This window comes from Kluyvera sp. 142486, from assembly GCF_046569695.1.
Taxonomy (GTDB): domain Bacteria; phylum Pseudomonadota; class Gammaproteobacteria; order Enterobacterales; family Enterobacteriaceae; genus Kluyvera.
In genome coordinates this window covers 113,707-169,643 of sequence record NZ_JBKHUI010000001.1, presented here as the reverse complement: position 1 = coordinate 169,643, position 55,937 = coordinate 113,707, and the positions used below count along the sequence as shown (strand labels likewise).

The 55,937-nt window shown below is 55.6% G+C and carries 54 protein-coding genes, 3 pseudogenes and 1 riboswitch (2 of these 58 only partly in view); of the genes and pseudogenes, 36 read left to right on the top strand and 21 right to left on the bottom strand.

The window, feature by feature from the left end:
• The 5 genes from paaI to paaY form a co-directional block, all read left to right on the top strand.
• Window positions 1-280 carry the 3' portion of a hydroxyphenylacetyl-CoA thioesterase PaaI gene (gene paaI / locus ACLGE8_RS00855; RefSeq protein WP_185666268.1) on the top strand. The gene continues 143 nt to the left of window position 1, outside the view, so the window shows 280 of its 423 coding nt (coding positions 144-423); its start codon lies off the left edge, out of view; its stop codon occupies window positions 278-280.
• Window positions 280-1,485, top strand: coding sequence for a 3-oxoadipyl-CoA thiolase (pcaF, locus tag ACLGE8_RS00850; protein WP_410995843.1), 1,206 nt, complete (start codon window positions 280-282; stop codon window positions 1,483-1,485). The genes paaI and pcaF overlap by 1 nt, the downstream gene beginning before the upstream one ends.
• A gap of 28 nt (window positions 1,486-1,513) precedes the next feature.
• A complete protein-coding gene (paaK, locus tag ACLGE8_RS00845; RefSeq protein ID WP_410995842.1) occupies window positions 1,514-2,830 on the top strand; it encodes a phenylacetate--CoA ligase PaaK in 1,317 nt (438 codons plus the stop codon).
• A 157-nt stretch (window positions 2,831-2,987) separates the two neighbouring features.
• Entirely contained in the window at window positions 2,988-3,914 is a 927-nt protein-coding gene (paaX, locus tag ACLGE8_RS00840; RefSeq protein WP_185666271.1) for a phenylacetic acid degradation operon negative regulatory protein PaaX, read from the top strand.
• A gap of 11 nt (window positions 3,915-3,925) precedes the next feature.
• Window positions 3,926-4,522, top strand: a complete 597-nt coding sequence (gene paaY, locus ACLGE8_RS00835) for a phenylacetic acid degradation protein PaaY (protein WP_410995841.1) — start codon at window positions 3,926-3,928, stop codon at window positions 4,520-4,522.
• A 106-nt stretch (window positions 4,523-4,628) separates the two neighbouring features.
• Here paaY and ACLGE8_RS00830 read toward each other — a convergent pair whose 3' ends face one another.
• Window positions 4,629-5,519, bottom strand: coding sequence for a LysR family transcriptional regulator (locus tag ACLGE8_RS00830; protein WP_410995840.1), 891 nt, complete (start codon window positions 5,517-5,519; stop codon window positions 4,629-4,631).
• A gap of 102 nt (window positions 5,520-5,621) precedes the next feature.
• Here ACLGE8_RS00830 and ACLGE8_RS00825 point away from each other — a divergent pair, with 102 nt between their 5' ends.
• Both ACLGE8_RS00825 and pptA read left to right on the top strand, forming a co-directional pair.
• Entirely contained in the window at window positions 5,622-6,176 is a 555-nt protein-coding gene (locus tag ACLGE8_RS00825) for an AAA family ATPase (protein ID WP_410995839.1), read from the top strand.
• A gap of 71 nt (window positions 6,177-6,247) precedes the next feature.
• Window positions 6,248-6,475: a tautomerase PptA gene (pptA, locus tag ACLGE8_RS00820; protein ID WP_410995838.1), complete on the top strand. Its 228-nt coding sequence runs from the start codon at window positions 6,248-6,250 to the stop codon at window positions 6,473-6,475.
• A 91-nt stretch (window positions 6,476-6,566) separates the two neighbouring features.
• On the opposite strand, the gene ACLGE8_RS00815 is transcribed toward pptA, so the two are convergent.
• Window positions 6,567-7,148, bottom strand: a complete 582-nt coding sequence (locus tag ACLGE8_RS00815; protein ID WP_410995837.1) for a flavin reductase family protein — start codon at window positions 7,146-7,148, stop codon at window positions 6,567-6,569.
• Between the two features lie 209 nt (window positions 7,149-7,357).
• Between ACLGE8_RS00815 and ACLGE8_RS00810 the strand changes: the two genes are divergently transcribed.
• From ACLGE8_RS00810 to ACLGE8_RS00790, 5 genes are all read left to right on the top strand, one after another.
• Window positions 7,358-8,062 (top strand): ABC transporter ATP-binding protein, encoded by a 705-nt coding sequence (locus ACLGE8_RS00810; protein WP_333496987.1) that lies wholly within the window; start codon window positions 7,358-7,360, stop codon window positions 8,060-8,062.
• Window positions 8,059-9,018 carry an ABC transporter substrate-binding protein gene (locus tag ACLGE8_RS00805; protein ID WP_410995836.1) on the top strand — a complete coding sequence of 320 codons (960 nt, stop codon included), beginning with the start codon at window positions 8,059-8,061 and terminating at the stop codon, window positions 9,016-9,018. The genes ACLGE8_RS00810 and ACLGE8_RS00805 overlap by 4 nt, the downstream gene beginning before the upstream one ends.
• Before the next feature lie 97 nt (window positions 9,019-9,115).
• Window positions 9,116-10,768 carry an ABC transporter permease gene (locus ACLGE8_RS00800; RefSeq protein WP_410995835.1) on the top strand — a complete coding sequence of 551 codons (1,653 nt, stop codon included), beginning with the start codon at window positions 9,116-9,118 and terminating at the stop codon, window positions 10,766-10,768.
• 78 nt (window positions 10,769-10,846) lie between these two features.
• A complete protein-coding gene (nhoA, locus tag ACLGE8_RS00795; protein WP_185666281.1) occupies window positions 10,847-11,692 on the top strand; it encodes an N-hydroxyarylamine O-acetyltransferase in 846 nt (281 codons plus the stop codon).
• Between the two features lie 100 nt (window positions 11,693-11,792).
• Window positions 11,793-12,581 (top strand): MBL fold metallo-hydrolase, encoded by a 789-nt coding sequence (locus tag ACLGE8_RS00790; RefSeq protein ID WP_410996091.1) that lies wholly within the window; start codon window positions 11,793-11,795, stop codon window positions 12,579-12,581.
• 128 nt (window positions 12,582-12,709) lie between these two features.
• On the opposite strand, the gene ACLGE8_RS00785 is transcribed toward ACLGE8_RS00790, so the two are convergent.
• The 7 genes from ACLGE8_RS00785 to ACLGE8_RS00755 form a co-directional block, all read right to left on the bottom strand.
• Window positions 12,710-13,723: a magnesium transporter gene (locus ACLGE8_RS00785; protein ID WP_410995834.1), complete on the bottom strand. Its 1,014-nt coding sequence runs from the start codon at window positions 13,721-13,723 to the stop codon at window positions 12,710-12,712.
• Window positions 13,724-13,777: 54 nt separating this feature from the next.
• Window positions 13,778-13,961, bottom strand: a riboswitch (M-box (ykoK) riboswitch).
• A 269-nt stretch (window positions 13,962-14,230) separates the two neighbouring features.
• Window positions 14,231-14,911 (bottom strand): respiratory nitrate reductase subunit gamma, encoded by a 681-nt coding sequence (gene narI, locus ACLGE8_RS00780; RefSeq protein WP_410995833.1) that lies wholly within the window; start codon window positions 14,909-14,911, stop codon window positions 14,231-14,233.
• Entirely contained in the window at window positions 14,908-15,603 is a 696-nt protein-coding gene (narW, locus tag ACLGE8_RS00775) for a nitrate reductase molybdenum cofactor assembly chaperone (protein ID WP_410995832.1), read from the bottom strand. The genes narI and narW overlap by 4 nt, the downstream gene beginning before the upstream one ends.
• The gene (gene narH / locus ACLGE8_RS00770; protein WP_331387900.1) at window positions 15,603-17,129 is read right to left on the bottom strand and encodes a nitrate reductase subunit beta; all 1,527 of its coding nucleotides are present in this window, start codon (window positions 17,127-17,129) and stop codon (window positions 15,603-15,605) included. The genes narW and narH overlap by 1 nt, the downstream gene beginning before the upstream one ends.
• Window positions 17,126-20,866: a nitrate reductase subunit alpha gene (locus tag ACLGE8_RS00765; RefSeq protein WP_410995831.1), complete on the bottom strand. Its 3,741-nt coding sequence runs from the start codon at window positions 20,864-20,866 to the stop codon at window positions 17,126-17,128. Before ACLGE8_RS00765 ends, narH begins: the two co-directional genes overlap by 4 nt.
• Window positions 20,867-21,003: 137 nt before the next feature.
• On the bottom strand, window positions 21,004-22,389 hold the full coding sequence (locus ACLGE8_RS00760; RefSeq protein WP_410995830.1) for a NarK family nitrate/nitrite MFS transporter: 1,386 nt from the start codon (window positions 22,387-22,389) through the stop codon (window positions 21,004-21,006).
• Between the two features lie 176 nt (window positions 22,390-22,565).
• Window positions 22,566-23,147, bottom strand: a complete 582-nt coding sequence (locus ACLGE8_RS00755) for a TetR family transcriptional regulator (RefSeq protein ID WP_410995829.1) — start codon at window positions 23,145-23,147, stop codon at window positions 22,566-22,568.
• Between the two features lie 124 nt (window positions 23,148-23,271).
• On the opposite strand from ACLGE8_RS00755, the gene ACLGE8_RS00750 reads away from it, so the two are divergent.
• The 3 genes from ACLGE8_RS00750 (at window position 23,272) to ACLGE8_RS00740 (ending at window position 25,983) form a co-directional block, all read left to right on the top strand.
• Window positions 23,272-24,762 carry an MFS transporter gene (locus tag ACLGE8_RS00750; RefSeq protein WP_410995828.1) on the top strand — a complete coding sequence of 497 codons (1,491 nt, stop codon included), beginning with the start codon at window positions 23,272-23,274 and terminating at the stop codon, window positions 24,760-24,762.
• A 127-nt stretch (window positions 24,763-24,889) separates the two neighbouring features.
• Complete coding sequence (locus ACLGE8_RS00745; protein ID WP_410995827.1) at window positions 24,890-25,291, top strand: antitoxin Xre-like helix-turn-helix domain-containing protein; 402 nt, start codon at window positions 24,890-24,892, stop codon at window positions 25,289-25,291.
• Window positions 25,288-25,983, top strand: a complete 696-nt coding sequence (locus ACLGE8_RS00740; RefSeq protein WP_410995826.1) for an RES family NAD+ phosphorylase — start codon at window positions 25,288-25,290, stop codon at window positions 25,981-25,983. The genes ACLGE8_RS00745 and ACLGE8_RS00740 overlap by 4 nt, the downstream gene beginning before the upstream one ends.
• Window positions 25,984-25,988: 5 nt before the next feature.
• Here ACLGE8_RS00740 and yddG read toward each other — a convergent pair whose 3' ends face one another.
• Window positions 25,989-26,867, bottom strand: a complete 879-nt coding sequence (gene yddG / locus ACLGE8_RS00735) for an aromatic amino acid DMT transporter YddG (protein ID WP_410995825.1) — start codon at window positions 26,865-26,867, stop codon at window positions 25,989-25,991.
• Window positions 26,868-27,087: 220 nt separating this feature from the next.
• Between yddG and fdnG the strand changes: the two genes are divergently transcribed.
• The 3 genes from fdnG to fdnI are packed head-to-tail and all read left to right on the top strand — an operon-like array spanning window position 27,088 to window position 31,683.
• Window positions 27,088-30,135, top strand: a complete 3,048-nt coding sequence (gene fdnG / locus ACLGE8_RS00730) for a formate dehydrogenase-N subunit alpha (RefSeq protein WP_410995824.1) — start codon at window positions 27,088-27,090, stop codon at window positions 30,133-30,135.
• 11 nt (window positions 30,136-30,146) lie between these two features.
• The gene (fdxH, locus tag ACLGE8_RS00725) at window positions 30,147-31,034 is read left to right on the top strand and encodes a formate dehydrogenase subunit beta (protein WP_410995823.1); all 888 of its coding nucleotides are present in this window, start codon (window positions 30,147-30,149) and stop codon (window positions 31,032-31,034) included.
• On the top strand, window positions 31,027-31,683 hold the full coding sequence (fdnI, locus tag ACLGE8_RS00720; protein ID WP_410995822.1) for a formate dehydrogenase-N subunit gamma: 657 nt from the start codon (window positions 31,027-31,029) through the stop codon (window positions 31,681-31,683). Before fdxH ends, fdnI begins: the two co-directional genes overlap by 8 nt.
• A gap of 85 nt (window positions 31,684-31,768) precedes the next feature.
• Here the strand turns inward: fdnI and ACLGE8_RS00715 are convergent, their stop codons facing one another.
• A complete protein-coding gene (locus tag ACLGE8_RS00715; protein WP_410996089.1) occupies window positions 31,769-32,026 on the bottom strand; it encodes a CcdB family protein in 258 nt (85 codons plus the stop codon).
• A gap of 65 nt (window positions 32,027-32,091) precedes the next feature.
• Complete coding sequence (locus ACLGE8_RS00710; RefSeq protein WP_410995820.1) at window positions 32,092-32,283, bottom strand: hypothetical protein; 192 nt, start codon at window positions 32,281-32,283, stop codon at window positions 32,092-32,094.
• Between the two features lie 254 nt (window positions 32,284-32,537).
• Between ACLGE8_RS00710 and araJ the strand changes: the two genes are divergently transcribed.
• Window positions 32,538-33,704, top strand: a complete 1,167-nt coding sequence (gene araJ / locus ACLGE8_RS00705) for an MFS transporter AraJ (RefSeq protein WP_410995819.1) — start codon at window positions 32,538-32,540, stop codon at window positions 33,702-33,704.
• Between the two features lie 36 nt (window positions 33,705-33,740).
• Here the strand turns inward: araJ and adhP are convergent, their stop codons facing one another.
• Window positions 33,741-34,751, bottom strand: coding sequence for an alcohol dehydrogenase AdhP (gene adhP, locus ACLGE8_RS00700; protein WP_410995818.1), 1,011 nt, complete (start codon window positions 34,749-34,751; stop codon window positions 33,741-33,743).
• Window positions 34,752-34,969: 218 nt separating this feature from the next.
• Here adhP and ACLGE8_RS00695 point away from each other — a divergent pair, with 218 nt between their 5' ends.
• Complete coding sequence (locus ACLGE8_RS00695; RefSeq protein WP_410995817.1) at window positions 34,970-35,569, top strand: inorganic diphosphatase; 600 nt, start codon at window positions 34,970-34,972, stop codon at window positions 35,567-35,569.
• Between the two features lie 96 nt (window positions 35,570-35,665).
• Here the strand turns inward: ACLGE8_RS00695 and ACLGE8_RS00690 are convergent, their stop codons facing one another.
• Entirely contained in the window at window positions 35,666-37,378 is a 1,713-nt protein-coding gene (locus ACLGE8_RS00690) for an ATP-binding cassette domain-containing protein (protein ID WP_410995816.1), read from the bottom strand.
• Window positions 37,379-37,782: 404 nt separating this feature from the next.
• On the bottom strand, window positions 37,783-39,477 hold the full coding sequence (locus tag ACLGE8_RS00685; RefSeq protein WP_410996087.1) for an NAD-dependent malic enzyme: 1,695 nt from the start codon (window positions 39,475-39,477) through the stop codon (window positions 37,783-37,785).
• Between the two features lie 308 nt (window positions 39,478-39,785).
• Between ACLGE8_RS00685 and ACLGE8_RS00680 the strand changes: the two genes are divergently transcribed.
• The 3 genes from ACLGE8_RS00680 to ACLGE8_RS00670 all read left to right on the top strand — a co-directional run bounded on the left by ACLGE8_RS00680 (window position 39,786) and on the right by ACLGE8_RS00670 (window position 42,983).
• Window positions 39,786-40,832: an NAD(P)-dependent alcohol dehydrogenase gene (locus ACLGE8_RS00680; protein WP_410995815.1), complete on the top strand. Its 1,047-nt coding sequence runs from the start codon at window positions 39,786-39,788 to the stop codon at window positions 40,830-40,832.
• Between the two features lie 162 nt (window positions 40,833-40,994).
• The gene (locus ACLGE8_RS00675) at window positions 40,995-41,888 is read left to right on the top strand and encodes a LysR substrate-binding domain-containing protein (RefSeq protein WP_410995814.1); all 894 of its coding nucleotides are present in this window, start codon (window positions 40,995-40,997) and stop codon (window positions 41,886-41,888) included.
• Between the two features lie 105 nt (window positions 41,889-41,993).
• Complete coding sequence (locus tag ACLGE8_RS00670; RefSeq protein ID WP_410995813.1) at window positions 41,994-42,983, top strand: zinc-dependent alcohol dehydrogenase family protein; 990 nt, start codon at window positions 41,994-41,996, stop codon at window positions 42,981-42,983.
• Between the two features lie 30 nt (window positions 42,984-43,013).
• Here ACLGE8_RS00670 and ACLGE8_RS00665 read toward each other — a convergent pair whose 3' ends face one another.
• The gene (locus ACLGE8_RS00665) at window positions 43,014-44,039 is read right to left on the bottom strand and encodes an SDR family oxidoreductase (RefSeq protein WP_410995812.1); all 1,026 of its coding nucleotides are present in this window, start codon (window positions 44,037-44,039) and stop codon (window positions 43,014-43,016) included.
• Between the two features lie 63 nt (window positions 44,040-44,102).
• Between ACLGE8_RS00665 and ACLGE8_RS00660 the strand changes: the two genes are divergently transcribed.
• Window positions 44,103-45,071 (top strand): AraC family transcriptional regulator, encoded by a 969-nt coding sequence (locus tag ACLGE8_RS00660; RefSeq protein WP_410995811.1) that lies wholly within the window; start codon window positions 44,103-44,105, stop codon window positions 45,069-45,071.
• Here ACLGE8_RS00660 and ACLGE8_RS00655 read toward each other — a convergent pair.
• The gene (locus ACLGE8_RS00655) at window positions 45,052-45,810 is read right to left on the bottom strand and encodes a class I SAM-dependent methyltransferase (RefSeq protein ID WP_410995810.1); all 759 of its coding nucleotides are present in this window, start codon (window positions 45,808-45,810) and stop codon (window positions 45,052-45,054) included. The genes ACLGE8_RS00660 and ACLGE8_RS00655 overlap by 20 nt on opposite strands.
• A gap of 102 nt (window positions 45,811-45,912) precedes the next feature.
• Here ACLGE8_RS00655 and ACLGE8_RS00650 point away from each other — a divergent pair, with 102 nt between their 5' ends.
• Both ACLGE8_RS00650 and ACLGE8_RS00645 read left to right on the top strand, forming a co-directional pair.
• Entirely contained in the window at window positions 45,913-46,698 is a 786-nt protein-coding gene (locus ACLGE8_RS00650; RefSeq protein WP_410995809.1) for a helix-turn-helix transcriptional regulator, read from the top strand.
• A 212-nt stretch (window positions 46,699-46,910) separates the two neighbouring features.
• On the top strand, window positions 46,911-47,045 hold the full coding sequence (locus tag ACLGE8_RS00645; protein ID WP_410995808.1) for a thioesterase, FlK family: 135 nt from the start codon (window positions 46,911-46,913) through the stop codon (window positions 47,043-47,045).
• A 46-nt stretch (window positions 47,046-47,091) separates the two neighbouring features.
• Here ACLGE8_RS00645 and ACLGE8_RS00640 read toward each other — a convergent pair whose 3' ends face one another.
• The gene (locus ACLGE8_RS00640; RefSeq protein ID WP_410995807.1) at window positions 47,092-48,069 is read right to left on the bottom strand and encodes an NAD(P)H-dependent flavin oxidoreductase; all 978 of its coding nucleotides are present in this window, start codon (window positions 48,067-48,069) and stop codon (window positions 47,092-47,094) included.
• Window positions 48,070-48,217: 148 nt separating this feature from the next.
• On the opposite strand from ACLGE8_RS00640, the gene ACLGE8_RS00635 reads away from it, so the two are divergent.
• The 6 genes and pseudogenes from ACLGE8_RS00635 (at window position 48,218) to ACLGE8_RS00610 (ending at window position 51,526) form a co-directional block, all read left to right on the top strand.
• Window positions 48,218-49,111, top strand: a complete 894-nt coding sequence (locus ACLGE8_RS00635) for a LysR family transcriptional regulator (RefSeq protein ID WP_410996085.1) — start codon at window positions 48,218-48,220, stop codon at window positions 49,109-49,111.
• Between the two features lie 84 nt (window positions 49,112-49,195).
• Window positions 49,196-49,486 (top strand): antibiotic biosynthesis monooxygenase family protein, encoded by a 291-nt coding sequence (locus ACLGE8_RS00630; protein ID WP_410995806.1) that lies wholly within the window; start codon window positions 49,196-49,198, stop codon window positions 49,484-49,486.
• A pseudogene (locus tag ACLGE8_RS00625) lies at window positions 49,485-49,869 on the top strand (resolvase); the annotation flags it as partial. The gene ACLGE8_RS00630 and the pseudogene ACLGE8_RS00625, both read left to right, overlap by 2 nt.
• A gap of 55 nt (window positions 49,870-49,924) precedes the next feature.
• Window positions 49,925-50,449: a PAAR domain-containing protein gene (locus ACLGE8_RS00620; protein WP_410995797.1), complete on the top strand. Its 525-nt coding sequence runs from the start codon at window positions 49,925-49,927 to the stop codon at window positions 50,447-50,449.
• A gap of 2 nt (window positions 50,450-50,451) precedes the next feature.
• Window positions 50,452-50,790: pseudogene (locus ACLGE8_RS00615) on the top strand (hypothetical protein); the annotation flags it as partial.
• A gap of 22 nt (window positions 50,791-50,812) precedes the next feature.
• Entirely contained in the window at window positions 50,813-51,526 is a 714-nt protein-coding gene (locus ACLGE8_RS00610; RefSeq protein ID WP_410996083.1) for an ArsR/SmtB family transcription factor, read from the top strand.
• Between the two features lie 40 nt (window positions 51,527-51,566).
• Here ACLGE8_RS00610 and tam read toward each other — a convergent pair whose 3' ends face one another.
• Window positions 51,567-52,325, bottom strand: a complete 759-nt coding sequence (gene tam / locus ACLGE8_RS00605; RefSeq protein ID WP_410996081.1) for a trans-aconitate 2-methyltransferase — start codon at window positions 52,323-52,325, stop codon at window positions 51,567-51,569.
• A gap of 272 nt (window positions 52,326-52,597) precedes the next feature.
• Here tam and ACLGE8_RS00600 point away from each other — a divergent pair.
• Together ACLGE8_RS00600 and ACLGE8_RS00595 are read left to right on the top strand one after the other, a co-directional pair.
• Window positions 52,598-52,873: pseudogene (locus ACLGE8_RS00600) on the top strand (LD-carboxypeptidase); the annotation flags it as partial.
• 262 nt (window positions 52,874-53,135) lie between these two features.
• Window positions 53,136-53,726: a GNAT family N-acetyltransferase gene (locus tag ACLGE8_RS00595; protein WP_410995805.1), complete on the top strand. Its 591-nt coding sequence runs from the start codon at window positions 53,136-53,138 to the stop codon at window positions 53,724-53,726.
• A gap of 86 nt (window positions 53,727-53,812) precedes the next feature.
• Here the strand turns inward: ACLGE8_RS00595 and ACLGE8_RS00590 are convergent, their stop codons facing one another.
• The gene (locus ACLGE8_RS00590; RefSeq protein ID WP_410995804.1) at window positions 53,813-54,433 is read right to left on the bottom strand and encodes a histidine phosphatase family protein; all 621 of its coding nucleotides are present in this window, start codon (window positions 54,431-54,433) and stop codon (window positions 53,813-53,815) included.
• Window positions 54,434-54,826: 393 nt separating this feature from the next.
• Between ACLGE8_RS00590 and ACLGE8_RS00585 the strand changes: the two genes are divergently transcribed.
• Window positions 54,827-55,411, top strand: coding sequence for an NAD(P)H-binding protein (locus tag ACLGE8_RS00585; RefSeq protein WP_410995803.1), 585 nt, complete (start codon window positions 54,827-54,829; stop codon window positions 55,409-55,411).
• Window positions 55,412-55,448: 37 nt separating this feature from the next.
• Window positions 55,449-55,883 carry a nuclear transport factor 2 family protein gene (locus ACLGE8_RS00580; protein WP_410995802.1) on the top strand — a complete coding sequence of 145 codons (435 nt, stop codon included), beginning with the start codon at window positions 55,449-55,451 and terminating at the stop codon, window positions 55,881-55,883.
• A gap of 50 nt (window positions 55,884-55,933) precedes the next feature.
• On the opposite strand, the gene uca is transcribed toward ACLGE8_RS00580, so the two are convergent.
• A protein-coding gene (uca, locus tag ACLGE8_RS00575; RefSeq protein WP_410995801.1) for an urea carboxylase crosses the window boundary here: on the bottom strand, window positions 55,934-55,937 show its final stretch. The gene runs 3,599 nt beyond the window's last position; the window shows 4 of its 3,603 coding nt (coding positions 3,600-3,603); the start codon falls outside the window, past its right edge; the stop codon is at window positions 55,934-55,936.

Sequence of the window (55,937 nt, the reverse complement as noted above, 5' to 3'; positions counted from 1 at the left end):
TCAGACCTGCCACGGCGGCCAGCTTTTCACCCTGGCGGATACCGCCTTTGCCTACGCCTGCAACAGCCAGGGGCTGGCGGCGGTGGCGTCGGCGGCCAGCATTGATTTTCTGCGCCCGGCCTTTGCGGGCGAGAAATTAACCGCCACCGCCCGGGTCAAGCAGCAGGGCAAACTGACCGGCGTGTATGACATTGAAATCGTCAACCCGCAGCAAAAAACCGTAGCGCTGTTTCGCGGCAAATCGCACCGCATCGGCGGCACTATTACAGGAGAAGTCTAATGCGTGATGCATTTATTTGTGACGGTATTCGTACCCCGATTGGCCGCTACGCAGGTGGCCTGGCCGGGGTTCGCGCCGACGATCTGGCGGCGATCCCGTTGCGTGAGCTGCTAAGCCGTAACCCGAAGTTAGATCCAACCTGTATTGATGACGTGATTTTCGGCTGTGCTAACCAGGCCGGGGAAGATAACCGTAACGTCGCGCATATGGCAACGCTGCTGGCGGGCTATCCGTTCGGCGTTTCCGGCACCACCATTAACCGTCTGTGTGGCTCCGGCCTTGACGCGATTGGCTTCGCCGCGCGGGCCATTAAAGCGGGTGATGCGGACCTGATGATTGCCGGTGGCGTAGAGTCAATGTCCCGCGCGCCGTTCGTGATGGGCAAGGCGACCACGCCGTACCAGCGTCAGGCCGAGATGTTTGATACCACTATCGGCTGGCGTTTTGTGAACCCGCTCATGCAGCAACAATTTGGTACTGACAGCATGCCGGAAACGGCAGAGAATGTAGCAGAATTGTTAAACATCAGCCGTGAAGACCAGGATGCCTTTGCTTACCGCAGCCAGCAGCGTACCGCCAAAGCGCAGCGCGATGGCATTCTGGCGCAGGAAATTGTGCCGGTGCAGATTATCGGTAAGAAGGGCGCGGTCAGCGCGGTGCGTGAAGATGAGCACCCGCGCGCGGAGACCACCCTGGAGCAACTGGCTTCGCTGAAAACCCCGTTCCGTAAAGGCGGCGTGGTGACGGCAGGCAACGCGTCCGGCGTGAACGACGGGGCGGCAGCGCTGATTATCGCCAGCCAGCAGCAGGCCGCCGCGCAGGGCTTAACGCCGCGTGTGCGTATTGTCGCCATGGCGACCGCGGGCGTTGAACCGAAGTACATGGGGCTTGGGCCGGTTCCGGCGGTGCGTAAAGTGCTGGAGCGCGCGGGGCTGAATATTAACGATATGGACGTGATTGAGCTGAACGAAGCTTTTGCCGCCCAGGCGCTGGGTGTGCTCAGACAGTTGGGGCTGGCGGACGACGCGGCGCATGTGAATCCCAACGGTGGTGCCATCGCCTTAGGCCATCCGTTAGGCATGAGCGGCGCGCGACTGGCGCTGGCAGCGACGCTGGAACTGGAACGACGCAATGGACGCTATGCGCTGTGTACGATGTGTATTGGCGTGGGTCAGGGCATTGCCATGATCCTCGAGCGAGTGTGAGCTAATTGACCTGCGAGTACCCTACAAAATGACAACTACAACAACATTAGATCCGATTGAAACCGCATCGCGTGATGAGTTACAGGCCCTGCAGACCGAGCGCCTGAAGTGGACGCTGAAACACGCCTACGAAAATGTGCCGATGTACCGCCGTAAGTTTGACGCGGCGGGTGTACACCATGACGATTTTCATGAGCTGAGCGATCTCGCTAAATTTCCCTGCACCACCAAGCAGGATCTGCGCGACAACTATCCATTCGATACCTTCGCAGTGCCGATGGAGCAGGTGGTACGTATCCACGCGTCGTCCGGGACCACCGGCAAGCCAACCGTCGTTGGCTATACGCAGAACGATATTGATACCTGGGCAAACATCGTTGCCCGTTCACTGCGCGCCGCTGGCGGCTCAGCGAAGGATAAAATTCATGTGGCCTACGGTTACGGCCTGTTCACCGACGGCCTGGGCGCGCACTACGGTGCTGAACGCTTAGGGGCGACAGTGATCCCGATGTCCGGCGGCCAGACTGAGAAACAGGCGCAGCTGATCCGTGATTTCAAACCCGACATGATCATGGTGACGCCGTCTTACTGCCTGAACCTGATTGAAGAGCTGGAACGCCAGATGGGCGGCGACGCACGCGGCTGTTCGCTGCGTACCGGCGTCTTTGGCGCTGAACCGTGGACCACCGGCATGAAGGCGGAGATTGAACGCCGCCTCGGCATTACCGCGCTGGATATCTACGGCCTGTCTGAAGTGATGGGGCCGGGCGTGGCGATGGAGTGTATTGAAACCGCCGACGGCCCAACCATCTGGGAAGATCACTTCTTCCCGGAAGTGGTTAACCCGGAAGACGGTACGCCGCTGGCCGACGGCGAGCACGGCGAACTGCTGTTCACCACGCTGACCAAAGAGGCGCTGCCGGTGATCCGCTACCGCACCCGCGACCTGACGCGTCTGCTGCCGGGCACCGCCCGCACCATGCGCCGTATGGATCGCATCAGCGGTCGCAGCGATGACATGCTGATTATTCGCGGGGTGAACGTTTTCCCATCGCAGGTGGAAGAAGAGATCCTCAAGATTGAACATCTGGCGCCGCACTACCAGCTGGAAGTCGATCGCCGCGGGCATCTTGATTCACTTTCGGTTCGCGTGGAGCTGAAAGAGAGTAGCCTGGTGCTGAGCCACGAGCAGCGCTGCCAGATTTGCCACCACCTGCGTCATCGCATTAAGTCGATGGTCGGCATTTCTACCGACGTCAGCATCGTCAACTGCGGCAGCATTCCGCGCTCCGAAGGCAAGGCCTGCCGCGTGTTTGACCTGCGCAAAGCCGCCGCCAACGGCTAACCCAGTAGGCCTGATAAGCGTAGCGCCATCAGGCAGAACGGCGCAACGCTGCCGGATGGCGGCGTTGTCTTATCCGGCCTACAAACTCCTGGCGTTTCGCTGCTGTATTCCTGTGCTATGATTCAAAAAGGACAAAAACAACAACACTATGAATCATATGGAAAAACTCGATAGCTTTATTCAACAGGCGGTCACCGCGATGCCGATCAGCGGCACCTCGCTGATCGCCTCGCTGTATGGTGACTGTTTATCTCAGCGCGGGGGGGAAGTCTGGCTTGGCAGCGTGGCGGCGCTGCTGGAAGGACTGGGTTTTGGCGAACGCTTTGTGCGTACCGCGCTGTTTCGCCTCAACAAAGAAGAGTGGCTGGACGTGGTGCGCATTGGCCGCCGCAGCTTCTATCGCCTGAGCGACAAAGGGCTACGCCTGACGCGCCGCGCCGAGAGCAAAATTTATCGCGCCAACGCCCCGGAGTGGGACGGCACCTGGCTGCTGCTGCTTTCCGAAGGGCTGGAAAAAAACACCCTCGCCGAAGTCAAAAAACAGCTGATCTGGCAGGGGTTTGGCGTGCTTGCGCCGAGCCTTTTGGCCTCGCCGTCGCAAAAGCTGGCGGACGTACAGTCGCTGTTGCATGAAGCGGGCGTGGCGGAGAACGTGATTTTCTTCGAAGCCCATTCGCCGCTGGCGCTCTCCCGCGCCGCGCTGCGCGAGCGGGTAGAGGAGTGCTGGCATCTGACCGAACAGAACGCCATGTATGAAGCGTTTATCACGCTGTTTCGCCCGCTGCTGCCGCTGCTGCGCGATGCCGAGGCGGATGAGTTAACGCCGGAGCGCTGCTTCCAGATTCGCCTGCTGCTGATCCATTTCTACCGCCGCGTGGTGCTGAAAGACCCGCTACTGCCGGAAGAGCTGCTGCCCGCCCATTGGCTCGGCCAGACCGCGCGCCAGCTCTGTATCAACATCTATCAACGTGTGGCCCCAGGGGCGCAGGCTTTCGTCAGCGAAAAAGGCGAAAGCTCAGTGGGCGAACTGCCCGCGCCGGGGCCGCTCTATTACCAGCGTTTTGGGGGATTACCCGAAGCGTAACAGGAGATGCCATGCCGATTTATCAGATGGACGGAATGACCCCGGTGGTTCCGACGGAAAGCTACGTTCACCCGACCGCCGTACTCATAGGCGACGTGATCCTTGGCAAAGGGGTTTACGTTGGGCCAAACGCCAGCCTGCGCGGCGATTTTGGACGTATCGTCGTCAAAGATGGCGCGAATATCCAGGATAACTGCGTGATGCACGGTTTCCCAGGCCAGGACACCGTGGTGGAAGAGGACGGGCATATCGGTCACGGCGCGATTCTGCACGGCTGCGTGATTGGTCGTAATGCGCTGGTCGGCATGAGCGCGGTGATTATCGACGGCGCGACCATCGGTGAGAACAGCATCGTTGGCGCGTGCGCATTCGTGAAGGCGCGGGCGGAGATGCCTGCGAATTACCTGATTATCGGCAGCCCGGCGAAGGCGATTCGCAGCTTAACCGAGCAGGAGCTTGAGTGGAAAAAGCAGGGGACTCGCGAGTATCAGGTGCTGGTTGAGCGATGCCAGAGAACGCTGGTTGCCGTGGAGCCGCTAACCGAAGCCGAGCCGGACAGAAAGCGCCTTGAGTTTGACGAAAACCTGCAGCCTAAATCCGCTATTTAGCTCAGGACTCCTAAGGGAATGTGGCCTGATAAGGCAAAGCCGCCATCAGGCATTGGTGCACATTGCCGGATGGCGGCTTCGCCTTGTCCGGCCTACAACATCGTCTCTACGCGAAGCGCAGCGCCTCCACCAGCAACGCAAACGCGGTGGTGTGCTGCCGACGGCTTGGGTAATACAGGTAATAACCCGCAAACGGCACGCACCAGTCGGCCAGCACGTGCTGCAAGCGCCCGGCGGCAACGCCCTCCGCAATTGTGTCTTCCGGTACATAGGCCAGTCCTAATCCCGCCTCGGCAGCCTCGATACGCTGCGGCAAGCAGTTAAGCGTTAATTGTCCCTCAACCCGCACCCGCAGCGGCTCGCCGTCGTGCTCAAACTCCCACGCATACAGCCCGCCTTTGGTTGGCAGACGCATATTGATACAGCGATGCTGCTGCAATTCATGCGGCGTTTGCGGCACCCCGTGACTTGCCAGATAGTCCGGCGACCCGACCACCGCCATGCGCATATCCGGGCCGATGCGCACCGCAATCATATCCCGCGCCACCTGTTCCCCTAAGCGGATACCCGCATCAAACCGCTCATCGACAATATCCGTCAGGCCGTTATCGACGGTGACCTCTATATTGATATCCGGGTACTGCTGCATAAACGGTTTGATACGCGGCCAGATAATGGTGTTCATCGCGTGTTCACCCGCCGTGAGGCGGATATTGCCCGCCGGGCGCTCGCGGGAGTCGCGCAGGGCGGCAATCTCCTGCGCAATCTCCTGCAAATGCGGGCTCAGGCGCTGGTAGAGCTTTTCGCCCGCCTCGGTCGGAGCCACGTTGCGGGTGGTGCGCGTCAGCAGACGCACGTCGAGACGGCTTTCCAGATTGCGCATGGCATGGCTGAGCGCCGACTGTGATACGCCTAATTGCGCCGCCGCGCGGGTAAAACTGCGCTCGCGCGCCACGACCATAAAAGAGATGAGATCGTTGATGTTGTCTTTAAGCATGGGATATGGCCATTAATGAATCTGGTTCATAGCTCCAGAAGGATTTTTTTAGTTTAATGTTCGTTGCGTGATATGCAACCCGGGAACGTGAGTGAGAGACCAATGAAAATCAACGTGGTAGGCACCAGCGGCGTGGGTAAGTCAACGCTGGCAAAGCGTCTGGCGACGCTGTTTTCCGTGCCCTATATCGAAATGGATACGCTGTACTGGCGGCCAGACTGGCAGGGCGTCACCGATGAGGAACTCTTTACCGCGCTGAGACAGGCAACCGCGGCGCCCGGCTGGGTGCTGGACGGTAACTACAATCGCAGCCGCCCGGTAAAGTGGCGCGAGGTGGATCTGGTGGTGTGGGTGGACTACAGCTTCTGGCGTACTTTCCGTCAGGCAGTCTGGCGCGCCGCAGGCCGCGCGTGGCGACAGCAGGAGCTGTGGCCGGGTACCGGAAACCGTGAGAGCTTCCGGCGTTCTTTTTTCAGCCGTGACTCCATCATCCTCTGGACGCTGAAAACCTGGCGGCCAAATCGCGAGCGCTATCTACGTGATATGGCCGATCCGGCCTGGCAGCATATTCGCTTTGTGCGGCTGCGTAATCAGCGCGAAACCGAAGCATTTATCACGCAGTTACAGGCGGAAAAAGCGCAGCAATCTGCCGCTTAAGCGCACGAAAAGGCAGTGGTTTACGCCAGGCTATGGTAGCTTTATGGCTCTAACCATAAGGAGCCCTGCAGATGCCACACGTTGATATCAAATGTTTTCCCCGCGACCTGAACGATGAACAAAAAACCGCGCTGGCGGCGGACATCACCGAAGTGCTGATTCGCCATCTGAGTACCAAAGACAGCTCCGTAAGCGTCGCCCTGAACCAGGTGCAGCAGAGCGACTGGCAGCAGGTGTGGGACACCGAGATTGCCCCGCAGATGGATGAGCTGATTAAAAAACCCGGCTACAGCATGTAAGCCATTCGTAGCCCGGCCAAGCGAAGCGCCGCCGGGGAGGCTCGGCGCTATTCCCGGCGGCGCTGCGCTTGGCCGGGCTACCAGTATCAGGTTACTCCTCAGGCGTGTTTGCTCGGATCTGTTTTCCGCTTGCCACAAAGGTTCCCGCGCCGAGATGATGCAGCGTATTGCGCTTATCGTCGTCGAAATTCCAGCGCCCGGCGACGAATGCCTGTTCATCCGCCGCGGCGGATACCACTTCACCAAACAGCGTATCGTACTGCCCGGCGGCAGCCGTGGCGGGCAGCAGTCGGCACTCCATCCACGCCAGGCACTTCTCTTCTATCATCGGTAGCCCCAGCACCGGGCCTTTCACCACCGGAATCCCGTAGGCGTTGAATTTATCCTCCTCGCGCCCGCTGATGCTGCCTACCGCGTAGGTCCAGCTGGCGGCGGCGACGCTCGGCACCACAATGCCGAAGGTGCCGTTACGCTCAATAATTTCCCGCGACCAGGCGCTCTTATCCACCACGATAGCGATGCGCGGCGGCTCGAACTCCACCGGCATTGACCAGGCGGCGGCCATCACGTTGCGGCGCTGTGAGTCGACGTCGAAGCTGGTGATGAGGATGGTTGGGCCGTGGTTGAGCAGGCGGCTGGCGTGATGAAGTTCAACGGGGCGAAAACGGCTCATAAGGATTTCCTGAATAGTGGGATGCAATTAGCTACACACTAAATCGCCATAAAAGCGTAATCAATACGTCATATCACCTGCCTATAGTCGCCAGCACTAAGTCCCAAAGAGGATAACAATATGTTGGCTCCCCTGATGTTTATGCAGGTGAGCGCGGCCCGTCGGATTTCGACCACGGGTAAAGCACCGCTTTCCATTCGGGGAGGGCGATAATGCGCGCGCTGACTGGCATTCGGCTCGATGGCGTTTCCTTCGCTTTCGGCGCCACCACCGTTCTTAATCACATCAACCTGCAGATCGATGCAGGCAGCATCGTGGCATTGCTTGGGCCTTCCGGCTGCGGCAAAAGCACGTTACTGCGCCTGCTGGCAGGGCTCACCGTTCCCGCTGAAGGTGAAATCCATTTCGGCGACCGTCTGATTGCCAGACCCGGCTGGGGGCTACCGCCCGAGCAGCGGGATATCGGCATGGTTTTTCAGGATTACGCGCTGTGGCCGCATATGACCGCCGCTGAAAACGTCGCCTTTCCGCTGCGAATGCGCGGCGTGGCCCGAGATGAACGGACGCGTCGGGTTAATGATGCGCTGGCGATGGTCGGGCTTTCAGGCTTCGGCGAACGCAAGCCTTCCGGGCTCTCCGGCGGACAGCAGCAGCGCGTGGCGCTGGCACGGGCGATCGTCGCCGAACCTCGGGTACTGCTGTTTGATGAACCGCTTTCCAACCTCGATAGCGAACTGCGTGAATCGTTATGTCTGGAGATGAGCCGACTGCTGCGCCAGCTTGGTATCACCGCCGTCTACGTCACCCATGACCGCCGCGAGGCCGAACTGTTGGCTGACCGAATCGTGCACCTTTCTGCGGGCAGCATTGCTGCTGTTCGCACCGTTGCTTCTACCTCAGGGGAACTTGTATGAAATCCGTTAAAAAAGGCGTTGCGCTCGCGATGATGTTATCTGCTTCGATGATTTCCAGCGCCCATGCGCTGACCGTATACACCGCTGGCCCAGGTTCGCTGGCCAAGAATCTGGCAAGCGGCTATGAAAAGAAAACCGGCGTGAAGGTGAATATCTTCCAGGCCACCACCGGCAAGGTGATGGCGCGTCTGGAGGCCGAGCAAGCTAACCCGCAGGCGGACGTGCTGATTTCCGCCTCGTGGGACACCGCTGAAGATTTACACGGCCGCGGCTGGCTGCTGCCGTATCAGAGCGGGAACGCCGATAAGGTGCCGGCGGCGCTGAAATCTGCCGACTATGTGGCGCAGGGTATTTCAGCGCTGGGGATTGTCTGGAATACCAAAAGCGGTACTCCAGAGCCGAAAGAGTGGCGCGACCTGACCGAAGCGGCCTTTAAAGACAAAGTTACTACGCCTGACCCGGCGCTTTCCGGCGCCTCGCTCGATTTGCTGATCGGGTTACAAAACGGCATGGGCGATAAAGCCTGGGCGCTGTTTGATGAGCTGAAAAAGAACGGCATGGTGGTGAGCGGGCCGAACGCGCAGGCGGTGACGCCGGTGATGCAGGGGGCGAAAGCAGCGGTATTTGGCGCGGTGGACTATGTCTCCTACGGCAATATCGATCAGGGCGAATCGCTGAAGGTGATTTTCCCGGCCAGCGGCACGGTGATTGCGCCCCGCCCGATGATGATCCTCAAAACCACCCAGCATGCGGATGAGGCGAAAGCCTTTGTCGACTACGTACTGTCGCCGGAAGGCCAGGCGATGGTGGCCGAGGCGTGGCTGATGCCTGCGCGCAGCGATGTGCCGGCGAAGCGCCCGCTGCTGAAAGACCTGAAAGTGCTGCCAACCACCAGCGATGGCAGCAGCGAGCGCAGCGCCGTGCTGGCTCGGTTTAACACGTTGTTCGGGCAGTAAATCTCCGTAGCCCGGCCGAGCGAAGCGACGCCGGGAATCAGCTTGGTGCACAACCCGGCGGCGCTTCGCTCGGCCGGGCTACGATCTGGAATTTCGGGTGAAACAAAAATCCCTCTCTATTGTGACCCTCATCGCGCTGGTGGTGCTGGTGGCGTTACCGCTCTTTTTTATCCTGTTACAGGCCATTTTTCCGCAGTTCAGCGCCGGTTCGCTGCATCAGCCGTTTAGCGGAATTTCTGCTTTGCTAAGCGATCCGCAGTTGATGCCGATGCTGGGCGGTACTTTGTGGATTGCTTGCGGCGTGGCGTTGATGAGCGTGATTATCGGTCTGCCGCTCGGCGTGCTGCGCGGGCTGTTTAACCTGCCGCTGCCGAAGCTGTGGGATCTGCTGTTTTTAATTCCGTTTCTCACGCCGCCGTATATCGCTGCGCTCTCCTGGATGCTGGTGTTGCAGCATAACGGCTACCTGCAGCAGCTGACCGGGTGGGATCTCAACGATCTGCTGTTTAGCCGCGCCGGGATCGTGCTGGTGATGACCCTGAATATCTTTCCTGTGGTCTATTTTGCCGTCTCGCGTAGCCTGCTGGCGAGCGGGCAGCGGCTGGCTATTGTCGCACGGGTTCACGGCGCGAACGCCTGGCGGGCATTCTGGCACGTCACGCTGCCGATGCTTTCTCCGGCGCTGGCGGCGGGAATGCTGCTGGCCTTCACTCTGGCGATTGAAGAGTACGGCGTTCCCGCCGCACTGGGCTCACGGGCTGGCGTGGTGATGCTCACCGTGGGTATTGAGAAAAAGCTCGCGGACTGGCCTATCGATCTCACCAGCGCGTCGTTGCTCTCGGTGCTGTTGATTACCGTGGCACTGCTGGCCTGGTGGCTGCAAAAACGGCTGACGGGAACGACGGAAGTGACCAGCGTTACCGGAAAACCGGGGGAGAACAGCGGGGCGGCGCTTGGTGTTATGACGTTGCCCGCGCTGCTGGTCATGGGGGGCGTTGGCGGGCTGGCGGTGCTGCTTCCCGGTGCATCAATGGTGGCAACCAGCCTGATGGGCACGCTCTCCGGCGGGGTGAATAGGGGCAACTTTACGCTGAAACACTTTAGCGCATTGTTCGCGCAGCAGGGCGATGCGCTGTCGGCGCTGGGTACCAGTTTATCGCTGGCGCTGGCGTCAGCGCTGATTGTCGGGCTTCTCGGGCTGGTGGCGGCCTGGCTGGTTCTGGTTCAGAAAATCAAAGGCACCGCGCTGATTGACGCGCTGTCGCTGATGCCCGCGGCGCTGCCGGGAGTGGTAGTGGGCGTTGGGCTGATTCTGCTGTGGAACCAGCCGTTCTGGCCGGTCTCTCCTTACAATACGTGGTTTATGCTGCTGCTCTCTTATTGCTGCCTGTTGCTGCCATGGCCGGTGCGCTATGTCGGCAGCGCGCTGCGTCAACTGGGGAATAACCTGGAACCGGCGGCGCGGGTGCACGGTGCGTCGCCGTGGCAGGCGCTACGGCTGATTGTGCTGCCGCTGGTGTTCCCGGCGCTGCTGGCGGCGATGCTGATGGTGTTTGCGGTGGCCTCCCGCGAGCTGGTGACTTCGCTGCTGCTGGCTCCTGCGGGAACGCAGACCGTGGCGGTGTTTATCTGGCGGCAGTTCGAGCAGGGTTCGGTCGGCCAGGGAATGGCGATGGCGAGCCTGACGCTGTTCGTCGGGCTGGCATTAATGCTGACCGCGCTGGGGTTAATGCAGCGAAGTACACGGTAGGTTAACCGATCGCACAAATCGGCCAGTGGACGGGGCGAAATAGGTTATAAAGAACGGACACCAACGCTGGAGGCTTTGATGACCCCTTTCTTAAGCGCCTATTTTGCCCGTCTCGGCTGGACGGGAACCCCCGACGTATCTATTGAGACGCTGCGCAGTCTGCATATCCACCACAACAGCGCCATTCCGTTCGAGAACCTCGACGTGCTGTTGCCGCGCGAGATGCACCTCGACGATCAATCGCTGGAAGATAAGCTGGTTCACGCGCGTCGTGGCGGCTACTGCTTCGAACAAAACGGTCTGTTTGAGCGCGTGCTGCGTGAACTCGGTTTCCACGTGCGCAGCCTGTTGGGTCGCGTGGTGCTGGCGCATCCGCCGCAGATGCCGCCGCGTACTCACCGCCTGCTACTGGTGGACGTCGATGGTGAGCGCTGGATTGCTGACGTTGGTTTCGGCGGCCAGACGCTGACCGCGCCAATCAAGCTGCTGGCAGATATCACCCAGACCACGCCGCACGGCGACTACCGTCTGCTGTATGAAAACCAGGAGTGGATTTTACAGTTCAGCCATCACGACCACTGGCAGTCGATGTATCACTTCGATTTGGGCCGCCAGTACGCGTCGGATTACGTGATGGGCAACTTCTGGTCGGCACACTGGCCGCAGTCGCATTTCCGTCACCATCTGCTGATGTGCCGTCATCTGCCGGACGGCGGCAAAATGACGCTGACCAATTTCCACTTTACCCATTGGGATAACAACCATGTGGTGGAGAAGATTGATTTCCCGGACGTGCCCGCGCTGTACGAAGCGCTGCAAACCCGCTTCGGGCTTGGCGTGACCGATCCGAAATACGGCTTTAGCGTTAGCGAGCTGGCGGCCATTATGGCGGCATTCGACACCCACCCCGAAGCCGGAAAATAACCCGTAACCCGGCCAAGCGAAGCGCCGCCGGGAAGTAGCACAGAGCTAAACCCCGGCGGCGCTTCGCTTGGCCGGGCTACAAATTTTCAGGGATGAGATGATGGCATTAACGATCCATGTGTTACTTGAAAACCAGTTGGCTCGCGGCGCTGATAGCGGACTGAGAGCCAAAGCGGGATTAAGCCTGCTGCTCAAGGATGAAAGTACCTCGATTCTTTTCGACACCGGCCCAGACGACAGCTTCCAGCACAATGCCGCGCAGATGGGTATTTCGTTGGATAACCTTACGGCGACGGTGCTCTCGCACGGTCACTACGATCACTGCGGCGGCGTCCCCTGGCTGCCGGATAACAGCCGCATTATTTGCCACCCGACTATCGGCAACGAGCGCTATGCCGCGCTGAATGTGGCGGGGCGCGTTCATAAAATCAAAAAGCTCTCGCTGGAGATTGATTATGCTCGCCATCGTATGGAGTACACCCGCGCGCCGCTGCACATTAGCGACCGTTTTATCTGGTCAGGGGAGATAGCCGTTGATAGCCCCAAAGCCTACGGCGTGACCGGCGATAAGACGGATTACGTGATAGATGAGGGCGTTTTGATTTATTTGTCTGAGCACGGGCTGGTGATTATTACCGGCTGCGGGCATCGCGGGATTATCAACATTGTGCGGCACTGCCAGCAGATTACCGGAATCGACAAGGTTCACGCGATTATCGGCGGCTTTCATCTGCGCAGCGCTTCGCCGCGTACGCTCTGGCAGGTGAGGCAGTTTTTACAGCAGCTCAAGCCTGATAAGGTGATGGGCTGCCACTGTACCGGTGCGTGGGCCAAGCTGTGGCTGCCGGAGATTATCTCCCCGGCAACCGGCGACACCTTCATCCTGTAGCCCGGCCAAGCGAAGCGCTGCCGGGAATTAGCACCGTGCCAAACCCCGGCGGCGCTTCGCTTGGCCGGGCTACGGGAATGTAGGCCTGATAAGCGTAGCGCCATCAGGCATTCAGCAGCGGTAACGGGTTAGTTTAACCCCAGGAAATGCTGGGCGATTTTGAAGTAGATAATCAGCCCGGTGCCGTCAATCAGCGTGGCGATAAACGGCGCGGAAACCACCGCCGGGTCGATGCCGACGCGTTTGATAACCAGCGGGATCACCGAGGAGACGATTGCGCTCCAGATGGTAACGCACACCAGCGTCAGGCTGACGATAAAGGTAATTTCCGGGCCAATGCCCATGATCCACGCCCGCAGGCAACCTGCCGCGCCAAGAGTGATGGCAACCAGCATCGCCGTCGACATCTCTTTACGCAGAATACGCCCCAGATCCCTCAGTCCCACTTCGCCCAGCGCCATGGCGCGCACCAGCGTTGAGGTGATCTGCGTGCCGCTGTTGCCCCCGGTGCCAATCAGCAGTGGGATAAAGAACGCCAGCGCAATGGCGGACTCCAGCGCCTCTTCAAAGTGCTGGATAACGGTGCTGGTGTAGGCTTCGGCGATAAACAGCAGCAGTAGCCAGACGGCGCGTTTTTTCCACAGCGTCACCGGGCTTATCTCCAGATACGGTTTTTCCAGCGGCAGGGTGGCCCCCTGAAGCTGCGCGTCTTCGGTGATTTCATCGGCTAACAGCTGGTCTATCTCTTTTTCATTCAGGCAGCCGATAAGTTTGCCGTTTTCAATCACCGGTAGCAGCGTCAGCCGATGCTTTTCGATAAGTCCCGCCGCCACGTCGCGGGTATCGTCCGGGCCGACGTGGAATAAGGTGGTGGTCATCAACTGCGCGACCGGCTGATTATCATCGGACGCCTGTAACAGCGTGCGCGTTGATAATATTCCACGCAGGTTGTCACCGGACACCACGAATACGGCGCAGGGGAAGTGGTCGTTATTTAATTGTCGCAGGAACATCTCGCGCGCTTCTTTTACGCTGAGCGGTTCCGGCAGCGAAATAAACGTGTTCGACATGTAGCTTGCAATATTATCGCCCGTTACAGGAGCGGTTGGGTAGTGCGGCGCAGTGGCATGAATATAAGACATCAAAATGTTCCCTATAGAAATTCTATATAGGGCGAACAAAACTGGAAGAGCTGAGAAAAATCCCTACGTCCCGGTTTTAGCACTGAACAACGTATCTGTACGGCCTTGAGCCGTCAGAAGTTATCTTGGCAACACCTTGATTCGATGGATGCCTGTATTTCCCTGTGATGGTCTCTCTCGATACCACCAGGGCGATAACTTATGTTTATTCAGGAGCCTCGCCATAACAAGATTATTAATTACGATGCTGAGTGAATTTATATTTTCCGTGTACCTCAGGTGCCACGGCAAATTCAACGAGCGTAATATAGCGCGTTATTATTAATTGCGGTGCTGAAAGATAAAGTGGTTGAGATTAGGTTTAGTATTTTGTTTGTGGCATAAAAAACCCGGCGTCGCGATGCTCGGCCAGGTTAGATGTAGGCCTGATAAGCGAAGCGCCATCAGGCATTTGGTGCTGGTTGCCGGATGCGGCGATGCCTTATCCGGCCTACAGGGGCCGAGTTGCTATCGGCGTGAGCGCACGACCTGATAACGACGTGTCAGGTATTCCACCGGTGCGCTCCAGACGTGCACCAGACGGGTGAACGGGAACAGCAGGAAGATGGTCATGCCGAGTACCAGATGCACGCGATAAACCCAGGCCACGCCGTCCAGGTGTGCAGACGCGCCGCCGTGGAAGGTGACTACCGCCTGCGCCCAGTCGACCAGCTTCAGCATTTCGCTGCCGTCCGGGTGCTGCGCGGAGAACGGAATGGTGCTCAGGCCGAGGCAGCACTGAATCAGCAGAATGCTGAGGATCAGAATATCCGCCGTCGACGAGGTGGCGCGAATGCGCGGGTTGAACAGACGACGAATCAGCAGGCCAGCGCCGCCGACCAGCGTAAGCACCCCGCAGGCACCGCCGAGGATCATCGCCATCAGCTGTTTCTGCGACAGCGGCAGCCAGGATTCATACACCCAGTGCGGCGTTAACATGCCGAAGAAGTGGCCGAAGAAGATCCCCAGAATACCGACGTGGAACAGGTTGGACCAAATCACCATCCCGCGCTTGTCGAGCATCTGGCTGGAGGAGGCGCGCCAGGTGTACTGACCGTAGTCGTAGCGCAGCCAACTGCCCAGCAGAAACACCGTGCCGCAGAGGTAAGGGTAGATGTCGTAAAAGAAGACGTTGAGGTACTGTATCATTTCGGGCCTCCCGCACGGACGTCCACGTACTGTGGCGCCACGTCCTGGCTAAAGCGTCGTTGATAGCTTTGCAGCGGGGAACTGTCGCAGGTGGTGGCGTTATCTTCGATAAACTTCACCTGTTCCTCTTCCCAGACCGCATCCAGCGCCTGGCGGGTATCGTCTCGTGCTTCGCCCGCCACCTGTTTTGTGACACTGTCACTTGATAATGATGTATTGGCCAGCGCCAACAGGGTATCGAACAGCTGATACCACGGGGCCTGGCGCTGTTTCAGTCGCCCGCCAATCAGCGCCAGAATCGGCGCCACGTTTTGCAGGCCTTCCTGCGCCTGAGCCTGTGGCAGAATGCTGAGATACTCGAGATAGAGCGGCAGATGGTCAGGCAGTTCGCGGCAGTCGAGCTGCAAACCGGCCTGTTCGTACTGCGACATGAGCTCAACCATCGCCTGACCACGGTCACGAGATTCCGCATGTACGTGTTCAAACAGCATGAGTGACGTCGCGCGGCCGCGCTCGAAAATCTCGCACCATTCCGCCTGCTTATCGAGCAGCGAGGCCGCCAGGTGCTGTTCGAGGAACGGGCGCAGCGCTGGGGCGTCGCTGTCGATTAACGCAAACAGCTCATCCTTGTTGTCCCAGCTGAGCTCATCGGGGTACTCCAGCAGCAGCCCGATGATTTTCAGGATCCGCATTAGTTTTTCTCCCCGATGTTGATGGCGTCGATACGATGGCTGTTAAACAGGTTGAACTTGGTGTCCGACCCGTGGCAGCCGTCGCCGAAGGTGAAGCCGCAGCCCTTGCTTTCCGGGAAGGCATCTTCCGCCATTTCACGGTGGCTGGTTGGGATCACGAAGCGGTCTTCGTAGTTGGCGATCGCCAGATAGCGGTACATCTCTTCAACCTGTGCCTCGCTTAAGCCCACTTCTTCAATTGCGCGGGTATCGGTCACGCCCTCAACGGTCTGAGAACGTTTGTAGTGACGCATCGCCATCATGCGTTTCAGCGCGCGCAGTACCGGGCCGGTATCGCCCGCGCTAAGCATATTCGCCAGGTACTGTACCGGAATACGCAGGCTTTCTACCGCCGGCAGAATGCTGTCGGTTTTTGGCAGACCACCGGCATCAGCAACCGACTGAATTGGTGACAACGGCGGCACGTACCAGACCATCGGCAGGGTGCGGTATTCCGGGTGCAGCGGCAGGGCGAGCTTCCAGTCCATCGCCATTTTGTACACCGGTGAACGCTGGGCGGCATCGAGGGTGTTCTGGGTGATGCCCTGTTTCAGCGCCTCTTCAATTACCGCCGGGTCGTGCGGGTCAAGGAACACGTCGCACTGGCGCTCGTAGAGATCGGTTTCATGCTCGGTGCTGGCGGCTTCTTCAATGCGGTCGGCGTCATACAGCAGCACGCCAAGGTAGCGAATACGGCCCACGCAGGTTTCTGAGCAGACCGTCGGCTGGCCGGATTCAATACGCGGGTAGCAGAAGATGCATTTTTCGGACTTGCCGCTCTTCCAGTTAAAGTAGATCTTTTTGTACGGGCAGCCGGTGATACACATACGCCAGCCGCGGCATTTGTCCTGGTCAATCAGCACGATGCCGTCTTCTTCACGCTTGTAAATCGCACCGCTCGGGCAGGTGGCGACGCAGCTTGGGTTCAGGCAGTGTTCGCACAGGCGCGGCAGGTACATCATGAAGGTGTTTTCGAACTGGCCGTACATCTCTTTTTGCATCGCTGCAAAGTTCTGGTCGTGGGCGCGTTTTTCAAACTCGCCGCCGAGCAGCTCTTCCCAGTTCGGACCCCACTCAATTTTGTTCATCCGCTGGCCGCTAATCAGCGAGCGCGGGCGGGCGGTCGGCAGGTTTTTACCTTCCGGCGCATTGTGCAGGTGCTGGTAGTCGTAGGTGAACGGTTCGTAATAATCGTCAATACCCGGAATAAGCGGGTTGGCGAAGATTTTCGACAGCACACCCAGACGGCCGCCCATGCGCGGGGTCAGTTTTCCGCTGATGCCGCGCACCCAGCCGCCTTGCCATTTTTCCTGGTTTTCCCAGTCTTTCGGGAAACCGATGCCCGGTTTGGTCTCGACGTTGTTAAACCACGCGTATTCCATCCCTTCGCGGCTGCTCCAGACGTTCTTACAGGTCACGGAGCAGGTGTGGCAGCCAATGCATTTATCAAGGTTTAAAACCATCCCAACCTGGGAGCGTATTTTCATTTTGCTGCCTCCTGAACCTGGTCATTGCCTTCATCATCCAGCCAATTAATGTTTTTCATTTTGCGGATCATAATGAACTCATCACGGTTCGAACCGACCGTTCCGTAGTAGTTGAAGCTATAGGCCAGCTGCGCATAGCCGCCGATCATATGGGTAGGTTTTGGGCAGATACGGGTGACCGAGTTATGAATACCCCCGCGTCGTCCGGTGACCTCCGAGCCTGGAATGTTCATGATGCGTTCCTGGGCGTGGTACATCATGGTCATGCCCGGTGGTACACGCTGGCTCACCACCGCACGGGCGGTGAGCGCGCCGTTGGCGTTGAATGCTTCAATCCAGTCGTTATCGGCGATCCCCAGCTCTTTGGCATCGGTTTCGCTCAGCCAGACGATCGGCCCGCCGCGCGACAGCGTCAGCATCAGCAGGTTTTCGCTATAGGTGGAGTGAATGCCCCATTTCTGGTGCGGCGTCAGGAAGTTCAGCGCTTTTTCCGGGAAACCGTTCGGCGGAATTTCCTTCATATGGCTGACGCTGCGGGTGTCGATTGGCGGGCGATAGGCCACCAGGCTTTCGCCGAAATCGCGCATCCACGGGTGATCCTGATACAGCGACTGACGGCCCGACACGGTGCGCCATGGGATCAGTTCGTGCACGTTGGTGTAACCCGCGTTATAGGAGACGTGTTCATCTTCAAGGCCGGACCAGGTCGGGCTGGAGATGATTTTGCGCGGCTGCGCCTGAATATCGCGGAAGCGAATCTTCTCGTCTTCTTTGTTGGTCGCCAGATGGGTGTGGTTGAGGCCGGTAAATTCGCCCAGCGCTTCCCAGGCTTTTACCGCTACCTGACCGTTGGTTTCCGGTGCGAGGGTGAGGATGACTTCGGCGGCATCAATCGCTGTCTCAATGCACGGGCGGCCTTTTGCCGGGCCGTCGAGCTTGACGTAGTTGAGCTTGCCGAGGAAATCTATCTCGGTCTGGGTTTTCCAGCCGATACCTTTGCCGCCGTTGCCGAGTTTGTCCATCAATGGGCCAAGCGAGGTAAAGCGCTCGTAGGTGGCGGGATAATCACGTTCGACCGCGATAATGTTCGGCGCGGTTTTGCCCGGGATCAGGTCACATTCGCCTTTGCGCCAGTCCTGAATGGCGAACGGCTGCGCCAGCTCCGCCGGAGAGTCGTGCTGCAGCGGTTGTAGCACCACATCGGTTTCAACGCCGAGATGCCCCTGACAGATTTCCGAGAACGCTTTGGCGATGCCTTTGTAGATTTCCCAGTCGCTTTTTGATTCCCACGCCGGGTCAACGGCGGCGGAGAGCGGGTGAATGAACGGGTGCATATCCGAGGTGTTCATATCGTCTTTTTCGTACCAGGTAGCGGTCGGCAGGACGATATCGGAGAACAGGCAGGTGCTGGACATACGGAAATCGAGGGTCACCAGCAGGTCAAGTTTGCCCTCAATGGCGGCGGTCTGCCATTCCACTTCTTCCGGTTTGACGTCGTCGGTCGAGCCCAGATCGTCGCCCTGAATCCCGCTGTCGGTCCCGAGCAGGTACTTCAGCATGTATTCGTGGCCTTTACCGGAAGAACCCAGCAGGTTGGAGCGCCAGATAAACAGGTTACGCGGGTGGTTCGCGCCGTTGTCCGGCTGCTCGCTGGCAAAACGAATATCGCCAGATTTCAGCCCCTGAACGGTGAACTCCTGCGGCGTCATGCCTGCCGCTGCGGCCTTCGCCTTCACGGTTAGCGGGTTGAGGTTGAGCTGTGGTGCGGATGGCAGCCAGCCCATACGTTCGGCGCGGACGTTAAAGTCGATAAGATGACCGGTATATTTATTCGGGTCGGCCAGCGGTGAGAGCAGTTCTTGCGCGGTCAGCTTCTCATAGCGCCACTGGCTGGCGTGGTTGTAGAAGTAGGAGGTGCTGTTCATCTGGCGCGGTGGGCGGTTCCAGTCCAGCGCGAAGGCCAGCGGTAGCCAGCCGGTTTGCGGACGCAGCTTCTCCTGGCCCACGTAGTGCGCCCAGCCGCCGCCGCTCTGACCGACGCAGCCGCAGAACACCAGCATGTTGATCATCCCACGGTAGTTCATGTCCATGTGGTACCAGTGGTTAACCCCGGCACCGAGGATTATCATCGAACGGCCGTGCGTTTTGTGCGCGGTGTCGGCGAACTCGAGGGCAATCTTTTCGATGTTGTGGCGCGATACGCCGGTGATCTGCTCGCCCCAGGCCGGGGTGTAGGCTTTTACTTCATCGAAGCTTTTCGCCGCCAGGTCATCGTCCAGACCGCGGTCGAGGCCGTAGTTCGCCAGTACCAGGTCATAGACGCTCACTACCAGACGGCTGCTGCCATCGGCAAAGGTCAGCTGTTTTGCCGGCAGCTTGCGCACCAGAATCGGGTCTTGTTTGACGCTGCGGAAGTGCGGGTTTTCGTTGCCGCCAAAGTAGGGGAACGCCACGTCCGCGACGGTATCGCGGTTATCCAGCAGTGACAACGTCAGCTCGGTCTCTTTGCCGGAGGCCAGCGATTCGAGGTTCCATTTGCCTTTTTCGCCCCAGCGGAAGCCGATAGAGCCGTTAGGCACTACCAGTTCGCCGTCGCGGTTGTAGGCCACGGTTTTCCATTCCGGGTTATTGGCTTCCCCCAGCCCATCCACCAGATCCGACGCACGCAGCATACGGCCTGCGGTATAGGAACCGTCGTCGCGGCTGTCGAGCATCACCAGCATCGGCATGTCGGTGTAGCGGCGGCAGTAGTTGATGAAGTATTCGCTCGGGTTATCGAGGTGGAAGGCTTTGAGGATCACGTGGCCCATCGCCATGGCCAGCGCGCTGTCGGTACCCTGTTTCGGTGCCAGCCACTGGTCGCTGAGCTTGGCGACTTCCGAGAAGTCTGGGGTGATGGCGACGGTTTTAGTGCCTTTGTAGCGCACTTCGGTGAAGAAGTGTGCGTCCGGGGTACGGGTCTGCGGCACGTTGGAGCCCCAGGCGATGATATAGCTGGAATTGTACCAGTCGGCGGATTCCGGCACGTCGGTCTGCTCGCCCCAGGTCATTGGTGACGCTGGCGGTAAGTCGCAGTACCAGTCGTAGAAGCTTAAGCAGGTGCCGCCAATCAAGGAGAGATAGCGGGTACCGGCGGCGTAAGAGACCATCGACATCGCCGGGATAGGCGAGAAGCCCGCCACGCGGTCGGGGCCGTACTTTTTAATTGTCCAGACGTTGGCGGCGGCAATCAGCTGGTTAAGCTCTTTCCACGATGAACGCACAAAGCCGCCTTTACCGCGTGCTTGCTTATAGCTCTGGGTCTTTTCCGGGTCTTTCATGATGCTGTCCCAGGCCACCATTGGGTCCGGGTGCTCGGCGAGGGCTTCACGCCACAGCTCAATCAGCTTTTTACGCGCCAGCGGGTATTTCAGACGGTTGGCACTGTAGAGATACCAGGAGTAGCTGGCACCGCGCGGGCAGCCGCGAGGTTCGTGGTTAGGCAGGTCAGGGCGGGTGCGGGGATAGTCGGTCTGTTGGGTTTCCCAGGTGACCAGCCCGTTTTTAACGTAGATCTTCCAGCTGCATGAGCCCGTACAGTTCACCCCGTGGGTAGAGCGAACGATCTTGTCGAATTGCCAGCGTTGACGATAGCTGTCTTCCCAGTCACGGTTGTTGTCATACACCTGTCCGTGACCGTTGGCAAAGGTCTCGCCTTTCTGCTTAAAGTAGCGAAAGCGATCCAGTAATTTACTCATGACATTTCTCCTGCTTCGATAATGTTCGGCATCGTGCCTTTGCCGGATGACGATGCTCGCGCATCTTATCCGGCCTACAAGACCGCTCGACCCCGTAGGCCGGATAAGGCGTTAGCCGCCATCCGGCAAATTTCTCGTTATTTTTTTGCCGGTGTGCGTCGGCCATAGACCAGCCACGTCACCAGCACGCAGACGACGTAAAAAACAAAGAACACTTTCATGGCGCCAACCGGTGAACCGGTCATGGCTAAAGAGGTGCCGAAGGCTTTCGGAATAAAGAAGCCGCCGACCGCGCCGATAGCGGAGATAAAACCGAGCGCTGCGGCGGTATCAGTGACCGCTTCGTGCTGGGCTTCTTCATCCGTGCCGCCGCGTTTTTTGACGCTATCGATGGTGATTTGCCGGAAAATCACCGCGATCATCTGGAAGGTGGAGCCGCTGCCGAGACCAGCGGTCAGGAACAGGCCCATAAACACCACGTAGAAGGCCAGGAAGCTGCCGGAGCCGCTGCCTGGCAGCGTCAGGAACAGCAGGCCGGTAAACACTGCCATCAATATAAAGTTCACCAGCGTTACCTTCACGCCGCCAAGACGATCGGAAATCACACCACCGAAGGAACGCGCCAGCGCGCCGATAAACGGCCCGAAGAAGGCGAGTTTGAGAATGTTAACGTCAGGGAACTGGGTTTTCGCCAGCATCGCAAAGCCGGCAGAGAAGCCGATAAATGAGCCGAAGGTCGCCAGATAGAGCAGGCTCAGCAGCCACATATGCGGGCGTTTCAGCACTGGAAGCTGGTCACGCACCGAGGCTTTGGAGCTGGCGATATCGTTCATCCCTACCCACGCCGCAATGGTGGCGATAATCAGCAGTGGTACCCAGATAATGGCGGCGTTGGCCAGCGACAGAATAGAACCGTCTTCCTGCGGCACGCCATGAACGCCAATAAAGGTGAAGATCGGCAGGAAGATCACCGCCGGGGCAACCATCTGCATCACGCTGACGCCAAGGTTGCCGAGCCCACCGTTAATGCCGAGCGCGCTGCCTTGCTTTGCTTTCGGGAAGAAGAAGCTGATGTTGCCCATGCTGGAAGCAAAGTTGGCCCCGGCAAAGCCGCACAGCAGTGCGATGATGATAAATACTTCGTAAGGGGTAGAGGTGTTTTGAATGGCAATGCCCAACCAGAGGCACGGCACCACCAGAATGACCGTACTTAACACCGTCCATTTGCGCCCGCCCAGAATGGGTACCATAAAGGAGTAGGGGACACGTAATATGGCACCAGAAAGTGAAGGTAACGCGGTTAATAAAAAGAGCTGGTCGGTGGTGAAATTAAAACCGACTTTATTGAGATTGACCGCCACTGCGCTAAATAACATCCAGACGCAGAAGGCAAGCAATAAACAGGCAACGGAAATCCACAGATTTCGCCTCGCAATTGATTTTCCTTTATTTTCCCAGAAGCCGGGATTTTCAGGTTTCCACTCTTTTAAAAGATAATGATTCTCTTTCTCGTTATTTACCATATAACCCTCGGGAAATGCGTCATAAAAAAGAAACAAAGGAAAAACAGCGATGTAGGTAGAGGGGATTATTATTGCCAGGCCGTTTTATCGCTTTATCGTTGAAGAATAGATAAAAAAAGCGCGTTGTAAGAAAACGCGCCGTGAATAAAACGTTGTTAATTGTTACTAAATGTAAATTAAGCGGGGTTGAGCTCTAGCGTAATATAATGTTGTATATAGCGAGCGAATATCTCATCACTTATTTCCGCCATCCCTAGTGCATAAATTCCATCTAGTCCACACACTAATGCAATTAATCGCCAGGCAATATTTTCTGCACTGTCTATCGGATGAAATTCATTGGCTGACGAGCCCTGCAGAATCAGCGAGACGGTTTCCTTATGCCACATATCCATCGTCAGCAGATAGGCACCTTTAATTTCGCTGTCGCTGTCTGCCAATAGTTGTGCTTCCCGCCACAGACGTATGTAGGGCTCAAGGCGTCCATCGTCGCTGCCAAGCATCGAGAAGAGTCGGTCGTGCCAGCTGGCATCATCGGCCACCAGCGGCATATCGAGCATTTCACGGATCAGCCTGACAAAGGCGAGGGATTTGAGTTCACCAATAGAGGTGAAGTGGTGATGTACCTGGCCGCTGGATACACCGGCGACGCTGGCAATATTGCGTACGGTCATGGCGTTAAACCCCCCGTTTAGCGCCACCTGCATGGCGGTTTTGAGGATCGCTTCCCGCCGTTCTTCTCGGGTTAAATAATTCATTTTTCTTCGTTTAAGTAGGGTTTAACTGAGGATAACAAAGAATTGGACATACGTTCAACAATCCGGCAGGATCCCGTTCCTGGACGCATGTCCAACAATGCAACATGATGTGAGGAACAAAAAAATGTCACGCCAATGGTTAACGCTCATGGCTATCCTGATGGTCTATATCCCGGTGGCGATCGATGCCACCGTGCTGCACGTGGCCGCGCCGACGCTGAGCGTCGCGCTGGGCACCAGCGGCAATGAGCTGCTGTGGATCATTGATATCTATTCACTGGTAATGGCCGGAATGGTGCTGCCAATGGGCGCACTCGGCGACAAGATCGGTTTTAAACGTCTGCTGCTGCTCGGCAGCGGGATCTTCGGCCTGGCATCGCTGGCAGCGGCGTTTTCGCCGACTGCGCTAACGCTGATTGCTTCCCGCGCGCTGCTGGCGATTGGTGCGGCGATGATTGTACCGGCCACACTCGCCGGGATCCGCACCACCTTTGCTGAAGCCCGTCACCGTAATATGGCGCTGGGCCTGTGGGCGGCCGTTGGCTCCGGCGGTGCGGCGTTCGGCCCGCTGGTGGGCGGCATGCTGCTGGAGCACTTCTATTGGGGTTCGGTGTTCCTGATTAACGTCCCGATTGTGCTGGTGGTGATTGCCATTAATGCCCGAATTGTGCCGCGCCAGCCTGCGCGACGTGAACAGCCGCTGAATCTTTTCCAGGCGCTGGTGCTGATTGCCGCCATTCTGATGCTGGTATTTAGCGCTAAATCGGCGCTGAAGGGGCAGCTTGCGCTATGGCTGGTGGCGGTGGCGGCGATTGCCGGCGCCGGCATGCTGTACTGGTTTGTCCGCAAACAGCTCTCTGCCGCGCGCCCGATGGTCGATATGCGCCTCTTTACCCATCGCATTATTTTAAGCGGGGTGATGATGGCAATGACGGCGCTGATAACCCTGGTTGGGTTTGAGCTGCTGATGGCGCAGGAACTGCAGTTTGTGCATGGCAAAACGCCGTTTGAAGCCGGGCTGTTTATGCTGCCAGTGATGGTGGCGAGCGGTTTTAGCGGCCCGATTGCCGGGATGCTGGTGTCGAAGCTGGGGCTGCGTGAAGTGGCGACCGGGGGAATGCTGTTAAGCGCGCTGAGCTTCATTGGCCTGTCGATGACCGATTTCAGCACCCAACAGTGGCTGGCATGGGGGCTGATGACGCTGCTGGGCTTTAGCGTGGCTAGCGCACTGCTGGCCTCCAGTTCAGCGATTATGGCGGCGGCGCCGAAAGAGAAAGCGGCGGCGGCAGGAGCCATTGAAACCATGGCCTACGAGCTGGGCGCGGGGCTGGGCATTGCGCTGTTCGGCCTGATCCTGACCCGCAGCTACACCTCGTCGATTGTGCTGCCAGACGGGGTAAACGGCGCGGCGGCCGAGCAGGCGGCTTCATCGATTAGCGAAGCGATAAAGCTGGCGCAGTCAATGCCTGCTATTCCGGCGCAAAGCCTGATTGAAGCGGCAAAAACGGCGTTTATCAACTCGCACAGCATTGTGCTGGCGACGGCGGGCGTGCTGCTGCTTCTGCTGGCTGCCGGTATCTGGCGCAGTCTGGCGAAGGTCCCGGACCCGGCATAATTTTCTGATGAGCCAGCCGTGCTCTCTCAGGTGGAGATGTACATTATTGAACATTTACACTACAATCGTTATTAAATGTACACACCGCTTCACGGATGATGTACGGAGATAACGTACGGGAGGGCATATGGCCACAGTACAAGAAAGCCATGTAAATGGGAGTGTTGATACCAGCAAAGCGCTGCCGGTTGTTTTCCGTATACTGGAAAAATGGCAGTGCAACACAGATGAACAACTGAGATTGCTGGGTATCAGTTCACGTTCAACATTGAACAAATATAAAGAGTCGAAGGGCGGCATTCGCTTAAGTGTGGATATCCAGGAACGGATGAGCTACATCCTGAACATCCATAAGTGCCTGCGGTTACTGTTCACCGCCGATGACAGCATCTACGGCTGGGTGCGTAAACCGAACTCGCATCCTTTCTTTGCCGGACGCTCGGCCATGGACGTGATGAACGGTGGCCGGGTTGCCGATCTCTATGAGGTTGCGTCCCGACTTCAGTCCTGGCGAGGAGGGATGGCTTGAACACTGAAGCGCCATCCCTCATTGAGTTAACGGATGCGGTTGCCTACCGGATCATTCCCAGCCGTTATCCCACCATCGACCTGTTTGAAGATGTCGCCAGCATTGATGAACTTGAAGCCGTCTGGGCCATTGAAGCGCTGACCAACGAACGGTTGCTGGAGCAGGCCGGCGAACTGATGCGCGTGCCGAAAGCAGATTGGCTGGTTGGGCTTAACGGCAGTAGTTACGTGATGGCTGCCTTTACGCATATCAACCCTGAAGGCGCACGCTTCACGACCGGCGATTTTGGCGGCTATTATTGCGCGCCGCTGCTGGATACGGCGGTGAAGGAGACGGTGTACCATCAGGAACGCATCTTCGGCTATACCAACGAGCCCGCGCAAAAGGTTCAGATGCGGGTGCTGTATACGGAATTTGATGCGGCTTTAGTGGATATCACTCGCGAGCCGTTTATCTCATCACCGCTCTATCATGCCACGGACTACAGCCAGTCGAAGGTCTTTGCACAGGGGCAAAAAATGCAGGGAAGGGACGGTATTCACTACTGTTCGGTGCGCCATACCGGCCACACCTGCTATGTGCTTTATCGGCCCTGCCTGGTCAAAAAAGTGACGCAGGCAGAGCATCTGGAGTATCACTGGAACGGTCGTTCGATTACTAATATTCTGAGCATTAAGCTCTACGGCGACTAATGGGTTTACCGCCGGGTGGCCTGCCAGCAGAGCAGCGAACCCACGCAGACCATCGCCGCGCCCTGCCAGAACGACCAGGAGAGCGCGGCGCTAAGCAGTACCGCCGCCAGCGCTGAAGAGAGGACTGGCGTAAAGTAAGACGCGACGGCCAGCAGGCTGACGTTACCGTGCAGTATGCCCACGTTCCATGCCGCATAGGCTAATCCTAATGCTAATGCGCACATCACCAGTTTAATCACCACTGGCCAGCTAAAGATCATCGGTGGTTGGTCGCTTAGCAGGAATTTCACCCACAGGCTTAACGCCGTCAGCAAAACAAACAGCGTGATACCGTTTTTGCCTTTGGCATATTTGGCGGTAACGGTGCAGTAAGCTGCCCAGATAAACGCACCGACAAAGGCCAGAATATAGCTCAGCGGGCTTGAGATGACGTTGCGGGTTATTTCGTGGATATCCAGCCCTTGTTCACCGCCTAATACCCAGGTAACGCCGAATATTGACAGCAATAATCCAGGAATGACCAATAAGCTGCTTTTTTGGCCGTTAAACAAAATGGCGAACAAAATGGTCAGGCTCGGCCAGAGATAGTTAACCATACCGACTTCAATAGCCTGCTGGCGAGTACCCGCATAGCCCAGCGACAGCGCGAGGCAGATCTCATAGCTGACGAAAAGCACGCTGCCGGCGACCAGGTAACGCGGCGGGATCTGGCGCAGTTGCGGGAAACCGACGGTGAAGATCAGCAACAGGCCGCTCAGGCTGTAGATCATCGCCGCACCACCCACCGGGCCAAGCCCTTCGCTGACGCCGCGAATCAACCCAACCATGGTGCTCCATAATACGATGGCGGTGAGTCCCGTCAGCGTTGCTCTCTTTTTATCCATCTCTAACCTGATGCTTTTACAAATGAAGTCGTCGGTTATAGCATTTTTTAGCCGCCGCTGGTGATATTTTTCCTCGACGCCTAACCCTTAAGGATTAATGAAATTCGCTGACCCTGACTATTAAGGGGGGCTTAGTTTTCGACATTGATTTGACGCAAAAAAAACAGGGACATTGCTGTTAGTTTCCTTCTCGAAGTACATCCATACGATGAGGAAAACAATGGACGTCAGCCGCAGAAAGTTTTTTAAAATCTGCGCGGGCGGTATGGCTGGGACGACGGCTGCGGCATTAGGGTTTGCCCCTAAACTGGCGTTAGCACAGGCGCGAAATTTCAAATTACTGCGCGCTAAAGAAGTTCGTAACTCCTGCACATACTGCTCCGTAGGTTGTGGGCTATTAATGTATAGCCTGGGCGATGGAGCAAAAAATACCCGGGAATCGATTTATCACATAGAAGGTGACCCGGATCATCCGGTAAGCCGTGGCGCACTGTGTCCGAAAGGCGCGGGGCTGCTGGACTATGTACACAGTGAAAACCGCCTGCGCTATCCGGAATACCGCGCACCTGGCTCAGATAAATGGCAGCGTATTTCGTGGAATGAAGCCTTCGATCGCATCGCAAAATTGATGAAGGCCGACCGCGACGCCAACTTTATTGAGAAGAATGAGCAGGGCGTGACGGTTAACCGCTGGCTCTCCACCGGGATGCTGTGCGCATCCGCGGCAAGTAATGAGACCGGCATGCTGACGCAGAAGTTTGTGCGCTCACTCGGCATGCTGGCGGTAGACAACCAGGCGCGCGTCTGACACGGACCAACGGTAGCAAGTCTTGCTCCAACATTTGGTCGCGGTGCGATGACCAACCACTGGGTTGATATCAAAAACGCCAACGTCGTGATGGTGATGGGCGGTAACGCCGCTGAAGCCCATCCAGTGGGATTCCGCTGGGCGATGGAAGCGAAAAACAATAACGATGCCACGCTTATCGTTGTCGACCCGCGCTTTACGCGTACGGCGTCGGTGGCTGATATCTATGCGCCAATTCGTTCCGGTACCGACATTACCTTCCTGTCGGGCGTGCTGCTGTATCTTATCGAAAACAATAAGATCAACGCCGAATACGTGAAGCATTACACCAACGCCAGCCTGCTGGTGCGGGATGACTTTGCCTTCGAAGACGGCCTGTTCAGCGGCTATGATGCCGAGAAACGTCAGTACGACAAATCGTCCTGGAACTATCAGTACGATGAAAACGGCTATGCCAAACGCGATGAAACGCTGACCCATCCGCGCTGCGTGTGGAACCTGCTGAAACAGCACGTTTCCCGCTATACGCCGGACGTGGTGGAGAACATCTGCGGTACGCCGAAAGCGGACTTCCTGAAAGTGTGCGACGTGCTGGCTTCCACCAGCGCGGCAGACCGTACCACTACCTTCCTGTATGCGCTGGGCTGGACGCAGCACACCGTTGGGGCGCAGAACATTCGCACCATGGCGATGATCCAGCTGCTGCTCGGCAATATGGGGATGGCAGGCGGCGGTGTGAACGCCTTGCGCGGTCACTCCAACATTCAGGGGTTAACCGACTTAGGTCTGTTGTCGACCAGCCTGACCGGCTATCTGACGCTGCCATCGGATAAACAGCCCGATCTGCAAACCTATCTGACCGCCAATACGCCGAAAGCGCTGCTGCCAGAACAGGTGAACTACTGGAGTAACTATCCGAAGTTCTTCGTCAGCCTGATGAAATCGTTCTACGGCGACGCGGCGACGAAGGATAACGACTGGGGCTTTAACTGGCTGCCGAAATGGGACCAGGCCTACGACGTTATCAAATACTTCAACATGATGGATAACGACAAAGTCACCGGCTACATCTGTCAGGGCTTTAACCCGGTTGCGTCGTTCCCGGACAAAAACAAGGTGGTACGCAGCTTAAGTAAGCTGAAGTACATGGTGGTTATCGACCCGTTAGTGACCGAAACCTCGACCTTCTGGCAGAACCACGGCGAGTCTAACGACGTTGACCCATCGACGATTCAGACCGAAGTGTTCCGTCTGCCGTCGACCTGCTTCGCAGAAGAAGACGGTTCTATTGCTAACTCCGGCCGCTGGCTGCAGTGGCACTGGAAAGGTCAGGAAGCGCCGGGTGAGGCGCGTAACGACGGCGAGATTCTGGCCGGTATTTACCATCGTCTGCGCGAGATGTATCGCAACGAAGGCGGTAAGGGCGTTGAGCCGCTGCTGAAAATGGGCTGGAACTACAAACAGCCGGACCATCCTGAGTCTGAAGAAGTCGCGAAAGAGAACAACGGCTACGCGCTGGCCGACCTGTATGACGCCAACGGCGTGCTGGTGGCGAAGAAAGGTCAGTTGCTTAATAGCTTTGCGCTGCTGCGCGACGACGGTACCACGGCATCCTCTTGCTGGATCTATACCGGTAGCTGGACCGAACAGGGTAACCAGATGGCCAACCGCGATAATGCCGACCCGTCAGGGCTGGGCAATACGCTGGGTTGGGCATGGGCCTGGCCGCTGAACCGTCGCGTGCTGTACAACCGCGCTTCGGCGGACGTGAACGGCAAACCGTGGGATCCGAAACGGATGCTGATCCAGTGGAACGGTACGAAATGGACGGGTAACGATATCCCGGACTTTAATACCGCACCGCCGGGAAGCAAAACCAATCCGTTCATCATGCAGCAGGAAGGTCTGGGCCGTCTGTTTGCCCTCGATAAGCTGGCAGAAGGGCCGTTCCCGGAACACTACGAGCCGATGGAAACGCCGCTGGGTACTAACCCGCTGCACCCGAACGTTATCTCGAGCCCGGTTGTCCGTATCTACGAAGAAGATGCCCTGCGTCTTGGCAAGAAAGATAAGTTCCCATATGTCGGGACCACTTATCGTCTGACCGAGCATTTCCATACCTGGACTAAGCATGCGCGTCTCAACGCCATTGCGCAGCCGGAACAGTTTGTGGAAATCAGCGAAGGGCTGGCGAAGGCCAAAGGGATTGCCAACGGTGACCGTGTGACCGTTAGCAGCAAGCGTGGCTTTATTCGCGCCGTGGCGGTGGTGACCCGTCGTCTGCAGACCTTGAACGTGAACGGCCAGCAGGTGGAAACCATCGGTATCCCGCTGCACTGGGGTTACGAAGGCGTTGCCCGTAAAGGCTATATCGCCAATACCCTGACGCCAAACGTCGGCGATTCCAACTCGCAAACGCCGGAGTATAAGGCGTTCCTGGTTAACATCGAGAAAGCGTAAGGAGCGTTTAAATGGCGATGGAAACACAAGACATTATTAAACGCTCTGCAACCAACCCGATTACCCCCGCGCCTCGTGCGCGGGACTATAAGGAAGAAGTTGCCAAGCTGATTGATGTCTCCTCCTGTGTGGGCTGTAAGGCCTGCCAGGTGGCCTGCTCCGAGTGGAATGATATTCGCGACGAGGTGGGGCATTGCGTTGGGGTTTACGATAACCCGGCGGATCTGAGCGCCAAGTCCTGGACGGTGATGCGCTTTAGCGAAACCGAGCAGAACGGCAAGCTGGAGTGGCTGATTCGTAAAGACGGCTGTATGCACTGTGAGGACCCGGGCTGCCTGAAGGCGTGTCCGTCCGCCGGGGCAATTATTCAGTACGCCAACGGGATCGTCGATTTCCAGCAGGAAAACTGTATCGGCTGCGGTTACTGCATCGCCGGGTGTCCGTTTAATATTCCGCGCCTCAACAAAGAGGACAACCGCGTTTATAAATGCACCCTGTGTGTAGACCGCGTCAGCGTGGGTCAGGAACCGGCCTGTGTGAAAACCTGTCCGACCGGGGCGATTCACTTCGGCACCAAGAAAGAGATGCTGGACGTAGCGCAGGAGCGCGTCGATAAGCTTAAGAAACGCGGTTACCCGCATGCCGGTATCTATAATCCGGAAGGCGTGGGCGGCACCCATGTGATGTACGTACTGCATCATGCGGATCAGCCGGAGTTGTATCATAAGCTGCCGAAAGATCCGGCCATCGATACCAGCATTAATCTGTGGAAAGGGGCGCTCAAACCACTCTCCGCCGCCGGCTTTATCGCCACCTTTGCCGGGCTGATTTATCACTACATTGGTATTGGCCCGAACAAAGAAGTGGACGATGACGAAGAGGAGGATGGTCATGAGTAAGTCTAAAATGATTGTGCGCACCACGTTTGTCGACCGCGCCTGTCACTGGACGGTGGCTATCTGCTTCTTCCTGGTGGCGGTATCGGGGATTTCGTTCTTCTTCCCGACGCTGCAATGGCTGACCGAAACCTTCGGTACACCGCAGATGGGGCGTATTCTGCACCCGTTCTTCGGCGTACTGATCTTCGTGGTGCTGATGTTTATGTTTGCCCGCTTCGTGCATCACAACATTCCGGATAAGCAGGATATTCCGTGGGTGCTGGGGATTGTCGAAGTGCTGAAAGGCAACGAGCATAAAGTGGCGAAGGTCGGGAAATATAACGCCGGGCAGAAGATGATGTTCTGGACCATCATGAGCATGATTTTTGTGCTGCTGGTGACCGGGGTGATTATCTGGCGTCCTTACTTTGCGCCGTTTTTCCCGATTCAGGTGATTCGCTACGCGCTGCTGATTCATGCTGCTTCAGCCATCATTCTGATCCACGCGATCCTTATCCATATGTATATGGCGTTCTGGGTCAAAGGGTCGATTAAAGGGATGATTGAAGGCAAGGTGAGTCGTCGCTGGGCGCAGAAACACCATCCGCGCTGGTATCGTGAAGTTGAGCGAGTAGAGGCGAAGAAAGAGAGTTCGGAAGGGATGAAGTAAGGGTTCTTTCTGTAAGTGAAGAGCGGCTTGATGCCCCTTGAGGGGGAGCGTTAAGCCGCTCTTTTTGTGTGTGATATTGCAGGACTCATGTGTTTGTAACGAGAGCATCAATGGCTGATATTACGCTTGAGCGTTCACTGCGTAAATTACAGATAAAATGTCGGTTATTGAGCTTACCTTTACTTATGCTGGTCATTGATGGTGTATTGATTGCTACTGTCTGGAAATCAATATTCACCAACGGCGTTGCCTGATGGGAATAACCGTTTAAATAAGCTTGACGACTTAAAGGAAGCACTAGCCGTGTTGAAAGATCGCCATAATAGTCATGTTGGATCACCATAATATACGGATGAATATGACGGGTTCTTTCAGACGGATTTCGATAAACATCAAATTGGCGGCACATTAAAGTACCTCATAAAAGGGATCGTCGGTTAAAAGCCCTGTTAATTGCGTAAACTCGTTCATTCTGTTAATAAATTCACGATCTTCGTGAGCGCTGTCGTACTGTTCGATATCGCCAGTCGAGGCGTTACTCGCTGAACCGTTTTCCATGCCGTTTTTCGGTATTTCCCTAACTGTGTTGTTTGATTTCATGATGACCTCCTTGTGAAGAAGAGCACGATTATCCGCCGTTCTTGCTAAAACACAATTAGCCTGATTCCACCTTTGCGCGCCGCCTTCCAGAAAATATTGTCCAGTTGCCTACGCACTTATCGCGGCCTCGAACATGAACCATTCGCGCTGTATATATGGATAAATATGTTGTTAGGCGTTTTAGGCTGGTCTGTACCCCATGAATGGTCAATAATGCCTCTCTGCAAACTCAACAGAAACAAGTGATTAGAGGGATGAAAAAGACAATTTTTGCGCTGGCGCTAGGCACGTTTGGTCTGGGGATGGCGGAATTTGGCATTATGGGCGTGCTGCCGGAGCTGGCGCATGATGTAGGGATCTCGATCCCGGCGGCGGGTAATATGATCTCCTGGTATGCTTTCGGCGTGGTGATCGGCGCGCCAATTATTGCGCTGTTTTCCACCCGTTTCTCCCTGAAATCCATCATGCTGCTGCTGGCGGCGCTCTGCGTGCTCGGCAACGTCATTTTTACCTTTTCATCGAGCTACGTGATGCTGGCGATTGGCCGTCTGGTGTCGGGCTTTCCGCACGGGGCGTACTTTGGCGTGGGGGCGATTATTCTGTCGAAGATTGCGCCGCGTGGCCGGGTGACGGCGGCGGTAGCGGGGATGATCGCCGGGATGACGGTGGCAAATCTGGTTGGGGTACCTGCGGGAACGTGGCTGGGGCATCAGTTTAGCTGGCGCTATACCTTCCTGGCGATTGCGCTATTCGACGTGGCGGTGCTGGTGGCGATTGTGGCCTGGGTGCCGACGCTGTTTGATAAATCTGACGCGCGGCTTCGCGAGCAGTTCCACTTTTTGAAAAGCCCTGCACCGTGGCTTATCTTCGCGGCGACCATGTTCGGTAACGCTGGGGTATTTGCGTGGTTCAGCTATATCAAGCCGTTTATGATGAACGTCTCTGGTTTCCAGGAAGGGGCCATTATGTTCATTATGATGCTGGTGGGACTGGGTATGGTGCTGGGCAATATCCTCAGCGGTAAGCTCTCCGGGCGCTACAGTCCGCTGCGTATTGCGGCAACGACCGATTTCGTTATCGTGGTGGCGCTGCTGCTTATCTTTGCCCTCGGCGGCTTTAAGGTTGCGTCATTGACGTTGGCGTTTATCTGCTGTGCGGGTCTGTTCGCGCTGTCGGCGCCGTTGCAAATCCTGCTGCTGCAAAACGCGAAGGGTGGGGAAATGCTCGGGGCTGCTGGTGGGCAGATTGCTTTTAACCTCGGCAGTGCGATTGGCGCTTTCTTTGGCGGGCTGATGATTACGATGAATTTCGGCTGGAATTCGGTGGCGCTACCGGCAGCGGCGCTGTCGTTCCTGGCGATGTCGTCTCTGCTGCTTTATGCGCGCTATCAACAACAGCAGCAAAAGCTGGTGGCTGCCTGAGAGTAGCCTCTCCCTCAATGGGAGAGGCTCTGGGTATTAATGGCGAAGATCGATAACCATACGGCCACGGATCTGGCCCAGTTCCATCTCTTTAAAGATAGCGTTGATGTCGTTTAACGGACGCAGCGCCACTTTCGGTACCACTTTTCCTTCAGCAGCAAACTGGAAGGCCTCGGTCAGATCCTGACGGGTGCCGACCAGCGAACCGACCACTTCAATACCGTCCAGTACCAGACGCGGAATATCGAGACTCATCGCTTCCGGCGGCAGGCCAACGGCCACCACGCGGCCACCGGCACGCACCGCGTCAACGGCGGAGTTAAAGGCCGCTTTCGCGACAGCGGTCACGACGGCAGCGTGTGCGCCGCCGGTTAGTTCCTGAACCTGTTTTGCCGCATCTTCGCTGCGTGAGTTGATGGTAATATCCGCGCCCATCTCTTTAGCCAGCTTCAACTGCTCGTCGTTAACATCGAGAGCAATCACTTTGGCGTTAAAGACGTTTTTAGCATACTGCAGCGCCAGGTTGCCCAAGCCGCCGAGACCGTAAATCGCAATCCACTGGCCCGGTTTGATTTTAGAGATTTTCACCGCTTTATAGGTGGTAACACCTGCGCAGGTAATGCTGCTGGCTGCAGCAGAATCCAGACCGTCCGGGACTTTGACCGAATAGTCGGCGGTGACGATGCACTCTTCAGCCATGCCGCCATCAACGCTGTAGCCGGCATTTTTGACTGAACGACACAGTGTTTCGTTGCCGCTGTTGCAGTATTCGCAGTGGCCGCAGCCCTCGAAGAACCAGGCAACGCTTGCGCGATCACCCACTTTCAGAGAGGAGACGCCAGGGCCGATTGCCTTCACGATCCCAATACCTTCATGGCCGAGTATCACCCCGGTCTTATCACCGAAATCGCCGTTCTTGACGTGCAGATCGGTGTGACAGACCCCGCAGCATTCCATGGATAACAGGGCTTCACCGTGCTGCAGTGGGCGCAGCGTTTTTTCAGTGACGTTTACCTGATGGTCATGCGTGACGACAGCAGCCTTCATAATCCTACTCCTGGTTAATATGCATTTGATAATAATACTCATTAATAGTTAGCGATGGGGCGGTAAAAAGCAAGGCCGGAAGAGGGAAAAATCTGGTGGTTTTTCATATTGATAGCACATAGCGTTCATCGTTATGTCATCCGGCGGTCATCATTTATTCATCAGTAAACTCTACCGTGTCGTTTTTGCTTTTCTTATAACGATAGAGTGAACGCACAATGCATCTGGTAAAAACTATCCTCGCCGCAAGCCTTTTTCTTTCCGCCGCCGTGCAGGCGCACAACGTGCTCGACTTCCCGCAGCCGGAGAACAACCCGGAAGAGTTTTATGCGGTAACGGAGATCCCGGCCGGTGGCATTATTAAATATGAAACCGACGCCAAAACCGGTTTTTTAGTCGCTGACCGCTTCCAGTCAATGCCGGTGGCGTATCCTGCCAACTACGGCTCTCTGACCCAGTCGCTGGCGGGAGACGGCGACCCGCTGGACGTGGTGTTCTATACTCGTGCGCCAATGGCTCCGGGTACGCTAATCAAACTGCGCGCCATTGGCGTATTGAAGATGATTGATGGTGGGGAGAAGGACGACAAAATTATCGCCGTGCCAACCACTAAAATTGACCCGACCTATGACGATATCAAGAATATCAGCGACCTGCCGAAGGTAGAGCAGGAGCGTCTTCAGGCTTTCTTCCGCGTCTATAAACAGCTGCCGGAAGGGCGTAAAAAGGTGGAGCTGAACGGCTTTAACGATGCCGCTGCTGCGAAGCAGGAAATCAAGCAGGCGTGGGACGCCTGGAAAGAGACGCACCCGCAGTAAAATGTAGCCCGGACGAGGCGGAACGCCGACTCCGGGATCTTCTGGATGTTGCGGTAAAAACCCGGCGTCGCTGCGCTTGGCCGGGCTACGGGTAGGTTAAGTTAATTGGTTATTGATGTGCGCAATCTCCTCTCGCCAGCGCTGCTGCAACTGCGGTTTCTGATGTTTTGGCTTACGCGCCAGGTCTTCGGCTAATCGCCACTCAAGCTCAATTAAGCGCTCCAGCAGGTCATCAGCCTCCGATGTGATTTTCGCTTCTGGTTCCGCTATGGCACGCGGCGCATCCGGGCAGACGCGGTGACGAAGCTGCTCGTACACCTCATCCGCATCGTGCCACTCGCTTAACCCGTTTTCGTCAATTAACCAGAAGCGGTTACAGCTATTGCTTATCAATTGACGGTCGTGACTGACCAGCAGCAGCCCGCCGGGATACTCGCGCAGCGTTTGCGCCAGCGCCGCTTTGCCGTCGATGTCCAGGTGGTTGGTTGGCTCATCGAGCAGCAGCAGGCTGTAACGGGCAAGCGACAGGCCGACAAACAGCAGGCGAGAGCGTTCGCCGCCGCTTAAGGTACTGACCTTTTGCCCATGACGCGCCCAGCCAAAACCGGCGGAAATCAGCGCACGTTTCCGCGTTTCTGCATAGGGTTCAAACAGTTCCAGCGCATCCAGCAGGCTGTCATCGTCCGCCAGTTGATTCAACGTCTGGTCGTAATATCCAGACTTCAGGCGTGGGTGCAGCTTCAGCCCAGCCTCCGCTGATTCCTGCTGCATGTGCCGCCAGAGCAGGCGTAACAGCGAGGATTTACCGCCGCCGTTGCGGCCCATAATGGCTACACGGTCGCCGCTCTGTAACCGTGCAATACCGGTAGTAAACAGCGGTGATAGCCCCGGAGCCGGTGCCACCGGCAGATTATCCATCTCCAGCAGACGGTCTGCCCGCAGCGCATCGCCGTGTAGCGCGAGCGTCCATGGCGTGCCGGCGGTGAGTTCCGTCTGACTCTCCTTTAAGCGCGAAACCTGTTTCTCCATCTGTTTGGCTTTGCGCGAGAGATCTTCGTTGTCATACACCCGTCCCCAGGTGGCCAGACGTTTGGCGCTGGCAGTGACGCGGTCGATCTCTTTCTGTTCAGCCTTGTGACGCAGTGCATCGCTTTCATCCTGCTCCTCCAGCGCCTGACGGGCGGCAGTGCAGGGCAGTGAGAAGGCGTGCAGGGTCTTATCACGTAATATCCAGCTGGTATTGGTGACGGCATCCAGCAGAGGATTATCGTGAGAGACCAGGATGAAACTACCGCTCCAGCTATTCAGGAAGTTTTCCAGCCATAGCAGCGTTGGCAGGTCGAGATGGTTACCCGGTTCATCCAGCAGCAGCAGATCCGGTTGTAGCATTAGCGCTCGCGCTAATAGCAGCCGGGTATGCTGGCCACCGCTTAGCGTTGCGGCTGGATGGTCAATCTCATTCGGTGCAAAACCCATCTCCATCAACAGACGTTCGGCCTGCCAGCGCTGGCTTCCACGCTGCGAAGCGGGCAGCTGCGCCAGAACCGCCTGAATTAAGGATTGGTCGAGCAGTTCATCCGGAAGATGCTGTTCTACGCGCGCCATCAGGCAATGGCTGGCTAACGCTACGCGCCCGGAAGAGGGAAACAGCGTGCCGTCCAGTACCTGTAACAGGGTACTTTTGCCGCAGCCGTTGTAGCCGATAAGGCCAATACGGTCGCCTTTTTTCAGGGTAAAGGAGAGGTCAAGGAAAAGAGGGCCGAACGCCGTCTCAACGTGAAGAGATTGTGCAGTTAGTAATGTGCTCATTTGCTTACTCAAGAGTTACAGGCATGAGAATGCCTCGTCAAACATCGCTGACGATAACCTGGTAAGCCCGAGGGAAGGGTTTAGGGATTGGTGTCTTCGCTCAAGCAGAAGTTATCGCAGCACGATACCGATAACGCTTGAGCTGGTGCGATCACCAAATGTATGTGAAACATTGAAAATTTCACAGTACAGCATAATTAGCCTCCTTTTAGTGTTGTCAGGTTGATAGGTGAAGGCAGTGTAGCGGCAGTGTGAATATTAATCTAGTGAATATATCATTAGTTACAACATACATATTAAGTGCTACAGAATTAACCATATGAAGCATTGTGCCACTGATCTTTGGTTCATCAGAACAAGGAGAAAACCCGGCGGCGCTACGCTTGGCCGGGCTACATAGAGGGTTAGATAGAGGTACGACGGTAGTTGCGGTATTCCGGCTGCCAGAAGTTCTCATCAATAGCTTCTTGCAGGGCGTCGGCGGAGGTATTGGTGGCAACACCTTGTTGCTGAGCCATTTTGCCGACCGCAAACGCAATGGCGCGGGAGACCTTATGGATATCTTTCAGCTCTGGCAGCACCAGACCTTCACCGTGGTTAGCCAGCGGGGAATGCTTCGCCAGCGTTTCGCTGGCAGACATCAGCATCTCGTCGGTAATACGCGACGCGCCGGAGGCAATCACGCCCAAACCAATGCCCGGGAAGATATAGGAGTTGTTGCACTGGGCGATAGGATAGACGGTATCTTTCCAGGTGACCGGTGCGAACGGGCTACCGGTGGCAACCAGCGCCTGACCGTCGGTCCAACTGATGATGTCCTGCGGCGTGGCTTCAACGCGTGACGTTGGGTTCGACAGCGGCATCACGATTGGACGCGGGCAGTGTTTATGCATCTCGCGAATAATCTCTTCCGTGAACAGCCCGGTCTGGCCGGAAACGCCGATCAGAATGTTTGGCTTCACGTTGCGTACGACATCGAGCAGGGAAATCTCGTCGTTTTCGTGCTGCCAGCCCTGAATTTTTTCCTGTTTCTGCGCCAGTTTACTCTGGAATGAAAGCAGGTTAGGCATCTGGTCGGTCAGCAGGCCAAAGCGGTCAACCATAAACACGCGGCTACGTGCTTGCTCTTCACTCAGACCTTCACGCTGCATCTGGGCGATAATCTGTTCGGCGATGCCGCAGCCCGCAGAGCCTGCGCCCAGGAAGACCACTTTCTGCTCATTGAGCTGGCTGCCCGCCGCGCGGCTTGCCGCAATCAGCGTGCCGACGGTGACCGCCGCAGTGCCCTGGATGTCATCGTTAAAGCAGCAGATTTCATCACGGTAGCGGCTAAGCAGCGGCATGGCGTTTTTCTGCGCGAAGTCTTCGAACTGCAGCAGCACGTTTGGCCAGCGGTGTTTAACGGCCTGGATGAAATCATCCACGAACTGATAGTACTCATCATCGCTGATGCGCGGGTTGCGACAACCCATATACAGCGGGTCGTTCAGCAGTTGCTGGTTATTGGTACCAACATCGAGCACCACTGGCAGCGTATGCGCCGGGCTGATACCGCCGCAGGCGGTGTACAGGGACAGTTTACCGATTGGAATGCCCATGCCGCCGATCCCCTGGTCGCCAAGGCCGAGAATACGCTCACCGTCGGTCACCACGATCACTTTGATATTGTGGTTCGGCACGTTCTGCAGAATGTCGTCCATATTGTGACGATTCTGATAGGAGATAAAGACACCGCGTGCGCGACGGTAGATCTCGGAGAAACGTTCACAGGCGGCGCCAACGGTTGGCGTGTAAATCACCGGCATCATCTCATCGAGATGATTTTCAACCAGGCGATAGAACAGGGTTTCGTTAGTGTCCTGAATATTGCGCAGGTAGATATGCTTGTCGATTTCAGTTTTGAAACCCTGGTACTGGATCCAGGCGCGTTCAGCCTGCTCCTCAATGCTTTCAACCACTTCAGGCAGTAGCCCGAGCAGGTTAAAGTTGCTGCGTTCTTCCATGCTGAACGCACTGCCTTTATTTAGCAGGGGAAATTCCAACAGAACCGGTCCCGCGTAGGGGATATAAAGGGAACGATTTTTCTTGCCTGGTAACATCTTACGTAACTCCGTTGTCATTCACTCCAGACCCTTTAGCGGGCTGGCAGAAACTGCAGCGCGCAAGATTATAGAGCAACGGTTAGCGTGATGCTGGCAAATTGGGGGTAAGGGTATAAAAAATCGCACGATTACGTCTTTGGTTGCTCACAACCTCAGCAATTAACCCTTTGTGCGATGGGTGCAGCAGGCCGATATTCATGAACTAAGCTCATGACGGTATTGCACCAGCGGGCATAGTGTCAGCGAACAATGTGCTGTAGGTTGTACTCTGGCTGAAAGTTAAACACGAAATGTGAGGTAACGTCATGAAAGTGTTAGGTTATGCTGCGACAACCCCGTCGACACCGCTAGCGCCATTCACCTTTGAGCGCCGCGAGCCGCGCCCGGATGACGTGGTGATTGATATTCTCTATTGCGGCGTCTGCCACTCGGACCTGCACCAGGCGCGTAACGACTGGGGATTCAGCACCTATCCGATTGTCCCCGGCCATGAAATTGTCGGCCGGGTGCGCGCCGTCGGCAGCGGTGTGACCAAATTTAAGCAAGGCGATCTGGCGGCAATTGGCTGCATGGTCGACTCCTGTCGTGTTTGCCAACCGTGTCAGCATGGGCTGGAGCAATATTGTCAAGAGGGTAACGTCCAGACCTATAACGGCCAGGACCGTCACGACCATTCCACAACCTACGGCGGATATTCGCAGTCGATTGTCGCCAGTCAGGACTTCGTTCTGCACGTGCCGGAAAATATGGATCTGCAGGGCGCAGCGCCGCTGCTGTGCGCCGGTATCACCACCTGGTCGCCGCTGCGCCACTGGAAGGTTGACGCTAACAGTAAGGTAGCGGTCATCGGTTTAGGCGGGTTGGGGCATATGGCTATTAAACTCGCCAGCGCATTAGGTGCGGAAGTGACGCTGTTTACCCGCTCGCCGGGTAAAGAAGCCGATGCTCGCCGTCTGGGTGCTCATCATGTGGTGGTCTCTACCGACCCGGCGCAGATGGCCAACGTGCAAAATCAGTTCGATCTGATTATTGACACCGTGCCGTACGTTCATGAAGTGAATCCTTATCTGCCAACCCTGACGCTTGACGGCACGCTGGTCTTCGTTGGTCTACTGGGTGATATGCCGGAGTCAAGCACGCTGCCGCTATTGCTGGGTCGACGTTCTATTGCTGGTTCCTGTATTGGCGGTATTGCCGAAACGCAGGAAATGCTCGATTTCTGCGGTAAACATGGCATCACTGCCGATATAGAAATGATTGATATTCATAACATTAACGATGCGTTTGAACGTATGCTCAAAAGCGATGTGAAGTACCGTTTTGTTATCGATATGGCGACATTGACTGCATAACCACCGTGGTTCCCCCGGTGTCGCTGCGCTCGGCCGAACGCAGCGACGCCGGAAAACTTAATAACGCTCGTTACACTGTCACGCACCGTCGTAAATTTACCCATCCCGCCCATCGTCGTATAATCACCATTCATCTCTCGCCATCAACGGAACTCCTTAGCTATGCGCGCCAATATCACTGAATATATGGATATTTTTGTTCACGTGGTCGAATCGGGGAGTTTTATCCGTGCCGCAGAACAGCTACAGATGCACCGTCCCGCAGTGAGCAAGGCGCTTCAGCAACTGGAAGAGGAACTCGGCGTTAAGCTTCTACATCGCACCACGCGCAAACTTAGTCTGACCAGCGAGGGAGAGGCGTTTTATCAGCGGGCGAAAGTGCTGCTGGGTGAGATGGCTGATTTGATGGCGACGTATTCCTCAACACAATCAGTCAGCGGCAGCCTGCGTCTTGATTTCCCACTCACGCTGGCACATTCGATGCTCATTCCTGCACTTGGCGAGTTCAGGGAAAGATATCCGGACATCGAAATTATCCTTACCTCATCTGACCGCCGAATCGACCTGATTGCCGAAGGCATCGACTGCGTTGTGCGCTTAGGCGAGCTGGAAGATTCCAGCTTTATTGCTCGGCGCATAGGCGAGGTGGCAATGGTGACCTGTGCTGCGCCCAGCTATCTCACAAAGTACGGCGCGCCGCAAACGCTGGACGATCTTGCGCAGCATAAGGCAGTTAATTTCTTTAGCGACCGCAGCCGCGAAGTTATGACCTGGAAGTTTATCGTCAACGGTGAAATCATTGCTAAACGAGTAGACAGCGCGCTGCGAGTCGACAACTCTGATATTTTTCTCACCTCAGGGCTGGCGGGGTTAGGGCTCATCCAGGGAGTAGATTACGCGCTGCGTCCATATATTGAGTCAGGTGCGTTGGTTACCGTGTTGCCTGATTATGCCTGCGCGCCAAAAGCAGTCTCAGTGCTTTATCCTGATAAGCGTAATCTGGCCCCCCGTGTCAGAGTGTTTATTGATTGGTTCAGCGAACTATTCAGCCGCTGACCATTGGTAATTCTGCGGCAACACAGCCGTACTTTTCCGCGACTTTTTCCCCCTCGCCGCAAGACGTACAGTGGCCTCACTGAAATTCACGTTATGAGGTCTAAAATGGCAAAGCAAGTTACCTTTAACCGCATCGGCGGTCCGGAAGTTTTGGAAATAACTGAAGTCACGGTTGCCGCCCCGGCAGCTGGCGAAGTACAAATTCGCGTGAAAGCCATCGGTATTAACCGCGCAGAAGTGATGTATCGCACGGGACAGTATGTGATTGAACCGCAGTTCCCGGCAACACTTGGCTATGAAGCAGCCGGTATCGTCGAAGCCGTCGGGACTGGCGTGAGTGAATTTGCCATTGGCGATCGGGTGAGCGTGATTCCTTCCTTTATGTTTACCGAGTACGGCATGTACGGTGAATTGGTCAATGCCCCGGCGCATGCCGTCGTGAAACATCCTGAAAATCTGACCTTTGTGGAGGCTGCCGCCAGCTGGATGATGTTTATTACCGCCTACGGAGCCTTGGTTGAGTATGGCCATTTGCAGGCCGGGCAGTTTGCCGTGATGGGCGCGGCCTCCAGCAGCGTGGGAATTGCCGCTATTCAGATTGCCAATATGCTCGGCGCTCGCCCGATTGCGCTGTCGCGCACCAGCCGTAAAAACGAGTGGTTGCGTAACGCCGGGGCCGAAGCGGTCATTGCGACCACCGAACAGGATATCACCGCCGAGTTGAACACGCTAACGCAGGGCGCTGGCGTGAACCTGGTCTTTGACCCAGTAGGCGGGCCGGACGTGGCGAAGCTTGCCGCTGCAATGGCGATGAATGGTCTATTTTTCCAGTACGGCGCGCTGGATTCGCGAGATTTATCGATTCCAGTAATGGACATTCTCGGCAAACACTTGCAGTTTCGCGGCTACGAGTTGTTTGAAATCACCACGGATGCCGAAAAAATGGCGCGGGCGAAAGCCTTTGTTTACGACGGGCTGAAGTCCGGTCAACTGAAGCCGGTTATTGATAAAACCTTTGCGTTTGAGGAGATTGCCGAAGCCCATCGCTATATGGAAGCCAATGGGCAGGTCGGGAAAATAGTTGTGACACTGTAACTAATCACGCTGATGTAGGCCGGATAAGGCCTACACCAGATCAAGTGCGATAAGACTTTCAGCGGTGGCAACAATTGCCGCCTGCGGGTCGCGCGGTTTCCAGCCCAGCAGCGTTGTCGCTTTTTCATGGCTCACGTTCATATCAACCCCCAGCAGTTTCACCATGCCCAGCATCACCGGATTTTTCTGCGCTAGAGCGCGAACCATTTCATCGCTCATTGGCAGCGTCGATACCTTACTTGCCGCATCGCCCAGCGACTGTTTCAGCGTTTGCGCCACGTCGAGGATCGTCAGACTATGCCCGGCGCTGGCAAGAAAACGTTCGCCGTTGGCCGCAGGGTGCGTCATCGCCAACAGATGCAATTCGGCAACGTCGCGCACGTCCACGAAACAAGAGTTGATATTCGGGCAACCCGGTTCGCCCTCCAGCATATTTTTGATAATGCGGGTGGAGTGGGAATAGTCGGCACCCAATACCGGCCCCAGCACCGCAACCGGATTAATCGCCGACAGCTCCATCCCATTACCTTCGCGGGCTATAAACTCCCACGCAGCGCGTTCGGAGAGCGTTTTTGATTTCTGATACGGCCAGACATCACCGCTGACGTCGCTCCAGTCGTTTTCGGTAAACGGGCGAGGGTAATCGGTCGGATGGCCCACGCCGATAGCGCCAAACGCCGAGGTTAACACCACCCGCTGCACGCCTGCGTCACGAGCGGCACGCAAAACGCGCAGGTTGCCGTCGATGGCTGGTTTCACCCAATCGGCCTCTTTGGTCTGGCCGCCAGAAGGGGTTGGCGAGGCGCCGTGCATCACGAAGCGACAGCCTGCAACGGCATCATCCCAGCCATCGTCCGCGGTCAGATCCGCCACCACGAATGACAGGTCAGCGCCAGGCTCAACGCCGCCTTGCTGTAAATTGCGGCGCACTTCCTCTTCACGCTCTGCGGAGCGTACGGTGGTACGTACCAGATATCCGTTATTGAGCAGGGCAATAATGCAGTGTTGAGCGATAAAACCGGTGCCGCCGGTCACTAAAACGCGTGCTTTACTCATGATGCAATTCTCTTTATGCGATGGGCTTGAGACATAGAGTAAGCAGCCGCAGGCGTATTGTGAATGCTTGATAGTCCGTCTAAGTTGCGCGATAGTACGGAAATGAATATTGATCCGTTTTCAGACATCCTCAAACTGACGCACGCCGAATCGCTGGTAACCGGTGGCTTTACCGCCGGTGGCCGCTGGGCGCTGCGTTTTCCTGCCCCGGATAAAATCAAATTCTTCGCCATTCTTCGCGGTCAGTGCTGGGTATTGCTGGAAGGTGAGCCGCAGCCAATTCTTTTCTCCACCGGTGACGTTGGCCTGTTAAGCGCTAAGCGGGCATTCGTGCTGGCGAGCGATCCGGAGGTTGCACCGATTGATGCCATGAGCGTTTTCTTTGGGCCAGGTAAACCCCATGCGCCAATTGGTGAAGGCAATGACGTTGAACACATTGGCGGCCATGTGCTGCTGAACCCGACCAGCGGCAAGCTGCTAACGCACGTACTGCCGCCGTGGATTCACGTTCCGGCGGACTCACCGCAGGCCACCTCGTTTCGCTGGCTGTTGGATCAACTGGTGCAGGAACGTCTTCAGCATCAGCCCGGTTCACAGCTGGTTTCAACGCAGCTGGCGCAACTGCTCTTCGTGCAAATTTTACGCGCCCACCTGCAAAATAACGACGCGTTACCCGCCGGTTGGTTGCGTGTCCTGGGCGATCGACGTTTGAGTCCGGCGTTACAATTGATGCACGGCGACCCGGCGCGAGCCTGGCATCTCGATGAACTGGCCAAAGCCTGCGCGATGTCGCGCACGATATTTGCTCAGCACTTCCGGGAAACTGCCGGCATGACGCCAATTGCCTATCTGACCCAATGGCGCATGCGGCTGGCAGAACAGGCGCTAAGCGAAGCGGGTGAGCAGGTGGCGGAAGTGGCCCAATCGCTCGGCTACGCCTCGGTTAGCGCGTTTAGCAACGCCTTTAAGCGGGAAACCGGTTTGTCGCCAAAAGCATGGCGACAAACGGCCATTAACGCGCCTGGAACATAATCGTGTCGCTGACGAAACTGCCGTCGGCGGCGATCTCAAAGTGCGCGCGCACCTCGTCGGAGACTTTATCCTGCAGGTAGCGAATAGCGCTGACAATATTCTCCGGGGTTTTCATACGAGCCACCCAGGATGAAAACTCCAGATGCAGCGTATCGCCGACCAGTTTATCAATCATCATCCCGCGTCCATTGACCATTGCCAGCCACTCCCCCTGGGAGTAGTTGCGGATGTGCGACGGGTCGCGCAACATCTCAATAGTTTGCAGCCAGACATCGAGCATCGGTTTACCCGGTGAGGCTATATCCATCATGATAAAACGACCACCGGGCTTCAGAACGCGACGGATTTCCATCAGCGCAGCCTGAATATCGTGCCAGTGGTGTGCGGAGTAGCGGCTAATCACAATGTCGAAACTATTGTCAGCAAACGGCAGCACTTCCGCAGGGCCTTGCGTGCAACGGATGTTCGACAGCTGACGCTTTTTTGCCTCTTGCTCGACAACCGCCAGCATCCCTTCGGATAAATCATAGGCGGTTACCTGGGCAACCAGCGGGGCGGCGGTAAAGCTGGCGTGCCCGGCGCCGCAGCCAACGTCCAGCAGATGCGCCTGCGCGTCATCGCTCAACCATTCGGCCAGACGACGTAAATCTGCGCCTTGAGCGTGGACATTACTCTGTAAATAGGCGGCGGCCTGGCCGCTAAACTGTGACTTTACCAATGCTTCATGATGGTTGCTCATACCGGTCTTCCTCTGTTGTTATGTTCTTGTTAAAACGGACTATACGCCCGGATTAATACGGGTACAATATTGCCACTTATACTGGTATATCGAGTTACTACCATGGACAACACAGGACTGAAAGGGCCTGAGGCGCTAGGGGCATTTTTACGCGTCAAACGGGAAAATACCTCGCCGGAAATGCTGGGCATCCCGGTGTTATCGCGGCGTAGAACCAAAGGACTGCGCCGGGAAGAGGTGGCGCAGATGAGCGGGATCAGCACCACCTGGTACACCTGGCTTGAGCAGGGGCGCGACATCACCGTTTCAGCGCAAACCCTGTCAGGGATTGCCTTCGCGCTTCAGCTTAAACCGGCGGAACGGGAGTACCTGTTTCTGCTCGCCCACAAAAGTGACCCGCTGGTTGAGCAGGTTCCGGCGGTAGAGCAGACGATTTTGTCCGCCGTCAACGCGGTATCTGAACCTTGCTATCTGTTGGATCTCACCTGGCAGGTACTCTCCTGGAATCCCGGCGCTGAGACGCTTTTTGCCGGGTGGTTGGGCGTAGATCCAGAGCCGAACATGATGCGCTTTATGTTCCTGAACCCGCTGGCGCGTGCGTTGGTCGACAACTGGGAGGTCCGCGCGCGCCGTATCGTCGCCGAATTGCGTTCCGACGCGATTCACTATCCTAACGACGCCACGCTTAATGCCTTTGTGCAGCAGATCAGCGATAACAGCAGCGATTTTCGTGAATTCTGGTCACAACAACAGGTGATCGTGCGGGAAGGGGGCGAACGTATTTTCCACCATGCGACGCGAGGGGATTTGACCTATCGTCAGCTCAGTTGGCAATTAGCGAGCAATCGGGCGCTGAAAATGATCATGCTGGTTCCTGAGTCGCGGTGATTTGCATTTAAACTACGATGAAATCGGTCCTTACTGGCCGTCAGAGCGTCGGCTAGTAGATGAAGGTTACCGTACTCTAGCGTTTCCATTTACAGAGATCCCGGCGCAGGCGATGAGCATCAATCTGGCGTGGCCGCTGGAAGGATTGCTGGGGTATATCTCTACGTGGTCGGCGGTAAAAAGGGCGCAAGCGTCCGGAAAATCGGCGCTGCTTGACGCATGTCGAAGGGCGTTTTTTGCTGTTTCACGTCAGTTGTCATGACGGGCATGGGCTGATTGGCGAGGGTACGCATCAGCGGGCGATGATTGACCCGGTGCGGTTTATGCAGCGGTTGATGGCAAGATAGAACGATGTTGCGGCCAGGGATTAACCTGGCCGCACTCATCCTGTGCTTAGGCGGTGAGCTGCTCAACCACTTCGGCGACGCTTGCCACTTTACGAATACCGCCAATCCCGGTTCCTAAAGAGACATAGCCTTCATCAGTATTGCCTTCCAGCATCCCCACGCGAAGGCCGCGCAGGCCGCCCATGGTCGTGGCAAGTTCTTCTTTACTGGCACCGGCTTTGTCCATCTCGACCAGCGTGGTGGTCAGCGTTCCCGGCAGCGAACGGTAGTAGTCTGGTACGGTGCGGAACAGGCTCAGGTCCAGGCCGTTGGCGGCGACTATTTTATCCTTCAACGATGCTGGGACGCGGCTCTCCTCGGTGCTGATAAAGACCGAGCCGGCAAAAACGCCTTCTGCACCCAGCGCATGCGCCGCGCGAGCCGTACGTTTATCGACGATCCCTCCGGCCGCCAGCACCGGTACATTTTCCACCGCGTCGGCAATCAAAGGCACGATAGAAAACGTCCCCAGAATAGTGCCAGGCAAAGTACCACCTTCATCAAATCCCGTCGCCACGATAATGTCCGCGCCGGCACGTTCCGCCGCTCGGGTGTTTTCCGGGGTAGGGTTGATATCACGATAAATAATGGTAATGCCCGCCGCTTTTAGCTCGTCAAACAGCGCCGGAATAATCGTGCCATCGCCGTATCCGGTATAGACCACCGCTTTCACCGCTTCTTCTTTGATAACCGGCAGAATCGCAGGCGTCCAGATGTCGTTTTCCGCGGTTGGGATCAGGTTCACGCCAAACGGTTTGTCGGTCAGTTTTTTGGTTTTACGGATCTCTTCACGCATTTTCTCCGCTGTGGCTTCCGGGGTTGAAACAGCGGTTTCGGCGGTTAACCCAGCGTTGGGCCCTAGCACGCCAAGGCCTCCGGCATTGCTGACCGCCGCCACCAGGCGAGCATCGGTCAACCAGGAGAGCGGGCCCTGAATCACCGGTTTTTCAATGCCGAGAATTTCGCAGATACGGTTATTTTTCATGATCTTATTTCCTTGTTGCAGCGCGGATGTGCTGGAATGCGTGCAGTGTAGGCGTGTTTATTATTCTGAAAAATAGTGAAAATTGTGCATCACTATTATTAAATAGATAACAATCAATGCCTCATCCGGGATGTCTGTCGCCATGCAAATAAATCTGTTTGAAAACATTAAAATTTTTATTGAGATCGTCGATGCGGGTAGCTTCAGCCAGGCTGCCGAAAACCTGCAGATTCACCGTCCAGCGGTGACTAAAGCTGTTCAGCAGCTGGAAAAAGAGAGTGGGGTGCGGCTATTGCAGCGCACGACCCGGCGTATCTATCTGACGCCGGAAGGGGAAGAATTTTACCGTCGTAGTAAGCCACTGCTGGCACAGGCCGGCGATCTGCTGGAGTCATTTTCACCTGACCGTCCGCTGCACGGCCAGCTGCGTGTGGATATGCCTATCGCCTTCGCTCGCCTGGTAGTAGTGCCGAATTTGCCTTCCTTGTATGCCGCACATCCGAATCTTGAGCTTATTCTCAGCAGTTCCGACATGCGGCGGGACATGTTGCGCGATGGGCTAGACTGCGTATTGCGAATGGGTGACCTGGATGATGGTGATTATGTTGCGCGCTCCCTCGGCAATATCAAAATGACAACCTGCGCCAGCCCTGAATACCTTGCCCGCCACGGCACGCCGCAAACCCTGGACGACCTTCGGGTACACCACCAGGGCGTTAATTGGATCAACAGCAGCAGCCGGCAGGTGATGCCCTGGCGTTTTGAATCGGCGATGGGCGTGGAGGAGATCTCGCTACCGGGCAAGCTTATCCTCGATAATTCCGAGGTATACATTGCCGCCGGACTGGCGGGTTTAGGGTTATTACAGGGGATGAATTTCTTTTTGCAGCCCTATATCGACAGCGGCCAGTTGGTTGAAGTGTTGCCTCATTTCCCATGCCCGCGGAGACGATTATCGCTGATGTATCCGCACCGCCATTTGTCGCACAAGGTTCGCGTGTTTGCTGCGTGGGTGGATAGCCTGCTGGATGATTTACGCTAACGCGACATTCACATTTCGTTCCCCATCGAAGTATCAAGACGGCAGCACGCTATAGTGGGCTCATTCCACCGAAAGGAGACCACGATGATTGCCGTACTTTTTGAAGCTCATGCCGTTGCCGAAAGGCAAGCACGCTACCTTGAACTCGCCGCTGAACTTCGTCATGAACTCGAAAAAATCGAGGGATTTATCGACATTGAACGCTTTCAGAGCCTGAGCACCGAGGGCAAAATTCTATCGCTTTCCTGGTGGGAAAACGAAGATGCGGTTCTTGCCTGGAAACGCAACGTTCTGCATCAGGCTGCGCAGCGTGAAGGGCGGGAAACGATCTTTGCCAGCTACCGTATTCGGGTGGTTCAGGTAATTCGCGAGTAAGCAGATCGAGCAAAACGAGCTGCGGATTGTCAGCCTGGATGTGCCCACCTCATGGCAGGCGCTGTCAGATAAAGGCTGACCCAGTCACCCGCGCCGTGATGACCGCCATCAATAACATGCTTATCGACCTGATGGCCGCGATGTCGCATAAGGACTGGCTGAGCCGCCGCCAGCGACAGAAGCAGGGAATTGAGCGGGCACATACAATGCGTAAATACCGGGGAAAACAGGCCGATCAGGAACGGCATCAGAAAGTCCTGTACTACCGGCAGTTCAGGAAGCTGAGCATCCGTGAAACGGCAGATGCGACAGGGTACTGCCCCTCCCAGATATGCCGAATTCAGGCACTGTACCGGCAACCAGAAGCCGAAGATTTTGGTTAAGTTGTGATTATTGTATGATGCCGGTGAGTATAACCGCTTATATATTGAGGGATTAATGATGGCAAGAGCACTGGCCTGTCTTGGTGATAAAACGAGTTACGGAGACATCATTTCAGCGACTGCGTCCTGGTTTGAAGGAAGTAAAGCAATAGCCCGGACCGGCGACAAGGCATCATGCAGCAAATGTAACGGGTATTTTGAAATTCTGGCCTCCGCGCAGGACTGGGCAGAAGAAGGCAAAGCGTATGCGGCCACAGGTGACAGAGTGCTGTGCCGTTGCCCAGATCACTATGTGTACGGTTCAGCCACGCAGACTACCAGCACAGGCACCGGCTCTCTGACCTCCCGCAATACCCTTCAGTCGCCTGTCCCGGCGCAGCAGGCACAGGATTCCGGCGCCCGGAACTGTATTCGCTTTCAGTGCGCCGGTGACGATGGCCAGCTAATGGCTGGTTGCCGCTACACTCTGATATTCCCGGACGGACGTTCTGAAGCTGCTGTTACCGATGAACACGGGGTTACCGGATGGCATTATGCTGAATCCGCAGAAAATATTAACCTGCATATATTAATGGATTAATTATGGCTGTTTACCATCTCAGTACCCGTATTAACTCTAATGTTCCGGCTGATTCTTTGCTGTATGACCTGTGTATTTATCGCATGGACTCCAGCAGGCATAAATCCCCCCTGGTGGATGTGAAGCTACAGCCGTTTCTGAGCAATTATGAAACACAGAGTCACATGACCAGAAATACAAATGAGTCACTCTCGACCATTTATATTATGGAAATGAAGCTTTATCGAAAAACCATGTTGCATACGCACTGTGTAACGCCTGTTCCGTTCACTAAGATGTACACGCTGGAAGAATTTGCGTCAGGTAAAGCCTGGTCTCCGGTGAAACGTGAAAACCCCTGTTCGCTCACATCACCGGACAATGATGAATAAACCCCTCAGCCGTTCCTCGGCGCAGAATGACGCCGAGGTGCTTGAAACCGCCATGTCAGAAGTGGCCGCTGCGATTGCTGACCCTTCGCGGGTTAGTATGCTGTGTGCCCTGATGGATGGCAGAGCCTGGACCGCGACGGAATTGAGCGCGGTGGCCAACGTTGCGCCATCCACTGCCAGTGCGCATCTGGCAAAGTTAGTACAGGGGCGACTGATCGGCTGTTTGTCGCAGGGACGACACCGCTATTATCGACTGGCGGGCAGCGAGGTCGCTACGTTACTGGAGACGCTGATGGGCGTTTCCATGCGTGCACAGCCGACGATGAAAATCAGCACGCCGGTACATTTGCGTAAGGCGCGTACCTGTTACGATCACCTGGCCGGTGAGGTTGCCGTGAGTCTTTACGCCTTTATGCAGGAACAAGGTTGGTTTACCTCAGAGGGAACCGCGCTTTCACCCGTGGGACTTGCTGGCTTTCAACAGATTGGCGCGACGTTAAAAACCCAAACCCGGCGAAAAACCGCCTGCGCCTGTCTCGACTGGAGCGAACGTCGCCCGCATCTGGGCGGCAATGCCGGCGCCGCGCTGCTGACCGCTTTTGAATCTCATGGCTGGGTTGAGCGTATTGAAGGTTATCGGGAAGTCCGTTTTACCCGCGAGGGAAGAAGGGCGCTGGCGCGAATTTTTGCGGTTCACGATATTTAACCTGGATAGTGATACCGGAAACCCGGTATCACGTTTGCCTTCAGTTGGTTCGCTGCGCCACCATAAAGAGACGCGGGAAGGCCAGCAGTATTTTTCCGTCGGCTTGCTGCGGGTAAGACTCCTGCAGACGTTGGTGATAACGCGCGAGATACTGCTGCTTTTCTTGCTCATCCAGATCCTGTATCCACGGTCGCAGCCCGGTCGCGCTGACCCAATCAATAATCGCCTGATGTGAATCCATCTTGTGGTAATAGGTCGTACGCCAGATATCGGCTTCACAACCGGCATGACTGAGGATGTCGTAATAAGCATGCACGCTGGGTAGCGGGTCGCGTCCACGATTCGGATGCCCTTGTTCCTGAGCGACTTCACGCATCAATACGTGGGAAGGTTCATCCCAGTTATAAGGCATCTGAATAGCAAGAAATCCTTTATCTTTCAGCAGACTAACGAGGTATGGAAGCAACGTATCATGACCGGAAATCCACTGGAGCGAAGCGTTGGCATAAATCAGATCGGGGGGCGTTTGCGGCTGGAAATGGCGGATATCGTCTTCAATAAAATGACAGCCTGGCAATAGCTTTCGTGCCTCCTCAAGCATCGATGGCGACGAATCAATCCCGGTGATGTTGGCGTTTGGCCAGCGGTGATGTAATAACGCAGTGCTGTTGCCTGGTCCACAGCCAAGATCGATTGCGGAAACAACATCATTCAGTTGAACGCGAGCCAGCAGTTCAGCAGCAGGTCTTGAGCGTTCTGCGCCAAACTGTAGATACAGCGTTGGGTTCCAGTCAGACATCATCAATTTCCTTAGCGGCGTTGTAGGGCTTGGTGTTTCTGGGATATGTTCTTAACGTGTTAATAAGGAAATATCCCATGAAAATACGCTTTCCGTCCAGGTTAGTTTCTGGTGATACCATCGCGATCACCGCGCCATCGTCCGGTGTGCCCGCACATCTGCATCCACGGTTAGATCTTACCATTGCTGCAATCCGGGCTAAGGGATTTAGGGTGATCGAGGGGCACTGTCTACGTCAATAAGAGTGCCGATAAGCACCAGCGGGCTGCCGAATTAATGAGGCACCGTGTGAATTAACGCGGGCGCTATACAGTTTACGTTTGCAGGGCTGGTTTAAAAATATCAGCGGTATCATGGTTGGCAGAGCTAGCGATGCCAATCAACAAAATTATCTCGACGCGCTGCAATCCGCATTGGGGGATGTGAACATCCCGGTGCTGTACGATGTTGATATCGGACACGTACCGCCGCAGATGTCGTTAGTGAATGGTGCGATGGCATGGGTAACGTTTAGCGATAACGGCGGATTGGTAAAACAGCAGCTGTAGGTTGAGTTTTTCGGTGAAGCTGCGGTTGTGAGGCTAAAATAAGCCGGATTTCGAGTAACACAATCACAGCCGCAGAATGTTGGATTTGGCCTGATTCTACGTTAGTACGCATAATGTATATTATGTTAAATTGCATTCATGGTTTCATGAACCAAGATGGTTCGCATAAAATCATAGTGTAAGCACCTCCCACATCGTTTGTTTGCTGACATGATGTTTAAGTGCTGCTTCGTCTACGTAAAATAACCGTAAGGCCACAAATATGACCCCTACCTTACAAGGTTCTCTTGTAACGCTCCGTCCTCTACTTAAAACTGATGCACAGCTTTTGATTGATGCGGCTGAAGATGGTGAACTTTGGTCCCTGCCATTTACGGTAGTCCCGTCTGCTGACACCGCTGATTCGTACATTCAGAAAGCCCTGAAGGGGCAAGCCGAAGGCACTGTCATGCCGTTTGCTGTAACGCTCTCATCCGACCAACGTGTCATTGGGTCAACGCGTTTATGGAAGATTGATCGCGAAAACCGAAAACTCGAAATTGGTCATACCTGGTATTCGCAAAGCTGGCAAAAAACCGCTGCAAATACCGAGAGTAAACTGTTACTGCTGCGATACGCCTTTGAGCAACTTAAGTGTGTTCGCGTTCAGTTTACGACTGATGTATTGAATGAACGTTCTCAGGCAGCCATTCTCCGTATTGGCGCGATCCAGGAAAGTATCATCAGAAATGAACGAATTATGCCCGATGGTCGAAAACGTACTTCCATACGGTACAGCATAATTGATGATGAATGGCCGCAGGTTCAGAGCAATCTTGAGCGCCGCCTCTCCGGTTACAGCCAAGAGAAATGAGGTCCGCTGTAAGCGAGGAACGGACATTGTGCTTAAATAATGATGACATCTTGCAGGATGGGTTTTCAATGATTGAAAGATAACGACTAATTCAGGTGACGTAAATGTGTAGCTATCCCCCACTTTAGGCCGACACATTTTCCATTAATCAGGTCGATAACAGAATAACTTGCATTGGGGTGAGCATAACGAGGGAAACTATTGACAGTCCCTTCTTTAAGAATTGCCAGAATGCCCTGGCTGACATGCCCGTGAGACACAATACATATTGTTTGTTGATGTGATGAGGTATCTTCCAGGTTTTGTAAAAAACGCATAACTCGCTGAGAAGCATGCGCCAGTGATTCCCCCCCAGGTGGACAATACTCTGCATCCAGCCTGAATAACGAATTTGCATCGTTCGGATGTTTTTGTCTGAGTAGTTCTAACGGCATACCTTCAAACTGACCAAAGGCCTGCTCTTTAAGGGCCGGTTCAGCCGTCAGTGAACAGCGAAAGTGTTCAGCCAGGCTTTGCCCCATTTGCCAGGCACGTCCAAGCGGAGAAGCGTAAACATGCTCTATTTGATACTCACCTGCACTAAACGCTGCCAGTAGGACGGATGTTTCACGCAAACCCCGACAGGTCAAGGAGCTATCGCTGTGCCCCTGAATAATTCCTTCCAAATTCCACTCTGTTTCTGCGTGTCGAACAAGTATCAATTTCATCGTTAGCGGGCCATGCTCGTTGTTGAACAAAATGCCCCAACTACGCGATGTCAAACACACACACAGTTGAAGCAGCGGAAGGCTTTCCTGTTTTGGAAATAATATTGCGGATCGTCGCAGCGACCTTAACGCATATCGGCAATTTCAGATCAAACATTCCCACAGGAGAAATGATTCGACGTTTTGCCGATAGGCAACGTACCAACGGCGGATGATTCTGGTCAACTCCCCTCGCCTACTTAACGGCGAATTCAATATTCTTTAGCTGTGCCCCTGGTTAACCTGAAAATGATTATTCCAGATTATTGAATTCTGAAAGCAAAACTAATCCACATACAATGATAAACACGCGTTTTATACTTTCCTCATTCTGATGACGAAAGAGATATCAAAATGACTAACGTATTGATTTTGGGAGCCGCGGGTTCCCTGGCGCGGGTGGCAACACGCTATCTGCTGGACAACAGCGATGCTCATCTCACCCTGTACTTACGCAACGCCAAACGCTTAAACAATCCTGCCCCCTCTCGAGTGACGATCGTTGATGGCGATGTGCTCAACGCGGAACAACTAACAACCGCCATGCAAGGCCAGGATGTGGTTTATGCCAATCTATCTGGAAATATGAAGCACCAGGCGCAATGTATCGTTCAGGCGATGACATCAACCGGAATTAACAGACTGATTTTTATTACCTCAATGGGTATTTACGATGAAATTCCAGGTGAAAATCACGGTAGCGTATTAACCCCGTACCGAGAATCCGCCGCCGTTATTGAAGCATCCGAGCTGGACTATACGTTGATCCGCCCCGCCTGGTTTACTAACGGAAGTGAAGTGGATTATGAATTAACGCATAAAGGAGAGTGTTTCTCTGGTAGCAACGTTTCCCGATTGAGTATTGCCGATTTAATTAATCGACTGGTGACGACTTCAGGACTCTATTCACGGGAAAGTTTGGGCATTGCCCGCGTTTAGAATGACTTAAACACAAAACCCATTAAGGTATTAATAAATGACAAATCATGAGATCGCCCAGCGTATTGCACTCCGGGAACTGGTTGATACTTTTTCTAACCTTGCTGATGAGAAAAATGTTGCTGCACAAATTCCATTATTTACCGCTGATGCCCATATTAATGTGGTGATGGAGGGTAAAGAAGTTTTTGATTTAAAAGGGCATCCGCAAATTCTTGAAGCCTTTAGCGGTTACCTGGCACAATTCTCAGTGGTTTATCATCAAAATGGTCAGCAAACCGTCACGATTAATGAAAATTCAGCGAGTGGCATTGCTTATTGTCAGGTGACGTTGATCAAAGAGGACAATGGTCAAAGAATCAAACAAACCAGCGGCGTTCGTTATCACGACCGCTATGTTTTCCAGAATGGAAAATGGTTTATTGCCGAACGTCTTTCTAATTTTATGTGGACAGATATACATCCAATGTAATTAACAGAGAACCTCTGGCGGCATCCCCAGCCGCCAGAGCATGAATGACATCAG

Bases quoted from the DNA above. Each gene is read 5' to 3' on its own strand.
- ACLGE8_RS00665 (WP_410995812.1), bottom strand. From the start codon at position 44,039: ATGAGTAAAGCACGCGTTTTAGTGACCGGCGGCACCGGTTTTATCGCT.
- fdnI (WP_410995822.1), top strand. From the start codon at position 31,027: ATGAGTAAGTCTAAAATGATTGTGCGCACCACGTTTGTCGACCGCGCC.
- ACLGE8_RS00755 (WP_410995829.1), bottom strand. From the start codon at position 23,147: ATGAATTATTTAACCCGAGAAGAACGGCGGGAAGCGATCCTCAAAACC.
- ACLGE8_RS00785 (WP_410995834.1), bottom strand. From the start codon at position 13,723: ATGTCTTATATTCATGCCACTGCGCCGCACTACCCAACCGCTCCTGTA.
- ACLGE8_RS00815 (WP_410995837.1), bottom strand. From the start codon at position 7,148: ATGAGCCGTTTTCGCCCCGTTGAACTTCATCACGCCAGCCGCCTGCTC.
- ACLGE8_RS00715 (WP_410996089.1), bottom strand. From the start codon at position 32,026: ATGGTGATCCAACATGACTATTATGGCGATCTTTCAACACGGCTAGTG.
- narI (WP_410995833.1), bottom strand. From the start codon at position 14,911: ATGATACAGTACCTCAACGTCTTCTTTTACGACATCTACCCTTACCTC.
- ACLGE8_RS00680 (WP_410995815.1), top strand. From the start codon at position 39,786: ATGAAAGTGTTAGGTTATGCTGCGACAACCCCGTCGACACCGCTAGCG.
- tam (WP_410996081.1), bottom strand. From the start codon at position 52,325: ATGTCTGACTGGAACCCAACGCTGTATCTACAGTTTGGCGCAGAACGC.
- ACLGE8_RS00695 (WP_410995817.1), top strand. From the start codon at position 34,970: ATGCATCTGGTAAAAACTATCCTCGCCGCAAGCCTTTTTCTTTCCGCC.
- ACLGE8_RS00765 (WP_410995831.1), bottom strand. From the start codon at position 20,866: ATGAGTAAATTACTGGATCGCTTTCGCTACTTTAAGCAGAAAGGCGAG.
- ACLGE8_RS00710 (WP_410995820.1), bottom strand. From the start codon at position 32,283: ATGAAATCAAACAACACAGTTAGGGAAATACCGAAAAACGGCATGGAA.
- nhoA (WP_185666281.1), top strand. From the start codon at position 10,847: ATGACCCCTTTCTTAAGCGCCTATTTTGCCCGTCTCGGCTGGACGGGA.
- fdxH (WP_410995823.1), top strand. From the start codon at position 30,147: ATGGCGATGGAAACACAAGACATTATTAAACGCTCTGCAACCAACCCG.
- yddG (WP_410995825.1), bottom strand. From the start codon at position 26,867: ATGGATAAAAAGAGAGCAACGCTGACGGGACTCACCGCCATCGTATTA.
- ACLGE8_RS00640 (WP_410995807.1), bottom strand. From the start codon at position 48,069: ATGAAAAATAACCGTATCTGCGAAATTCTCGGCATTGAAAAACCGGTG.
- pcaF (WP_410995843.1), top strand. From the start codon at position 280: ATGCGTGATGCATTTATTTGTGACGGTATTCGTACCCCGATTGGCCGC.
- ACLGE8_RS00585 (WP_410995803.1), top strand. From the start codon at position 54,827: ATGACTAACGTATTGATTTTGGGAGCCGCGGGTTCCCTGGCGCGGGTG.
- ACLGE8_RS00620 (WP_410995797.1), top strand. From the start codon at position 49,925: ATGATGGCAAGAGCACTGGCCTGTCTTGGTGATAAAACGAGTTACGGA.
- pptA (WP_410995838.1), top strand. From the start codon at position 6,248: ATGCCACACGTTGATATCAAATGTTTTCCCCGCGACCTGAACGATGAA.
- ACLGE8_RS00805 (WP_410995836.1), top strand. From the start codon at position 8,059: ATGAAATCCGTTAAAAAAGGCGTTGCGCTCGCGATGATGTTATCTGCT.
- ACLGE8_RS00650 (WP_410995809.1), top strand. From the start codon at position 45,913: ATGGACAACACAGGACTGAAAGGGCCTGAGGCGCTAGGGGCATTTTTA.
- ACLGE8_RS00590 (WP_410995804.1), bottom strand. From the start codon at position 54,433: ATGAAATTGATACTTGTTCGACACGCAGAAACAGAGTGGAATTTGGAA.
- ACLGE8_RS00630 (WP_410995806.1), top strand. From the start codon at position 49,196: ATGATTGCCGTACTTTTTGAAGCTCATGCCGTTGCCGAAAGGCAAGCA.
- ACLGE8_RS00745 (WP_410995827.1), top strand. From the start codon at position 24,890: ATGGCCACAGTACAAGAAAGCCATGTAAATGGGAGTGTTGATACCAGC.
- ACLGE8_RS00790 (WP_410996091.1), top strand. From the start codon at position 11,793: ATGGCATTAACGATCCATGTGTTACTTGAAAACCAGTTGGCTCGCGGC.
- ACLGE8_RS00825 (WP_410995839.1), top strand. From the start codon at position 5,622: ATGAAAATCAACGTGGTAGGCACCAGCGGCGTGGGTAAGTCAACGCTG.
- ACLGE8_RS00660 (WP_410995811.1), top strand. From the start codon at position 44,103: ATGCTTGATAGTCCGTCTAAGTTGCGCGATAGTACGGAAATGAATATT.
- ACLGE8_RS00655 (WP_410995810.1), bottom strand. From the start codon at position 45,810: ATGAGCAACCATCATGAAGCATTGGTAAAGTCACAGTTTAGCGGCCAG.
- paaY (WP_410995841.1), top strand. From the start codon at position 3,926: ATGCCGATTTATCAGATGGACGGAATGACCCCGGTGGTTCCGACGGAA.
- ACLGE8_RS00750 (WP_410995828.1), top strand. From the start codon at position 23,272: ATGTCACGCCAATGGTTAACGCTCATGGCTATCCTGATGGTCTATATC.
- araJ (WP_410995819.1), top strand. From the start codon at position 32,538: ATGAAAAAGACAATTTTTGCGCTGGCGCTAGGCACGTTTGGTCTGGGG.
- ACLGE8_RS00595 (WP_410995805.1), top strand. From the start codon at position 53,136: ATGACCCCTACCTTACAAGGTTCTCTTGTAACGCTCCGTCCTCTACTT.
- ACLGE8_RS00675 (WP_410995814.1), top strand. From the start codon at position 40,995: ATGCGCGCCAATATCACTGAATATATGGATATTTTTGTTCACGTGGTC.
- ACLGE8_RS00610 (WP_410996083.1), top strand. From the start codon at position 50,813: ATGAATAAACCCCTCAGCCGTTCCTCGGCGCAGAATGACGCCGAGGTG.
- narH (WP_331387900.1), bottom strand. From the start codon at position 17,129: ATGAAAATACGCTCCCAGGTTGGGATGGTTTTAAACCTTGATAAATGC.
- paaK (WP_410995842.1), top strand. From the start codon at position 1,514: ATGACAACTACAACAACATTAGATCCGATTGAAACCGCATCGCGTGAT.
- ACLGE8_RS00830 (WP_410995840.1), bottom strand. From the start codon at position 5,519: ATGCTTAAAGACAACATCAACGATCTCATCTCTTTTATGGTCGTGGCG.
- ACLGE8_RS00670 (WP_410995813.1), top strand. From the start codon at position 41,994: ATGGCAAAGCAAGTTACCTTTAACCGCATCGGCGGTCCGGAAGTTTTG.
- ACLGE8_RS00760 (WP_410995830.1), bottom strand. From the start codon at position 22,389: ATGGTAAATAACGAGAAAGAGAATCATTATCTTTTAAAAGAGTGGAAA.
- paaX (WP_185666271.1), top strand. From the start codon at position 2,988: ATGGAAAAACTCGATAGCTTTATTCAACAGGCGGTCACCGCGATGCCG.
- ACLGE8_RS00580 (WP_410995802.1), top strand. From the start codon at position 55,449: ATGACAAATCATGAGATCGCCCAGCGTATTGCACTCCGGGAACTGGTT.
- ACLGE8_RS00690 (WP_410995816.1), bottom strand. From the start codon at position 37,378: ATGAGCACATTACTAACTGCACAATCTCTTCACGTTGAGACGGCGTTC.
- adhP (WP_410995818.1), bottom strand. From the start codon at position 34,751: ATGAAGGCTGCTGTCGTCACGCATGACCATCAGGTAAACGTCACTGAA.
- narW (WP_410995832.1), bottom strand. From the start codon at position 15,603: ATGCGGATCCTGAAAATCATCGGGCTGCTGCTGGAGTACCCCGATGAG.
- ACLGE8_RS00685 (WP_410996087.1), bottom strand. From the start codon at position 39,477: ATGTTACCAGGCAAGAAAAATCGTTCCCTTTATATCCCCTACGCGGGA.